General features: G+C 36.8%; 48 protein-coding genes, 16 tRNA genes, 1 rRNA gene and 1 other annotated feature. Of the genes, 49 read left to right on the forward strand and 16 right to left on the reverse strand.

From position 1 onward, the window contains the following. Nucleotides 1-197: 197 nt before the first annotated feature. From rrf to ACIQYS_RS19625, 17 genes are all read left to right on the forward strand, one after another. Nucleotides 198-313, forward strand: a 5S ribosomal RNA gene (gene rrf / locus ACIQYS_RS19545). 10 nt (nucleotides 314-323) lie between these two features. Beyond that, nucleotides 324-398: transfer RNA gene (locus tag ACIQYS_RS19550), tRNA-Asn, on the forward strand. A gap of 5 nt (nucleotides 399-403) precedes the next feature. Then, nucleotides 404-495 (forward strand) — tRNA-Ser (locus ACIQYS_RS19555). Nucleotides 496-517: 22 nt separating this feature from the next. Further along, nucleotides 518-592 (forward strand) — tRNA-Glu (locus ACIQYS_RS19560). Between the two features lie 27 nt (nucleotides 593-619). Further along, nucleotides 620-695, forward strand: a tRNA-Val gene (locus ACIQYS_RS19565). A 19-nt stretch (nucleotides 696-714) separates the two neighbouring features. Further along, nucleotides 715-791, forward strand: a tRNA-Met gene (locus ACIQYS_RS19570). Between the two features lie 3 nt (nucleotides 792-794). Further along, a tRNA-Asp gene (locus tag ACIQYS_RS19575) sits at nucleotides 795-870 on the forward strand. Between the two features lie 137 nt (nucleotides 871-1007). Further along, a tRNA-Phe gene (locus tag ACIQYS_RS19580) sits at nucleotides 1008-1083 on the forward strand. A 13-nt stretch (nucleotides 1084-1096) separates the two neighbouring features. Then, nucleotides 1097-1172, forward strand: a tRNA-Thr gene (locus tag ACIQYS_RS19585). A 3-nt stretch (nucleotides 1173-1175) separates the two neighbouring features. Beyond that, nucleotides 1176-1259, forward strand: a tRNA-Tyr gene (locus ACIQYS_RS19590). Nucleotides 1260-1265: 6 nt separating this feature from the next. Continuing rightward, nucleotides 1266-1339 (forward strand) — tRNA-Trp (locus ACIQYS_RS19595). A gap of 24 nt (nucleotides 1340-1363) precedes the next feature. Then, nucleotides 1364-1439 (forward strand) — tRNA-His (locus ACIQYS_RS19600). 39 nt (nucleotides 1440-1478) lie between these two features. Then, nucleotides 1479-1554, forward strand: a tRNA-His gene (locus tag ACIQYS_RS19605). 1 nt (nucleotide 1555) lies between these two features. Then, nucleotides 1556-1627, forward strand: a tRNA-Gln gene (locus ACIQYS_RS19610). 7 nt (nucleotides 1628-1634) lie between these two features. Beyond that, a tRNA-Gly gene (locus ACIQYS_RS19615) sits at nucleotides 1635-1709 on the forward strand. A gap of 11 nt (nucleotides 1710-1720) precedes the next feature. After that, nucleotides 1721-1794 (forward strand) — tRNA-Cys (locus tag ACIQYS_RS19620). Nucleotides 1795-1826: 32 nt separating this feature from the next. Next, a tRNA-Leu gene (locus tag ACIQYS_RS19625) sits at nucleotides 1827-1908 on the forward strand. Nucleotides 1909-2202: 294 nt separating this feature from the next. On the opposite strand, the gene ACIQYS_RS19630 is transcribed toward ACIQYS_RS19625, so the two are convergent. Beyond that, a complete protein-coding gene (locus ACIQYS_RS19630; protein ID WP_402983787.1) occupies nucleotides 2203-3051 on the reverse strand; it encodes an MBL fold metallo-hydrolase in 849 nt (282 codons plus the stop codon). A gap of 289 nt (nucleotides 3052-3340) precedes the next feature. Between ACIQYS_RS19630 and ACIQYS_RS19635 the strand changes: the two genes are divergently transcribed. From ACIQYS_RS19635 to ACIQYS_RS19660, 6 genes are all read left to right on the forward strand, one after another. After that, a complete protein-coding gene (locus tag ACIQYS_RS19635) occupies nucleotides 3341-3718 on the forward strand; it encodes a TVP38/TMEM64 family protein (RefSeq protein WP_402983790.1) in 378 nt (125 codons plus the stop codon). 22 nt (nucleotides 3719-3740) lie between these two features. Beyond that, a complete protein-coding gene (locus tag ACIQYS_RS19640; protein WP_402983793.1) occupies nucleotides 3741-4799 on the forward strand; it encodes an LTA glycolipid anchor biosynthesis glycosyltransferase, IagA/BgsA family in 1059 nt (352 codons plus the stop codon). Between the two features lie 105 nt (nucleotides 4800-4904). Next, nucleotides 4905-6083, forward strand: a complete 1179-nt coding sequence (locus ACIQYS_RS19645) for a glycosyltransferase family 4 protein (protein ID WP_402983796.1) — start codon at nucleotides 4905-4907, stop codon at nucleotides 6081-6083. A gap of 74 nt (nucleotides 6084-6157) precedes the next feature. Continuing rightward, nucleotides 6158-6373: a binding site (T-box leader), on the forward strand. 47 nt (nucleotides 6374-6420) lie between these two features. Then, the gene (proS, locus tag ACIQYS_RS19650) at nucleotides 6421-7860 is read left to right on the forward strand and encodes a proline--tRNA ligase (RefSeq protein ID WP_402983800.1); all 1440 of its coding nucleotides are present in this window, start codon (nucleotides 6421-6423) and stop codon (nucleotides 7858-7860) included. 120 nt (nucleotides 7861-7980) lie between these two features. Then, complete coding sequence (locus ACIQYS_RS19655; RefSeq protein ID WP_402983803.1) at nucleotides 7981-8493, forward strand: RNA polymerase sigma factor; 513 nt, start codon at nucleotides 7981-7983, stop codon at nucleotides 8491-8493. Then, on the forward strand, nucleotides 8480-9355 hold the full coding sequence (locus ACIQYS_RS19660) for a hypothetical protein (protein WP_402983806.1): 876 nt from the start codon (nucleotides 8480-8482) through the stop codon (nucleotides 9353-9355). The genes ACIQYS_RS19655 and ACIQYS_RS19660 overlap by 14 nt, the downstream gene beginning before the upstream one ends. Nucleotides 9356-9467: 112 nt before the next feature. Here ACIQYS_RS19660 and ACIQYS_RS19665 read toward each other — a convergent pair whose 3' ends face one another. Next, a complete protein-coding gene (locus tag ACIQYS_RS19665; protein WP_402983809.1) occupies nucleotides 9468-10160 on the reverse strand; it encodes a B3/B4 domain-containing protein in 693 nt (230 codons plus the stop codon). A 55-nt stretch (nucleotides 10161-10215) separates the two neighbouring features. Here ACIQYS_RS19665 and queG point away from each other — a divergent pair, with 55 nt between their 5' ends. From queG to ACIQYS_RS19685, 4 genes are all read left to right on the forward strand, one after another. After that, entirely contained in the window at nucleotides 10216-11355 is a 1140-nt protein-coding gene (gene queG / locus ACIQYS_RS19670) for a tRNA epoxyqueuosine(34) reductase QueG (protein ID WP_402983812.1), read from the forward strand. Between the two features lie 12 nt (nucleotides 11356-11367). Further along, complete coding sequence (gene trmL / locus ACIQYS_RS19675) at nucleotides 11368-11841, forward strand: tRNA (uridine(34)/cytosine(34)/5-carboxymethylaminomethyluridine(34)-2'-O)-methyltransferase TrmL (protein ID WP_402983815.1); 474 nt, start codon at nucleotides 11368-11370, stop codon at nucleotides 11839-11841. Between the two features lie 298 nt (nucleotides 11842-12139). After that, the gene (locus ACIQYS_RS19680; protein WP_093270605.1) at nucleotides 12140-12322 is read left to right on the forward strand and encodes a hypothetical protein; all 183 of its coding nucleotides are present in this window, start codon (nucleotides 12140-12142) and stop codon (nucleotides 12320-12322) included. Nucleotides 12323-12361: 39 nt separating this feature from the next. Beyond that, nucleotides 12362-13186 (forward strand): aldo/keto reductase, encoded by an 825-nt coding sequence (locus tag ACIQYS_RS19685; protein WP_402983818.1) that lies wholly within the window; start codon nucleotides 12362-12364, stop codon nucleotides 13184-13186. 123 nt (nucleotides 13187-13309) lie between these two features. Here the strand turns inward: ACIQYS_RS19685 and ACIQYS_RS19690 are convergent, their stop codons facing one another. The 3 genes from ACIQYS_RS19690 to ACIQYS_RS19700 are packed head-to-tail and all read right to left on the reverse strand — an operon-like array spanning nucleotide 13310 to nucleotide 15108. After that, complete coding sequence (locus ACIQYS_RS19690; protein WP_402983821.1) at nucleotides 13310-14158, reverse strand: RluA family pseudouridine synthase; 849 nt, start codon at nucleotides 14156-14158, stop codon at nucleotides 13310-13312. 51 nt (nucleotides 14159-14209) lie between these two features. Further along, nucleotides 14210-14680, reverse strand: a complete 471-nt coding sequence (locus ACIQYS_RS19695) for a thioredoxin family protein (protein WP_402983824.1) — start codon at nucleotides 14678-14680, stop codon at nucleotides 14210-14212. Between the two features lie 2 nt (nucleotides 14681-14682). Further along, a complete protein-coding gene (locus ACIQYS_RS19700) occupies nucleotides 14683-15108 on the reverse strand; it encodes a disulfide oxidoreductase (RefSeq protein ID WP_402983827.1) in 426 nt (141 codons plus the stop codon). 321 nt (nucleotides 15109-15429) lie between these two features. On the opposite strand from ACIQYS_RS19700, the gene ACIQYS_RS19705 reads away from it, so the two are divergent. The 4 genes from ACIQYS_RS19705 to ACIQYS_RS19720 all read left to right on the forward strand — a co-directional run bounded on the left by ACIQYS_RS19705 (nucleotide 15430) and on the right by ACIQYS_RS19720 (nucleotide 20627). Further along, nucleotides 15430-16971, forward strand: coding sequence for a GNAT family N-acetyltransferase (locus tag ACIQYS_RS19705; protein ID WP_402983830.1), 1542 nt, complete (start codon nucleotides 15430-15432; stop codon nucleotides 16969-16971). 18 nt (nucleotides 16972-16989) lie between these two features. Further along, nucleotides 16990-18711 (forward strand): phospho-sugar mutase, encoded by a 1722-nt coding sequence (locus tag ACIQYS_RS19710; protein WP_402983833.1) that lies wholly within the window; start codon nucleotides 16990-16992, stop codon nucleotides 18709-18711. Nucleotides 18712-18853: 142 nt separating this feature from the next. Beyond that, nucleotides 18854-19969: a GAF domain-containing sensor histidine kinase gene (locus tag ACIQYS_RS19715; protein ID WP_402983836.1), complete on the forward strand. Its 1116-nt coding sequence runs from the start codon at nucleotides 18854-18856 to the stop codon at nucleotides 19967-19969. Nucleotides 19970-19979: 10 nt separating this feature from the next. Continuing rightward, nucleotides 19980-20627 (forward strand): response regulator, encoded by a 648-nt coding sequence (locus tag ACIQYS_RS19720; protein WP_402983839.1) that lies wholly within the window; start codon nucleotides 19980-19982, stop codon nucleotides 20625-20627. An 89-nt stretch (nucleotides 20628-20716) separates the two neighbouring features. On the opposite strand, the gene ACIQYS_RS19725 is transcribed toward ACIQYS_RS19720, so the two are convergent. Together ACIQYS_RS19725 and ACIQYS_RS19730 are read right to left on the reverse strand one after the other, a co-directional pair. Continuing rightward, entirely contained in the window at nucleotides 20717-21583 is an 867-nt protein-coding gene (locus tag ACIQYS_RS19725) for a cation diffusion facilitator family transporter (protein WP_402983842.1), read from the reverse strand. Between the two features lie 81 nt (nucleotides 21584-21664). Further along, the gene (locus tag ACIQYS_RS19730; protein WP_402983845.1) at nucleotides 21665-23002 is read right to left on the reverse strand and encodes a hemolysin family protein; all 1338 of its coding nucleotides are present in this window, start codon (nucleotides 23000-23002) and stop codon (nucleotides 21665-21667) included. Nucleotides 23003-23217: 215 nt separating this feature from the next. Here ACIQYS_RS19730 and chrA point away from each other — a divergent pair, with 215 nt between their 5' ends. From chrA to ACIQYS_RS19750, 4 genes are all read left to right on the forward strand, one after another. After that, nucleotides 23218-24381 (forward strand): chromate efflux transporter, encoded by a 1164-nt coding sequence (chrA, locus tag ACIQYS_RS19735; RefSeq protein ID WP_402983848.1) that lies wholly within the window; start codon nucleotides 23218-23220, stop codon nucleotides 24379-24381. A 389-nt stretch (nucleotides 24382-24770) separates the two neighbouring features. Then, complete coding sequence (locus ACIQYS_RS19740; RefSeq protein WP_402983851.1) at nucleotides 24771-26510, forward strand: ABC transporter ATP-binding protein; 1740 nt, start codon at nucleotides 24771-24773, stop codon at nucleotides 26508-26510. Next, the gene (locus tag ACIQYS_RS19745) at nucleotides 26510-28249 is read left to right on the forward strand and encodes an ABC transporter ATP-binding protein (protein WP_402983854.1); all 1740 of its coding nucleotides are present in this window, start codon (nucleotides 26510-26512) and stop codon (nucleotides 28247-28249) included. Before ACIQYS_RS19740 ends, ACIQYS_RS19745 begins: the two co-directional genes overlap by 1 nt. Nucleotides 28250-29052: 803 nt before the next feature. Then, nucleotides 29053-30309 (forward strand): MFS transporter, encoded by a 1257-nt coding sequence (locus ACIQYS_RS19750; protein WP_402983856.1) that lies wholly within the window; start codon nucleotides 29053-29055, stop codon nucleotides 30307-30309. Between the two features lie 38 nt (nucleotides 30310-30347). Here ACIQYS_RS19750 and ACIQYS_RS19755 read toward each other — a convergent pair whose 3' ends face one another. Then, nucleotides 30348-30551, reverse strand: coding sequence for a YheE family protein (locus ACIQYS_RS19755; protein ID WP_402983859.1), 204 nt, complete (start codon nucleotides 30549-30551; stop codon nucleotides 30348-30350). Nucleotides 30552-30623: 72 nt separating this feature from the next. Here ACIQYS_RS19755 and ACIQYS_RS19760 point away from each other — a divergent pair, with 72 nt between their 5' ends. The 6 genes from ACIQYS_RS19760 to ACIQYS_RS19785 all read left to right on the forward strand — a co-directional run bounded on the left by ACIQYS_RS19760 (nucleotide 30624) and on the right by ACIQYS_RS19785 (nucleotide 35396). Beyond that, complete coding sequence (locus tag ACIQYS_RS19760; protein WP_402983862.1) at nucleotides 30624-31013, forward strand: ferritin-like domain-containing protein; 390 nt, start codon at nucleotides 30624-30626, stop codon at nucleotides 31011-31013. A 77-nt stretch (nucleotides 31014-31090) separates the two neighbouring features. Continuing rightward, on the forward strand, nucleotides 31091-32233 hold the full coding sequence (locus ACIQYS_RS19765; protein WP_402983865.1) for a DUF445 domain-containing protein: 1143 nt from the start codon (nucleotides 31091-31093) through the stop codon (nucleotides 32231-32233). A gap of 16 nt (nucleotides 32234-32249) precedes the next feature. Continuing rightward, on the forward strand, nucleotides 32250-32594 hold the full coding sequence (locus ACIQYS_RS19770; protein WP_402983868.1) for a YlbF/YmcA family competence regulator: 345 nt from the start codon (nucleotides 32250-32252) through the stop codon (nucleotides 32592-32594). A gap of 134 nt (nucleotides 32595-32728) precedes the next feature. Further along, nucleotides 32729-33508: an enoyl-CoA hydratase gene (locus ACIQYS_RS19775; protein ID WP_402983873.1), complete on the forward strand. Its 780-nt coding sequence runs from the start codon at nucleotides 32729-32731 to the stop codon at nucleotides 33506-33508. A 330-nt stretch (nucleotides 33509-33838) separates the two neighbouring features. Next, nucleotides 33839-34393, forward strand: coding sequence for a sigma-70 family RNA polymerase sigma factor (locus ACIQYS_RS19780; protein ID WP_402983876.1), 555 nt, complete (start codon nucleotides 33839-33841; stop codon nucleotides 34391-34393). After that, the gene (locus tag ACIQYS_RS19785) at nucleotides 34377-35396 is read left to right on the forward strand and encodes an anti-sigma factor (RefSeq protein WP_402983879.1); all 1020 of its coding nucleotides are present in this window, start codon (nucleotides 34377-34379) and stop codon (nucleotides 35394-35396) included. The genes ACIQYS_RS19780 and ACIQYS_RS19785 overlap by 17 nt, the downstream gene beginning before the upstream one ends. A 241-nt stretch (nucleotides 35397-35637) precedes the next feature. Here ACIQYS_RS19785 and ACIQYS_RS19790 read toward each other — a convergent pair whose 3' ends face one another. Then, nucleotides 35638-35823 carry a YhzD family protein gene (locus ACIQYS_RS19790; RefSeq protein WP_402983881.1) on the reverse strand — a complete coding sequence of 62 codons (186 nt, stop codon included), beginning with the start codon at nucleotides 35821-35823 and terminating at the stop codon, nucleotides 35638-35640. Between the two features lie 143 nt (nucleotides 35824-35966). On the opposite strand from ACIQYS_RS19790, the gene ACIQYS_RS19795 reads away from it, so the two are divergent. From ACIQYS_RS19795 to yhaM, 5 genes are all read left to right on the forward strand, one after another. Then, nucleotides 35967-36164: a helix-turn-helix transcriptional regulator gene (locus ACIQYS_RS19795; protein ID WP_402983923.1), complete on the forward strand. Its 198-nt coding sequence runs from the start codon at nucleotides 35967-35969 to the stop codon at nucleotides 36162-36164. A 2-nt stretch (nucleotides 36165-36166) separates the two neighbouring features. After that, nucleotides 36167-36478, forward strand: a complete 312-nt coding sequence (locus tag ACIQYS_RS19800; protein WP_402983884.1) for a DUF2178 domain-containing protein — start codon at nucleotides 36167-36169, stop codon at nucleotides 36476-36478. 112 nt (nucleotides 36479-36590) lie between these two features. Beyond that, entirely contained in the window at nucleotides 36591-37796 is a 1206-nt protein-coding gene (locus tag ACIQYS_RS19805) for a metallophosphoesterase family protein (protein WP_402983887.1), read from the forward strand. 3 nt (nucleotides 37797-37799) lie between these two features. After that, on the forward strand, nucleotides 37800-40517 hold the full coding sequence (locus ACIQYS_RS19810; protein WP_402983890.1) for an ATP-binding protein: 2718 nt from the start codon (nucleotides 37800-37802) through the stop codon (nucleotides 40515-40517). Further along, on the forward strand, nucleotides 40514-41452 hold the full coding sequence (yhaM, locus tag ACIQYS_RS19815; RefSeq protein ID WP_402983893.1) for a 3'-5' exoribonuclease YhaM: 939 nt from the start codon (nucleotides 40514-40516) through the stop codon (nucleotides 41450-41452). Before ACIQYS_RS19810 ends, yhaM begins: the two co-directional genes overlap by 4 nt. A gap of 50 nt (nucleotides 41453-41502) precedes the next feature. Here the strand turns inward: yhaM and ACIQYS_RS19820 are convergent, their stop codons facing one another. Next, on the reverse strand, nucleotides 41503-42447 hold the full coding sequence (locus tag ACIQYS_RS19820; protein WP_402983896.1) for a peptidylprolyl isomerase: 945 nt from the start codon (nucleotides 42445-42447) through the stop codon (nucleotides 41503-41505). 138 nt (nucleotides 42448-42585) lie between these two features. Between ACIQYS_RS19820 and ACIQYS_RS19825 the strand changes: the two genes are divergently transcribed. Further along, complete coding sequence (locus ACIQYS_RS19825) at nucleotides 42586-42690, forward strand: YjcZ family sporulation protein (protein WP_402983899.1); 105 nt, start codon at nucleotides 42586-42588, stop codon at nucleotides 42688-42690. A gap of 112 nt (nucleotides 42691-42802) precedes the next feature. Here ACIQYS_RS19825 and ACIQYS_RS19830 read toward each other — a convergent pair whose 3' ends face one another. From ACIQYS_RS19830 to ACIQYS_RS19855, 6 genes are all read right to left on the reverse strand, one after another. After that, entirely contained in the window at nucleotides 42803-42988 is a 186-nt protein-coding gene (locus ACIQYS_RS19830; protein WP_090570160.1) for a hypothetical protein, read from the reverse strand. Between the two features lie 69 nt (nucleotides 42989-43057). Then, nucleotides 43058-43603, reverse strand: coding sequence for a DUF3267 domain-containing protein (locus tag ACIQYS_RS19835; RefSeq protein WP_402983902.1), 546 nt, complete (start codon nucleotides 43601-43603; stop codon nucleotides 43058-43060). A gap of 118 nt (nucleotides 43604-43721) precedes the next feature. Beyond that, on the reverse strand, nucleotides 43722-44255 hold the full coding sequence (locus ACIQYS_RS19840) for an HTH-type transcriptional regulator Hpr (protein WP_402983905.1): 534 nt from the start codon (nucleotides 44253-44255) through the stop codon (nucleotides 43722-43724). A 456-nt stretch (nucleotides 44256-44711) separates the two neighbouring features. Next, entirely contained in the window at nucleotides 44712-45083 is a 372-nt protein-coding gene (locus tag ACIQYS_RS19845) for a YtxH domain-containing protein (protein ID WP_402983908.1), read from the reverse strand. Between the two features lie 102 nt (nucleotides 45084-45185). Further along, nucleotides 45186-45710, reverse strand: a complete 525-nt coding sequence (locus ACIQYS_RS19850; protein ID WP_402983911.1) for a tryptophan transporter — start codon at nucleotides 45708-45710, stop codon at nucleotides 45186-45188. Between the two features lie 120 nt (nucleotides 45711-45830). Continuing rightward, entirely contained in the window at nucleotides 45831-46256 is a 426-nt protein-coding gene (locus ACIQYS_RS19855; RefSeq protein ID WP_402983914.1) for an HIT family protein, read from the reverse strand. Between the two features lie 179 nt (nucleotides 46257-46435). Here ACIQYS_RS19855 and ACIQYS_RS19860 point away from each other — a divergent pair, with 179 nt between their 5' ends. Beyond that, nucleotides 46436-47185, forward strand: coding sequence for an ABC transporter ATP-binding protein (locus tag ACIQYS_RS19860; protein ID WP_402983917.1), 750 nt, complete (start codon nucleotides 46436-46438; stop codon nucleotides 47183-47185). Beyond that, a complete protein-coding gene (locus tag ACIQYS_RS19865; RefSeq protein ID WP_402983920.1) occupies nucleotides 47169-48365 on the forward strand; it encodes an ABC transporter permease in 1197 nt (398 codons plus the stop codon). Before ACIQYS_RS19860 ends, ACIQYS_RS19865 begins: the two co-directional genes overlap by 17 nt. Nucleotides 48366-48470: the final 105 nt, after the last annotated feature.

Here is a 48470-nt window from a genome sequence, read left to right on the forward strand (position 1 = left end):
ATGAGGTAGATAGGTTCGGGGTGGAAGCGTGGCGACACGTGCAGCTGACGAATACTAATCGATCGAGGACTTAACCAAATGTATTTATTGTAAAATGTCATTTATCCAGTTTTGAAAGAATAAAAAATTATTTTAAAAAAACTATTGCAAATTTCTCTAGTTATGATATAATAATACTTGTCTTTCAAATTAATATGCCTAGTGATGAAGGCGAAGAGGTCACACCCGTTCCCATACCGAACACGGAAGTTAAGCTCTTCAGCGCCGATGGTAGTTGGGGGATTCCCCCTGTGAGAGTAGGACGTCGCTAGACATAGTAATATTCCGAAGTAGCTCAGTGGTAGAGCAATCGGCTGTTAACCGATTGGTCGTAGGTTCGAGTCCTACCTTCGGAGCCATTAATGGAGAGCTGTCCGAGTGGCCGAAGGAGCACGATTGGAAATCGTGTAGGCGGGTAACCCTGTCTCAAGGGTTCAAATCCCTTGCTCTCCGCCAGATAACTTCTCTTATACATAATGGCCCCTTGGTCAAGCGGTTAAGACACCGCCCTTTCACGGCGGTAACACGGGTTCGAATCCCGTAGGGGTCACCATTTTAAATAACAACACCAGCATTTTACGGAGGATTAGCTCAGCTGGGAGAGCATCTGCCTTACAAGCAGAGGGTCGGCGGTTCGAGCCCGTCATCCTCCACCATAAATTTTAATACTATTATCGCGGGGTGGAGCAGTTCGGTAGCTCGTCGGGCTCATAACCCGAAGGTCACAGGTTCAAATCCTGTCCCCGCAACCAAATGGTCCCGTGGTGTAGCGGTTAACATGCCTGCCTGTCACGCAGGAGATCGCCGGTTCGATCCCGGTCGGGACCGCCATTTATTAAGTTTGAGATTTGAGATAAGCAAGAAGGTCGAGGAAGCGAATGAGTGAAAGAAGGAGCGTACTAGAGTACGTGACTGATTGAACGAATGAAGCTGACGAAGAGATTCGCCGCTTAGCACAAATCGAAGAAGGCTCAGTAGCTCAGTCGGTAGAGCAAAGGACTGAAAATCCTTGTGTCGGCGGTTCGATTCCGTCCTGAGCCACCATGTTTTTATTAACGCCGGAGTAGCTCAACTGGTAGAGCAACTGACTTGTAATCAGTAGGTTGAGGGTTCAAGTCCTTTCTCCGGCACCACTTGGAGGGGTAGCGAAGTGGCTAAACGCGGCGGACTGTAAATCCGCTCCTTAGGGTTCGGCGGTTCGAATCCGTCCCCCTCCACCAGTTTTTAGGGGCATAGTTTAACGGTAGAATAGAGGTCTCCAAAACCTTTGATGTGGGTTCGATTCCTACTGCCCCTGCCAACTTATAGGTTAACTTGAATAATGGCGGTTGTGGCGAAGTGGTTAACGCATCGGATTGTGATTCCGACATTCGTGGGTTCGATTCCCATCAGTCGCCCCATATTCCTTTTGAGTTAGCTCTTTTTTTTATTTAATAATGGCGGTTGTGGCGAAGTGGTTAACGCATCGGATTGTGATTCCGACATTCGTGGGTTCGATTCCCATCAGTCGCCCCATTGGGGTATAGCCAAGCGGTAAGGCAACGGATTTTGATTCCGTCATGCCCTGGTTCGAATCCAGGTACCCCAGTTTATTTGCGGAAGTAGTTCAGTGGTAGAACACCACCTTGCCAAGGTGGGGGTCGCGAGTTCGAACCTCGTCTTCCGCTCCATTATTTCCTTCGGCGGCATAGCCAAGTGGTAAGGCACAGGTCTGCAACACCTTTATCACCGGTTCAAATCCGGTTGCCGCCTCCAATTTTATAAATACATTTTGACTCTTATTATTTGCCGGTGTGGCGGAATTGGCAGACGCGCGGGACTCAAAATCCCGTTCTTTCGAGAGTGTCGGTTCGACCCCGACCACCGGTATCATAAACAGCGAAGAATCCTTGATATATCAGGGATTCTTTTTTTATTGTAGAAAATTTTGTAGAAAGCAAAGAATTAGTAAAAATATTAGAGATACATTAAACAGAAACAAACAGCAATAGTTTTTGTGAGTTTGATTCGAATCAATTAGAAATAATAGGAAATTTATAAGAAGGTAAAAAAATAGAGCTTCATAAAGAGGCTCTATCCACTGTGGTTTAATAAATCTATTGTAATATGGCTAATTGCATTTGGAGATGAACAAGTTTTAGTAATTAATACAATAATAACATGTTACGCATACCCATTCACAAAGTAACTGATTATTTCTAAATCGTCTTCAGTCAATTCACGTTGGAATTGCGAGGATATCTCTGCAGCAATTGGCTCTAGCTCCCCCTCATGTTTTTTCGTAAGTGCAGCACTTGTCTTCAATAATAAAACAAAGGAAGCAAATTCATCCTTTGTCAAAGGTGCTGGATGATGAGATAGGAAATAGATTTCCGCATTATAACCTTCGATTTTCTCCAAAAGCTTACACATCTTTTCAATGGTATAATGCCATTTTTCAGCGTACATATTTGCATAGAGGCAGTCACCAAGAAATAGCGTTTTTTCCTCCGGTATATAGAGGATATTCGAATCAGCTGAATGATCTCCACCTACATGTTCAATGATACAGGCAACCCCACCGATATCGAGTTTTATTCGCTTTTCAAAAATGATAGTGGGATCTGGTATGATAACCTCTCGCTTACTTCCAAGCTCTAGCTTTATCGCGTCCGCACAAAACGGAATTTCAATCCCTGTTTTGACACGTTCGTCCAACTCCTTGTCTTCCCATGATAACTCCTGTAGTTCTTTTACTTTATCATAGGTCATGAAATTGGCGATTGAAGGCATGTTCATTTCACACAAGCCAAATACATGATCCCAATGCCAATGTGTAAGAGCCAGAATATCTCCGGTGATATGATAGGAAGCTAATTGCTCTTTGAATTGTTTAGCGTGATTAGAAGAATTCCCAGCATCAATCAACAGTGTCTGATTGTCCCCTACAATAGCTGCTAATATTGGGCGATCTGTTTTTTGATATGGAGGTAGGTAGAAGAGGCGATTGGAAAGCTTTTGTAATGTTTGCATGTATTCGTACTCCTTCAAGAATGTTTGTATCGTTCATTATATCATTTTTCGCTGTTATCATATTTACATTTCAACACAATAACATAACATTACTTTTACAAAAATGCCATTGTTCCAAATAATATAGAAGTTTACACTTGATGCAAGACTCTTTTACTGAAGGTGGATCAATGGAAGAGATAAAAGCTAAAGGTACAAAAAAGATAGTGAATTATTTATTGAATTATTCTACCCTACTTGGAATAATCATAATTGGAGCTTTTATTATTTATGGGTATGGTGCTATAAGTTGTGTTGTAGGAATTATCATATTGGACCTTGGGTTGGCTTATTATATAATTATATCGGTATTTGTATAGGGTCTATTATTGTTTTTTTACTTGCCCCAAAATACGGTAAACAGTTTGTTAGAAGGATCGTAGGAGAAAAATCTTTTGAAAAATGCATATGTTGGTTAAATAGAGGAAATACATTCGATAAAATGTTTGCATATGCTATTTTCTTTCCAATAGCTCCCGATGATTTACTTTGTTATATTGCGGGTTTAACAAAAATGAAACTGCAAAAATTCTTCGTCATTATTTTATTAGGAAAACCTCTGTCTATTGCTATATATAGCTGGGGATTAACTGCTCTCTTACAATACCTGATTGGATTTGTTAAGTAATTACAAAGGGGCGAAATGCATTTTGAAAATATTATTGTATTCGGAGCATTTAAAGTTAGTGGAAAAAAGTGGTGTGGGTAGAGCGATTAATCATCAAAAAAAAGCTTTAGAAGAAAATAACTTATCTTATACAATAAATAAAAAGGATGATTTTGATATCGTTCATATTAATACCGTTTTCCCAAGTTCATTATGGATGAGTAAGTTTGCGAAAGCAAAGGGAAAGAAAGTTGTCTATCATGCACACTCCACAGAAGAAGATTTTAAAAACTCATTCCGGGGCTCTAACTTTCTAGCACCATTTTTTAAAAAATGGATTATGAAGTGTTATAGTAGTGGCGATTTAATCATTACCCCGACGCCTTATTCTAAAAGGCTGTTAAAAGGATACGGTTTAACGAATCCTATTGTAAATATATCTAATGGGATTGATTTACATTATTTTGCGAAAAATAATCAATATAGTAAGAGGTTCAGAGAAAAGTATCAATTAGATGAAAGTGATAAGGTTATTATTTCTGTTGGACTTTATATAGAAAGAAAAGGAATATTAGACTTTGTAGAACTAGCAAAATCGATGCCAGAATATACGTTTATTTGGTTTGGTTATACAAATCTAAATGCGGTTTCAACTAAAGTAAAAAAAGCAGTTGAAACTACTTTACCCAATTTATATTTCCCTGGGTATGTTAATAGTGAAGAACTTCGGGATGCATATAGCGGAAGTGACTTGTTTTTATTTCTTACGCACGAAGAAACTGAAGGAATTGTATTACTGGAAGCATTGGCTATGAAAATACCAGTATTGATTCGTGATATTCCAATTTACGAAGACTGGCTTACTAATAATGAAAATGTGTATAAAAGTAATAGTCTTGACCAATTTAAAGTGTCAATTAAAGGAATATTAAATAAAGAACTCCCGTCTTTAGTGGAGAAAGGTTATGAGGTAGCAAAGGAAAGAGATATTAGATTCATAGGAAAACAATTAGAACAAGAATATAGGAAGTTAATCGCCGCTTCAGAAATAGAGTATACCATTGAGAAAGCAAAAAATCTCAATGCAGGTGATACTTTTTAACTCCAATAAATGGAAGAAATTAACAATTATTTATTAAGCAGCTATTTATACTCTACATTTCTACAGTATGATTTGACGATCAGCTAAAAAAGAGGGTGCTTTGAAATGAAAATTGGACTTTTTACCGATACATATTTTCCGCAAATTAATGGAGTGGCGACCTCTGTCCTAATTCTAAAAAAAAATCTGGAAACACTCGGACACCAAGTGTATGTATTTACAACAACCGATCCGAACGCAACAGAAAATGAGCGTAATGTTTACAGAATGCCTAGCATTCCATTCGCAAGTGCAAGACGCTTAGGAATGTTCTATCACACTGGATTAGTAAAGTTTATAAAAAGACTAAAGCTAGATATTATTCATACGCATACCGAATTTTCGCTAGGAGTTTTCGGGAGATCTATGGCAAGAAAATTAAATATTCCACTTCTCCATACATACCATACAATTTACGAGGATTACACGCATTACATAGTAAAGTTTAAAATATTTGATTTTATTGCTAAGAATACGGCTAGGAAAATCAGCGCTAATTTCTGTAATTCTGTAGACAAGGTCATTGTTCCTACTGAAAAAGTGAAAGAATTACTTCGTTCATATAAAGTAAAGCAACATATATCGGTTATTCCAACAGGTATTGAGCTTAGTAAGTTCTCAGCATTCAATAAAACATCCAATGAAGTGAAAAACTTGCGTACTGAATTAAACATTAGAGAAAAGGATAAAGTGCTTTTATACATCGGAAGGATTTCAGAGGAAAAAAACATTGAGGAACTACTATTTTCGATGAGCCCCTTATTAAGTAGTAACAGTAATATGAAATTTGTGCTAATAGGCGATGGTCTAGAAAGAAGTAATTTAGAAGAACTGGCAAAAAAATTGGGGATAACCAATCAAACAATTTTTGCAGGGGAGAGACCATGGGATTCCATTGGTATGTATTATCAATTGGGAGATGTATTCGTTAGTGCTTCCCAAAGTGAAACCCAGGGACTTACTTACATCGAGGCACTAGCATCAGGGCTACCAGTCGTAGCAAAAGCGGACCGATGTTTAGATGGTGTTCTTCAAAACGGTGTAAATGGTTATACGTTTCAAGGGAATGATGTTTTTTTACAGTCAATAAATAAAATCTTAGATGATGAACGTAATAAAAAATTGATGTCTATTAGGGCAAGCGAATCTGTTGAAAAATTTTCCGCAGTGCATTTTGCACTTGATATCGAAGTTATGTACCAAAATGTTGTTAGGGAATGGAAAAGTTACCACAATGTTTCCTAATGAACGTAGTCCAAAGCGAAATCCTATTGATTCGGATTGTATTAATTTAATCTATTTGGTATATTATTAAGTATATCTAATCTTTGAAGTGGCCAAGTAAATGAGAATTGTGAAACAGAAAATATAGCGAGTGCTGAGAGCTATATCACTGCTTCTTGTTGAAACCTACCACGGAGATGTTATGCAAACATAACCGAGTCGTTATCGTTATCAAACGTTTAGAGGGCTAAAAGTAATTTTAGCTAAACTAAGGTGGTACCACGTCTATTCAGCACAGAGACGTCCTTTCAGGAGGATGTCTCTGTGCTTTTTATTATTTTAAGGAGGTTTTTTTTAAATGACAAGTCAACAACAAAATGATTTTTCAAAATGGTATATCGACACGATTCAGAAGGCAGATTTAATGGATTACACGCCTGTTCGTGGCTGCATCGCTTTTAAACCAGATGGCTATGAAATTTGGGAGCATATTCAAGCTGAAATGGATCGACGCTTTAAAGAGACGGGACATCGCAATGCTTATTTTCCAATGCTCATTCCAGAATCGTTCTTCCAAAAGGAAAAGGATCATATTGAAGGGTTTTCTCCTGAGCTTCCATGGGTAACTGAAGCTGCTGGTGAGAAGCTAGAAGAACGTCTAGCACTTCGCCCAACTTCGGAAACAATGATTGGCCATTTGTATTCGGATTGGATTAAAAGTTATCGTGATCTTCCAGTACTCATCAACCAATGGGCGAATGTATTCCGTTGGGAGAAGAAAACACTTCCTTTCATTCGTACTTCTGAATTTCTATGGCAAGAAGGGCATACAGCACACGCGAATGAAGAAGAAGCACGCACTGAAACAATGCAAATGCTTAACATTTATAAAGAGGTTGTAGAAGAGCTTTTGGCTATTCCAGTTTACGATGGCCAAAAAACACCTTCTGAGCGCTTTGCAGGGGCTGTAGATACGTATTCCATTGAAGCAATGATGAAAGACGGAAAAGCGGTTCAAGCGGGTACATCTCATTACTTAGGAACAAAATTTGCGGAAGCATTTGATATTAAGTATTTAAATAAAGAAAACAAACACCAACATGTGCATACAACATCATGGGGAACATCTACACGTTTAATAGGTTCTGTTATTATGGTTCATGGGGATGAGCAAGGGCTTGTATTACCACCACGTATTGCGCCAACTCAAGTTGTATTAATACCAGTAGGCCCTTGGAAAAAGAATCCTGCAATTATGGAAAAATTAGATGAAGTGTTTGCTTCATTAAAAGCAGAAGGTATTCGCGTTCGTCTAGATGATTCCGATCAATCTCCTGGCTTTAAATTTAATGAGTGGGAGTTAAAAGGTGTTCCAGTTCGTGTTGAATTAGGACCGCGTGATTTAGAAAATAACCAAGCGTTAATCAAAGCGCGTGACGAAGCGGATAAAGTATCCGTTGACATCCCTAATTTAGTAGAGCGTATTAAAGAAGAGCTAACAACAATGCAAACACGTTTACTAGAAAAGGCACGTGCATTCCGCGATCAACACTCTCATACACATGTAAATTCATTAGATGAGTTAAAACAACATCTTGCGGATTCAACTGAAAAAGGAGAAATCCCAGGATGGATTCTTGCAGGATGGTGTGGGGATGACTCTTGTGAAGAGAATGTGAAGAATGAAACGAAATTTACTACACGTAATATTCCTTTCAATCCACCGACTGAAAAGTCTACTTGTATCAACTGTGGGAAAGAATCGAAGCATACAGTTTGGTTCGGTCGTGCATATTAATTAAAAAGTAAAATTTATTATAGAAAATCAACCATTGCATGTTTAATGGTTGATTTTTTATTTTTTCCTGTAAGATTAAAGAAATACATTCGTCTAATTAATAAAGGAAGGGGGGATCGCTTGGAGAAAAAAATGATTGAAGAATGGTTTGAGTTATATGAAAGGGATATTACGAGCTTTCTAATATACTATACAGGATCAATGGATGTAGAAGATCTTGTCCAAGAAACCTTTCTTCGTGCGATCGGCAAAATAAAAAAGTTTAACAAGAGCGCTCAGCCAAAAACATGGCTCATATCCATCGCAAGGAATATGGTGATTGATCATTATCGAAGGAATCGAGTATGGAGCAAAATCAAGCATATGTTTTCGCAAGAGCAGAATTTTTTAATTGATATGGAGCAACACATTATCCTTCATCAAGAAAAGAGCGATTTATACAATGCAATTAATAAACTACCAGCAAATTATAAAGAAGTAATTATTCTTAAAGGAATTTTGGATCTGTCGTCCAAGGAAGTTAGTAGCGTAATGAAAAGTAGCGAGAATAATGTAAATGTAATGTATCACCGCTCCTTAAAAAAGTTGAGGACACTAATGAAAAAGGAGGGGTATGAATATGGAGGATTATAAAAAACTGCAAAATCGTTTAAAAAACCTTCCTAAATATTCTCTTGAGAACGAACAAAAAAGGAAAGTATTATATATGTTAAGATCTAAGCAGAATCCACATAAGAAAACAGTCTTTTTAACACCAATTCTTATTATTGTTGGAATATGCTCTATTCTTTTCTTTCTTTTTTTAACGCATGAAAATGATTACAAATTAAGTGCACAACAAGGAACAGTATTTACATTACCAGATAGTAATCAAAAAGTGCTTGGAGTTGTAGATAGGATAGGAGTTCTTGTTTTTAATGAACAATTTGTTGCTGAGGACAGGAGAAGAGGAGCAAAGCTAATGCTTTACTTCTGGGGAGATGAGCATGCGCTTGTGGACAAAAATTTCCGAGTAGAAGCGGAAAATACAAAAAGAGAAAAAATCAACTTAACAGAAGGAGTTCTTTCAAGCGGTCTTTATAGTGAGGATGCTCATACATTAACTAGCTTTATTCCATTCCCATCAGAAGGGGTATGGCAGTTATCCTTTTATGTAGAGGATGTTCTATTCGAAGCATTTACAGTTAATGTCTTCCCACCATTTCCTAAAACGGAACACTATACAATGGTTGACTCTCCAAAGGAGATTCCAATCGGTAAACCATATGAAGTATATTTAGAAAGCGTAATTGGAGATAAGGAAATAATTGAGGTGAAGTTGCTCGATAAAAAAGGGAAGGTAGTAGAAAATACCATTTTTAAGCTGGAAAGTAGCGCGATAGATGGTGGAGGGTTAGGAACAATCTATTATTACAAGGGCAAAATTACATGGAAGGAACACGGAACGTGGAAGCTCCTTATTGATGGAGAACAAACGGGACTATTTGAGAATTAGTATGAAAAAGTATTCGAACTCTTTGTTATTGTTTTACGCTCATGCTTTTTCGGTTCGCTTAAGGAAAACATTTTGTCTAAGCGAACCGAAAACTTTTAAAACCTTTATTCGTTTATACATTTAACCATTCTTTATTGTGACTGGACAGTAACGTGGAACTTACATATCCACCATGTATTTGATGGAACATGTCACCTATTGATTGCAAGAGTTCTTGCCCTTCTTCAATATCCATCGAAGGACGAAGAAAGACGACTTGGATTGTGTCGGTTGTATCTTCTGTTACTGCTGTCCGCACAGAATCGACAAATGGACTTCCAAAAGCACCGGTTGTATCTTGAAGTGTAAGTAAGTTGTGCAATTTGTTTTCTCGCCCATTTAACCCTTCATAAGTCGTCTCTTCATGGCCGATAGAGATCGTTATATTCCCTTGAATCTTTTCTGAATCATATATGCCCATAGGTATTTCATATTGCATCGAGAAAAAGTTATTTAAATCTACTGCGGAATGCAGCGGTGTGATATAATTTTGTTTTGCAATTCTTCTATATAATGCTTCAGCCGAATGACGGTACCTGTTTGGATCAGCACCAAACTTTTTCCATAATGCACGCCATTCTTTTATGCCGTCAAATTCGGTTATTTTTTTCTCTTCCATTTCAAAGTAAAGCTGTTCTTGAAATAATTGGAGGCGACCTTTAAGCATTTGAGGCGAAGAAGAAACGACAATTTTGGTATAATGAATAATACCTAATTTAAAGTTAGGTTCGATTTCCAATAAAGATTCATCTAATGTAACAATCATAGCAACCATCCTTATAACTATTTTCTTAAGTGTATCATAAGAAAGGAGATCAATCGTGAATATCAATCAGTTTCAACAACAACTATTAGAATACGCAGCGAGCATAGGAATTGATAAAATTGGATTTACGTCTGCTTCTCCATTCAAGGAATTGAAAAATAGATTGATTCGTCAACAAGAGTTAGGATATGCTTCCGGTTTTGAAGAACCAGATATTGAAAAAAGAACGCATCCACAGTTTTTGCTTGCGGAAGCAGAGAGTATTATTTCGATTGCAATCGCATACCCTTCCAAAATGAAAGACGCTCCTCAAAGTGTAAAAGGTGCAAGACGTGGAATTTTCGCAAGGGCATCCTGGGGTATGGACTATCATACCGTTTTACGGGAGAAACTCGCCCTTTTAGAGTTATTTATATTAACGCATATACCGGATGCTAAATTACGTTCTATGGTAGATACAGGTGAGCTGTCTGATCGTGCTGTTGCAGAACGCGCTGGAATTGGATGGAGTGCGAAAAACTGTGCAGTAATTACGCAAGAATTTGGCTCTTATGTGTATTTAGGGGAAATGATCACTTCGATTCCATTTGCTCCAAGCGAACAAATGGAGGATCAATGTGGCGATTGCAGACTTTGTTTAGATATTTGTCCAACAGGTGCTTTAATCGAAGGCGGACAGTTAAATGCGCAGCGTTGTATCGCATTTATTACACAAACAAAAACGATGGTGCCAGATGAGTTTCGCGCTAAAATAGGGAATCGAGTTTATGGCTGTGATACTTGCCAAACAATTTGTCCGAAAAATAAAGGAAAGGCGAATTTGCACCAAGAAGCATTTACGCCAGACCCAGAGCTTGTGAAACCACTTCTGTTGCCATTATTGAATATGACAAATCGTTCGTTCAAGGAAACTTACGGGCATATGTCTGGTGCTTGGAGAGGGAAAAACCCGATACAACGAAATGCAATATTAGCGCTTGCCCACTTCAAAGAAGCGTCAGCAGTTCCTACTTTGATCGAACTGTTGGAAAATGATCCTCGTCCAGTTATAAGAGGAACAGCAGCTTGGGCAATCGGAAAAATTTGTACAGACGAAGGTCTAACTGCATTGAAGAAAGCGGAGCAAACAGAAACAGTAGAAGAGGTACTAGAAGAAATTCGAAAAGGATTAGAGTTTTATACAATAGAGAAATAGGAAGTGGAATCGTTGAGTATTAATATCGTGTTATATCAACCAGAAATCCCAGCTAATACAGGGAATATCGCTAGAACTTGCGCAGGAACAGGGGCAAAGTTACATTTAATCAGACCACTTGGATTTTCGACAGATGATAAAATGTTAAAACGAGCTGGACTAGACTATTGGGAGCATGTAGATATTACGTATTATGATGGGTTAGATGAGTTTTTTGCAGTGCATCCAGAAGCGGAATATTATTTGATCACGAAGTTTGGGGCAAAACCACATACGACTTATAACTTTAGTGACGCTGAGAAGGACCATTTCTTTATTTTTGGACGTGAGACGAAAGGATTGCCTCGTGAACTCATTGATGCACATCCAGACCGAGCGCTCAGAATTCCGATGAATGATAATATTCGTTCACTAAATTTATCAAACACGGCTGCAATATTAATATATGAAGCTTTACGCCAACAAAATTACCCTGGCTTACATTAAAAAAACGGACGACGTCATAAAAGACTCGTCCGTTTTTAACATACTTACTTGTTAGGTGCACCTGGTTTGTCGTCGTATCCTGCTTTGAAAATTGCAGCTAGGAACGACACAATAACGCCAAGAACTAGGATTAATCTCATATTAAGCGCCTCCTCCAGTATTTTCTGTACTAAGTATACCTTACTTCAGGTTAAAAGGAAATATTGTTAAAATTGAATTTATGGCTAAAATGGTTCATCTAAAGAGTTGCATCTGCCACATAATTTTACTAGGATATAGAAAAGGAGTGATTTTTTAAATGAGTAATTTGAAAAATGGTCCAGAAAACGGTTCGATGGCAACAAATATGGAAGAGGTAAAGCAACTAGGAAAACAAATGGAGAAGCTCCGAGATGACAACGAACTTGAAAAAGATCATCGAGTATCTGATCCAGCGCAATCTGATGACACTTCTTCTATGAAACAAAGGAAAAACGATTGATTTTTTCAGTCGTTTTCTTTTAAAGAAAGGATGAGGGACATGGAATTACATATTGATTCAACAAAACAATTAGCAAATGGTATACAGATGCCACGGATGGGTTTAGGTGTTTATAAAATGACTGAACCTGATATTGCACTGCAAGCTATTTCTACAGCCTTAGATAATGGTTATCGTCATATCGACACAGCTTCTCTATATGCAAATGAAAAAGAAGTAGGAGAGGCAGTTCGAACTTCTAAACTTGCAAGAGAAGATATTTTCATCACAACAAAAGTGTGGAATACTGACCAAGGGTACGATCAAACACTAAAAGCTTTCGAAAAATCACTAGAGCTTCTTGGGTTAGATTATGTAGATTTATACTTGACCCATTGGCCAGTAAAAGAAACTTTCGTTGACACATATCGCGCAATCGAACGTTTATATGAAGAAAAACTAATTCGGGCAACGGGTGTTTCTAACCACCATCAACATCATCTAGAAGCCATTGCAACAAAAGCAAATATACAACCAATGGTCAATCAGATTGAATGTCACCCAAGACTTACGCAAGTAGATCTTAGGGAATATTGTGCTGAAAAAGCGATCGCCGTTACTTCATGGTCGCCCCTAGCAAGAGGCGGACTACTAGATGAACCTACTTTGAATAGAATTAGTGCCCAATATGGTAAGTCAACAGCACAGGTAATTATTCGCTGGCATTTGCAGAATGATTTAATCGTTATTCCAAAATCAGTGACACCTGCTAGAATAATAGAAAATGTTGATGTGTTCGATTTTGAATTATCAACTGAAGTTATGAAACATATCGATGCACTAAATTTAGATGAAAGAACTGGTATGGATCCAGATACATTCTAAGTATAAATCCTGAACAAAACAAAAAGAGATATGAACGCGACAAAACATGAGTCCAACGCGACAAACATAAAAAACGAGCTACTCACAAGTCAAAATCATAACTAGTGAGTAGCTCGTTTCAATTTATCTTTTATCTTCTACGATAATCATTTCCCCAGTAATCGGGTGCACAAACTGTACTTTAAACGCATGCAGTTCATACGTTTTAGTAGGTGTTTTTTTCGCGCCATATAAATCATCGCCAACAATCGGGTGACCTAAATGGGCAAAATGCACGCGAATCTGGTGAGTACGACCCGTTTCTAAAGTAGCATGTACTTTAGTAAACTGCGGATGACTACCGACTACTTCATAATGCGTAATCGCTTGTTGACCTGACGGCGATACGCGTTTTCTCGTAGGGTGGTGACGATCATTACCAATTGCAGCGCGAATCGTGCCATGCTGGTTTTTTACTTGTCCTTCTACAATTGCTTCGTATGTGCGAATGATTGTTTTATTCTCCAACATACGGTCGAGCATCCCTTTGACAATCGGGTTTTTCGCAACAACGACTAAACCTTTCGTGCCTTCATCAATTCGGTGAACATGTTCCCCATAATTTTTGCCTTTAACTGATAAGTAGTGGGATACGGTATTCATGAATGTATGATTTTGCCCATCTTCGTTCGGATGAGTTGCAACACCACGAGGCTTAGACGCTATTAATAAGTACTCATCTTCATATGCTACATATAAAGGAATTTGATCGGAAGGAAGATAATTGGATGTTTCTCCTTCCCATTTAAACACGAGTACGTCCCCTTTTTTGTTTGGCAATTTCCATTGTAATAGTTCCCCACTAGTATCACTCACTGCTTTTTGCATACGTAAATCATGGATCAGTTTTTTTCCTAGCTTCCATTTGTCTTGTAAAATTGTTTCAATCGTTAGACCATCTTCAGGTACGGTATATGTTAAAGTATGTAACATCCTTCATTCTCCTTTAAAAAAGGTCATGCCTATATGACACGACCTTTCTAATTATTTCAATACAACTTGATCAAAAAATGCTTGAATATTTTCATTAGGTTGTGCTCCGACCATTCTAGTTACTTCTTTTCCATCTTTAAAATAAATAATTGTCGGTGTAGCTTTGATTAAATAATCATCCCAACCTTGTTCATACTCAAGTACATTATATTTTACGATATCTACACTATTTTCCTCTGCAAGTGGCGTAAGTCTTGGTGTCATTTCTTGGCAGTGCACACATTCTGGGCTGAAGAAATAAGCAGTAACAGGCTTACCGCTATCAATCTTCTTTTTTAAATCATCTGGGAGGATGATGTTTTGATAGTTTGGGTCCTTTATTAAATCGATTGTTGACTGGTTTAAGACTTCTTTGTCATAAGGGTTGTCCGTTAATGCTTGTTTATTTTTTTGGCTATTTAATACGAAAATTAACACAAAAACTAAGACAATAATTCCGCCGAATATAGCTAATTTCTTCATAATTATTTTTCCTCCTTCAAGCTTTTTAAAATAAGGGCACTGCTAATTGCGATTAAGATAAATGCAATAAGTGCTAAAAATGGAATCGTTATAAAACCTAAATAATTGATGTACTCACCAGTACAGGGTACTCTACCACAAGCGGGAGCAGAATCTTGCATAAAGTTAAACTTTTGAATGCTATAATGGTATGCGGAAATACAAGCTCCTATAATGGAAAAAGCAAGAGAAGTAAACGCGATTTTTGCATTTTTTTGAACGTAAGCTATTCCAACTATTAATACGAGTGGGTACATAAGAATGCGTTGATACCAGCATAATACACAAGGCTCGTACTGTTTTACTTCGGAAAAATATAACGAACCGAGTGTTGCAGTAAAAGCTACTACCCACATGAATAGCATTAGATTTTCGACTTTTTTTGTCATAGGTTTCTCCTTTTAACTAGATAGGAAAGTAAAACTTTCCTATCTAGTATCGATCCAGCTTCAGCGCCTTGCCCCTCGGGGTCAAATGTGAAAAAGCTGCTCCTGCGCAAGCTCGTCGCAAACAAAATCGCTTGTGGTGGCTGGGAAGCTGCCTCCTCGCTTTTCCACATTTGCCTGTCAGGGAAGACATAGGCGCTTACGCATTTCTAATTTGAACTCAAATCAAAGTATAAGGGTTCTTGTAAAACATGTAAAACATTTTAACTGCCAGGAAAAGAGTTATATAATAGAAGGTAGTGAAAAGTTTGAGGAGTGGATAATATGTCGGAAGAATTTGATCTATCTCAATTTGAAAAGAGCATGGTTATTAGACAAACGACTTTTTCAGATATTGAATCTATTTTAGAAATACAACGTCTTTGTTTTCCAGGAATGGATCCTTGGGAAGTAGCCCATTTACGCAGTCACTTAACGATTTTCCCGGAAGGCCAATTAGTAGCAGAATTGGACGGGAAAGTAATTGGCTCCTGTTCTAGTCTAATTATTAACTTTGATGAGTATGATGATCGTCATTCTTGGTCTGACGTAACGGACGCAGGTTATATTACGAATCATAATCCAGATGGATATAATCTATATGGAATAGAAGTGATGGTACATCCTGACTATAGAAGAATGAAAGTCGGTCAACGTCTGTATGAAGGCAGAAAGGATATTGCTAGACAGTTTAATTTAAAGTCCATTATTATCGGTGGTCGGATTCCGAATTATCATAAGCATGCAAATGAAATGTCCCCGAGGGAATATGTAACAGCTGTTTCACGCCATAAAATATATGACCCAGTATTAACATTTCAGTTGATGAATGGGTTCACATTAATGCGTATTAACCCAAATTATTTACCGGACGATAAAGCTTCCGTAAAATATGCTACTTTAATGGAATGGAATAATGTAGACTATATTCCATTATCGAAACGTCATTTTAAAACGAGCTATCCAGTTCGCATTTGTGCGGTACAATATATGATGCGCAAAATTAATTCGTTTGAACAATTTGCCCATCAATGTGAGTATTTTGTGGATGTTGCATCCGATGCACAATCAGATTTCGTCGTATTCCCAGAAATTTTCACGACGCAGCTTATGTCTTTCCTAGATGAGCCTTCTCCAAGCCAAGCAGTTCGTAAATTAACCGAATACACACCACAGTACATGGAATTATTTGCAGACTTAGCTGTACGCTACAATATTAATATTATCGCTGGTTCTCATTTTGTAGAAGAAGAGAATGAGGAAATATATAATATTGCGTATTTATTTCACCGAGATGGTGCGATTGATAAGCAATATAAAATCCATATCACCCCAAACGAACGTAAATGGTGGGGTATTAGTGCGGGAGATTCTGTGCAAGTATTTGATACCGACTGTGGAAAAATTGCGATTCAAATTTGTTACGACATCGAATTCCCAGAGCTTGCACGAATTGCGACAGATATGGGTGCCAATATTATTTTCACACCGTTTTGTACAGAGGATCGACAAGGGTATTTACGGGTTCGCTACTGCGCACAAGCACGCGCAGTTGAAAATCAAATTTATACGGTTATTTCTGGTACCGTAGGAAACTTACCACAAACCGAAAATATGGATATTCAGTATGCACAATCTGCTATTTTCGCTCCATCTGATTTTGAATTTGCAAGAGACGGGATAGTGGGGGAAACGGAACCGAATGTTGAAATGGTGTTAATAGGAGATGTAGATCTAGAAATATTAAGACGCCAACGACAAGACGGTACAGTTAAGCATTTAAAAGATCGTCGACATGACGTTTACGGTATAGAATACAAAAAATGAGGAATGGGAGTTTCACTAATGTCATATAAACAATTGTTCGAGCAATGGAATAGCTTTTCGGAATTAGAGCCTGTTTGGCAAGAAAATCTTCAGCTTTTAGCTAGCGATGAAAAGCAAATGGAAGATGCATTTTACCGTAATTTAGAATTTGGTACAGGTGGAATGCGAGGAGAAATAGGAGCTGGTACGAATCGTATGAATACATATACAATTCGTAAAGCTACTACTGGACTAGCTTCCTACATAAAAGCAGCCGGCAAGGATGCGATGAATCGCGGGGTAGTCATAGCTTACGATAGCCGTCGATTTTCCCCAGAGTTTGCACAGGAAGCAGCAAATACCCTTGCTTCTAATGGGATTACAGCGTATTTGTATCGTGAACCTAGAACAACACCGCAACTTTCTTATTCCGTCCGAAAGTTACATGCCTATATGGGAATTGTCATTACAGCAAGTCATAATCCCCCTGAATATAATGGCTTTAAAGTATACGGGGAAGACGGGGCACAGTTAAATCTAGAAGATGCGGATGCTGTTATTCGTTACGTTAATGAAGCAGGAGATGCACTCCAAATTAAACGTAGCAACTTTGATGAAAATTTAGTTATTCAGTTAGATGAAGATATGGATAGCGCTTATATAAACGAATTAATAACAGTCCAAGAAAATCCAGGATTAGCTTCCAAATCGAAAGTAAGAGTAGTATTCACCCCGCTTCATGGTGCTTCTGGTAAAACCGTCAAGCGTATTTTAAGTGAAGTTGGATACGAGCATATTCATTATGTAGAAGAGCAAATGGAACCAAATGGTGAGTTTCCTACATTGAAATCACCGAATCCAGAAGAGCAGAGCGCTTTTGAATATGCAATTCAATACGGAGAAAAATACGATGCAGATATTCTCGTTGCTGCAGATCCAGATGGAGACCGAGTTGGACTAGCAGTGAAAACAGCAGAAGGATACAAACTATTATCTGGCAATCAAACCGGTGCTATTTTAATCGAGTATTTATTGACACAGCGAAAAGACAAAGGGACAATGCCTGCAAACGGCCGTGTGTTTAAGACGATTGTGACATCTGATTTAGGACGAGTGATTGCGGAGTATCACGGAGCAAGTACAGAAGATGTATTGACTGGTTTTAAATTTATCGGTGAAAAGATTAAACAATATGAGGAAACGAAAGAGTACGAGTTTTTGTTTGGCTATGAAGAGAGTTATGGTTATTTAGTCAAAAGCTTTGCGAGAGATAAAGATGCGATACAAAGTGTGCTAGCGATCGTAGAGGCAGCTGCTTACTATAAAGAAAAAGGCATGACACTAGTGGATGTTTTAAATACATTATATGAGCGACATGGCTATTATTTAGAAGGGCTTGTATCAGTTACAAAAAAAGGAGTAAGTGGGGCGAAGGCGATTCAAAACTTACTCGAACAAATTCGTATACATCAGTTGATGGAAGTTGCAGGAATTGCAGTTTTGTCACAAGAAGATTATTCGACGTCACTTCGAACATTTACGGATGGTCGGAAAGCAGAACAGATTTTATTGCCAAAATCGAATGTATTAAAATATCTTCTAGCAGATGGATCATGGGTTTGTGTACGACCAAGTGGCACTGAACCAAAGATAAAATATTATTTTGGTGTGACAAGCGGGTCAGAAGCAGAAAGCTTGGAAAAGCTAGAAGTATTAAAAGAAGCATTCTCAGCATCAATGAATACTTATTTAGAGAACTAATAAATAAGTACCGGGAAAGAGCATATTCGCTTTTCCCGGTTTTTCTTTTTCAGTCAAAAGTATGATATCACTAAAGCACAGAAAACGCGGAATAAATGATATGATGGAAAGTAATCGTACTAGAGTTGGAGGAGTTTTTTTAGTGCAAGCAAACGAACGCTCAAATATTGAATTATTAAAAGAAATTGCGGAGTTTCTAAACGAAGAAACAGAAATGGAACAAATGTTGAAAGGTGCGCTTCGCAAGCTCTTAGAAGGCACTCTATTCGAGACAGGTTGGATTTTTTTTATCAATGATAAAGGCAAACAAGAACTAATCGCACATGAAAATTTGCCGGATGCATTACAACAAAATGAGTGTAGGCTTTTGCAAAAAGGCGGTTGCTGGTGTGTTTCGAGATTTCAAAATGGCGAATTAGAAAAAGCTTCTAATATTATTGAATGTAAAAGAATCGTCCATACTCGAAAGCTAAGCAGTAAAGATTATAATAAAATTACACATCATGCAACAGTTCCTTTACAATCTGGGCAAGAACAATTTGGTCTCTTAAATGTAGCGACACCGAATACGATTCGTTTTTCAGAAGGAGAACTTGCACTACTAGAGTCCGTAGCCTTTCAAATTGGCTCCGCGATTAAGCGAATTTTATTAACGAAACAAGAGCAGCAAGTAGCATTAGTCCAGGAAAGAAATAGGCTCGCACGGGATTTACATGATTCGGTCAATCAATTACTATTTTCTGTCACATTAACTGCTCGTGGCGGGATAGAAATGACCGAGCAGCAAGATATAAGAGATACATTTAAAGAAATCCAATATTTAACGCAAGAAGCTCTAACCGAAATGCGCGCACTAATATGGCAACTTCGTCCAAAAGGTCTTGAAACCGGTATAATAGAAGGCTTAAAAGGATATGGCGAAATACTAGGATTGACACTAGATGTGAATGTCAAAGGGGTTATTAATTTACCAGCTAGTGTAGAAGAAACACTTTTTCGCATAGCGCAAGAAGCCTTGAATAATGTGCGTAAACATGCAGGAGTTTTACAAGCAGAGCTCTATTTGACGGTTACTTCAACCGATATACTATTAGTTGTGAAAGATGAAGGCTGTGGATTTCATCTGAATCAATTGGAACGTCTTCGATCAATTGGATTACAAAGCATGCGAGATCGAGCACATGCGGTTGGAGGAACGGTTGATTGGGTAACGGAATGGAATAAAGGAACGGAAATTTTAGTTCGTTTACCGTATTAGGGGGGATTAGATGATACGCGTTTTAATTGCTGATGACCATCATGTCGTAAGAAGAGGGTTAATGTTCTTTTTAAAAACACAAAAAGATATGGATATTGTCGGAGAAGCAACGACTGGAAAAGAAGCAGTGGAAATGACGACTTCTTTAAAACCAGATGTTGTACTAATGGATTTGGTTATGCCAGAAATGGATGGCATCCAAGCGACCAAACGAATAAAAGCAAAATATCCAGAAATTCAAATATTAATGCTGACAAGCTTTTCTGATCGTGACCATGTTATCCCAGCATTAAATGCGGGAGCAGCAGGATATCAGTTAAAAGATATTGAGCCCGACGATTTGGCAGAGGCTATTCGTGCATTAATGCGAGGAGAAAATACATTACATCCAGAAGCAACTTCTCAGCTACAAAGAGAGGTTGAAATAAGACCAGCTTCACCCCACGAAGAACATCCATTAACACCTAGAGAACAAGACGTATTAGCAGAATTAACAAAAGGTAAAAGTAACCGTGAAATCGCATCTTCTCTATTCGTCACGGAAAAAACGGTGAAGACCCATATATCGAATATATTTACTAAGCTTCAAGTGCAAGATAGAACGCAAGCAGCATTATATGCGGTCAAACACGGGCTCACTGAGCCAAGTGGGCAATAAAGTAAAAAGGAAGTACGCAAAATATATGCGAACTTCCTTTATTACTGTAAAAAAGTCGGAATCGATTGAACATAAGGTATTTACTTTTCTCAGAGATGCGGCTCAATATGCACAAGCACTACGGAGAAGGGTTTTATCTTCATTATTCGATGTTCGATTTCTTCTGTTATTCGGTGACTATCAATTACATTAAGATGTGGGTCTACCGTAACAGTTAAATCTACAAACATTAAATTTCCATGCATTCTTGCTTTAAAATTTTGTAGCGTTTCTACCCCTTGTACGCATTTTACAACAGTTGATAAAGTCTCCGCCTCTTCCACATTGAACCCATCTGATAATGTAAAAGCCGCTCCATGAAAAATAGTATAAGCTGTATAAATAATAACGATTCCAACGATAAATGCCGTAATACCATCTAATATAGGGAAACCAAAAATAGAACCTAATATACCGATTGTTGCACCAATGCTAACTAATGCATCTGAACGATTATCATATGCGGCCGCTTTTAATGCCGCACTATTTATACGAGTACCTAGTTTTAAATTGTATTTATACACGATATACATGGCAAGCGCACTAATAAACCCAACAATTGCAGTTAAGATAGAGGGAGCTTGCTGTACTGGGTTTACAATCTGTTGAGTCGCTTGAACAATTACTTGAATCCCAATGGATGCCATAATAAAAGCAGCAATCAATGAGGCAATGGTTTCTGCGCGTAAATGACCATATTGATGATGATCATCCGGTGGTTTTTGTGAAATCCGAAGCCCGATTAGTATAGCAATAGATGCAATAATATCTGTGAAGTTATTTAATCCATCTGCTTTTAACGCTTCAGAAGAACCGAGAAAACCTGCACTAAGTTTAAAAGTACTTAACAGTAAGTAAATGCAAATACTCACCCAAGCACCCTTTTCCCCTTCACGTAAATTTGTATACAGCTCCAAATTGTTTCCTCTTTTCAACATTTATTGGCATACGAAAACGACCCTCAATTTGAGAGTCGTTTCATATAATTGCATCGTTTTCTATTGTTCTTCCGTTATTTCTAACTCATTATTTACTGGAGCGGCTTTTATGATTTCTAAGTATTGAATATGATGCCCATCAATATCTTTAATCATAAAATCATATCCTTGTTCGACAATTTTTTCGCCTTTAACAGCATCAAAACTCTTTGTCATAAACCATCCACCGATTGTATCTATATCTTCTTCATCAATATTGATACCGAGCAAGTCATTCACATTTTCGATTAACATTTTTGCATCGATGATATAGTGATGTTCTTCAATCTTTTGAACTTCGGGAAGTTCATCTGTGTCGAATTCATCGCGAATATCACCAACGATTTCTTCAATTATGTCTTCAATCGTAACAAGACCTGAAGTACCACCATATTCATCCATTAGGATGGCCATATGAATACGTTCACGTTGAATTTTAAGTAATAAATCACCAATTGGCATATTTTCAATCACTCGAATAATTGGCTGCATATAGTCAATTACTGGAGTAGATGCATTTGCAGGGTCTTTTATATATGCTGTTAATAAGTTTTTCATATTAACGAGTCCAATAATATGGTCTTTATCCCCATCAGTGACAGGGTATCTTGTATATTGTTCCACACCAATTAACTCAAATACTTCGTTTAATGTTAAATCTTTTTCGATCGAAATAATTTCTGTTCGAGGAACCATAATTTCTTTAGCAATACGATCATCAAATTCGAAAATCTTGTTTACGTATTTATATTCGGCTTGGTTTATCTCTCCGCCTTTAAAGCTTTCAGAAAGAATCATACGAAGCTCTTCTTCTGAATGGGCCACTTCTGATTCTGATACGGCTTTTAAACCGAAAACTCGTGTAGCTAAAAATCGAGCAGACCCATTCATCCCGTGAATAACCGGATACATAAGACGGTCAAAAATGATAAGCGGTTTTGCAACTGCTAATGTAATTTCTTCCGACTTTTGAATTGCCATTGTTTTTGGTGTTAGTTCCCCAACAACTACATGTATAAATGTTACAAGAGAAAATGCAATAATAAATGAAAGTACGGAGGTAACACTCTCCGGAAGGGCAAAATACTCAAAGACTGGATGTAATATCGCTTCTATTGTTGGTTCTCCAAGCCACCCTAAACCTAGGGCTGTAATGGTGATACCAAGCTGGCAAGCAGATAAATATTCATCCAAATTGGAAACAAGTTTTTTCGCATTTATGGCCCTAGTGTTTCCTTCAGCAATAAGCTGATCAATTCTTGTCGTTCTTACTTTTACAATTGCAAATTCACTTGCAACGAAAAATGCAGTGAATGCGATTAAGACAGCAAATGCTGTCAATCGTATGGCTATGTCCAAATAATTACTTTGTCCCTAACCCGAATGAGGGGTAGAACAAAGTGTACACCTCCTGTTTTAATAAAAAATAGTTTATACGTTTAATAATAAAATATATAAAAAGAAAATACAAATCTTTCTTCTCACTTGAAACGAATTTCTATAGAAAATTAACATAAACTTATTACTCAAATGTCACGGAAAAAGCGATAATAGAAGTTGATAGATTGGAGGCAATGCCATTGAAAAATAACTATTTAGAAATAATAAAAGCTTCTACGAAACTTGGGTTAACATCATTTGGAGGACCAGCTGCACATATTGGGTATTTTCGGGAAGAATACGTACAAAAAAGAAAATGGTTGGACGATAAAATGTATGCAGATATCGTAGCACTATGCCAGTTTTTACCTGGTCCCGCATCTTCCCAAGTTGGAATTTCGATTGGTTTGTTAAGGGGTGGTATATTAGGAGGAGTCCTATCTTGGATTGGCTTCACGCTACCATCCGTCATTTTGTTAATGCTATTTGCAGGCTTCGTTACAACAACGGGATTGTTTGATAGCGGTTGGATTCATGGTTTGAAAATTGTTGCAGTGGCAGTTGTTGCTCATGCACTACTTGGTATGCAAAAATCGCTTGCTCCTGATAAGGTGCGAATTTCTATTGCAATAGCATGTGCTATTTTGACTTTGCTTATCCCCACTGCTATTGGACAAATTAGTATCATTGTTGCAGCAGGGATATTTGGTTATTTATATTATAAAAAAGAAGCAGTGGAACTCGCTCCTAGTATGGTACTCACTTTTGGTAAAAATACAGGTATTATTAGTTGGATTTTATTTTTGGGATTACTAATTTTATTACCTGTTTTCAAACCCTTTTTTCAAACTGTCTATTATTCTATTATTGATACGTATTATCGAGTTGGGTCTATAGTATTCGGTGGGGGACATGTCGTTTTACCGATGCTTGAACGGGAAGTTGAGGTAGCCCCGGATGTATTTCTTGCTGGATACGGAGCAGCTCAAGCAGTTCCGGGACCACTATTTACACTAGCAGGTTATTTGGGGCAAGTAACTGCAGGAATTCCTGGTGCAATTGTGGCAGTTATTGCAATGTTTTTGCCGTCATTTTTATTAGTGATTGGCACTTTACCCTTTTGGTCTTTTATCAGGTCAAAAAAAGGAATTCAAGCTGCATTGAAAGGTGTCAATGCAGCCGTAGTTGGAATTCTCCTTGCTGCATTATATGATCCCGTATTTACGAGTGCGATCACAAGTACAATTGATTTTATCATCGTATTAATTACATTTACGTTATTAGTCGTGTATAAATGGGCGCCAATTAAAGTAGTATTAGTTAGTATGTTACTTGGTGCAGTTGTTCAATTTATCTAATTTATTTCTTTTTTCGAAAAGTATTGACAACAGAAAATTCTGTATGCTAATGTTAAGGGACACTAAATAAATGGAAATGGAGGTATGAAAAATGATTCGTTTAAAAGATGGCTTAAAAAACTTAATAATTTGTTCATACCTACCATTAGACGAAAAATGATTTATAAGTAGACGTGTAAAGGAATAATAATGTCTATTTTTAAAGCACATTACCGTATTATGGGTAATGTGCTTTTTTGCATTCAATCATTTCCATTTTTAGTTAAAAGTATGGAGAGGAGTGTTGAATATGATTATTCAACGAACAAAACAAATTTTACTAAAGGAATCTCTAGAAGGCGGATAGCCAAATGTATAAGCAGATTTGAAGAGAAAAGAGGGGTTAACGGATGTTTTCTGTTTTATTTAAATTAAAATGGTTTTTCCAAGAAAACTGGAAGCGATATACGATTGCAGTAGGATTGCTTATAGTTGCAAGTGTTATAGAAATTTTACCACCTTGGGTTGTCGGCAATGCAATTGATACGATTACTTTGGGGGAAATTACGTCAAGTCAATTGTGGCAATACTTTTTCATATTTTTAGTAATTATTGTTGTCGCATATGCACTCAATTTTATATGGCAATATCAGTTATTCGGTGGTTCAATCTCCATTGAGCGAATTTTACGTACGAAGTTGAATCGTAAATTTTTACGCATGACGCCAACCTTTTATGAAAAAAATCGTACAGGAGATTTGATGGCTCGTGCAACAAATGATTTAAATGCGGTATCCCAAACTGCAGGGTTTGGAATTATGACGTTAATCGATTCGACCATGTATATGGCTGCACTAATACTCGCAATGGGTTTCATCATTTCATGGAAGCTTACATTGTTCGCACTATTACCTATACCGATTATGGCATTTATCATGCAATATTTAGGGAAAATCATTCATGAAAAATATATGACGGCTCAAGATGCATTCGGCGAGTTAAACGACCGCGTATTAGAATCAATAGCTGGCGTTCGAGTTATTCGTGCATATGTGCAAGAACGTGCAGATGAAAAAAAGTTTGCTGATATGAGTGAAGATGTATTTCAAAAAAATATGGTCGTTGAACGAATAGATGCACTGTTTGGACCTATTACGAAAGTAGGTACGGGCATTAGTTATGTAGTTGCTTTAGGATATGGGGCGTACTTAGTTTCTAGAGGCGAAATGACAGTTGGGAACTTGATCACTTTTAATGTTTACTTAGGTATGGCGATCTGGCCAATGTTCGCAATTGGTGAGTTGATAAATGTCATGCAACGCGGTAATGCTTCTTTAGATCGTGTGCAGGAAACGTTGGATTATGAACAAGATGTAAAAGATCCGGCGAACCCAATTACGCTACAAGACGCTAGTTCCATTGGATTTGAACAAGTTGGATTCCAATACCCATTGTCACAAGTGAAAAACTTGCAAAATATCCGAGTAGAACTGGAAAAAGGGCAAACGCTTGGTATTGTCGGGAAAACGGGGTCTGGGAAGACGACGTTTATGAAACAATTACTAAAGGAATATCCGATTGGTACAGGGGTATTAACTATCGGAGAAACAGCTATTTCAGAACAAACAAAAGATCAAGTTTTGGAATGGATCGGTTATGTTCCACAAGACCATGTGTTATTTTCACGAACGATCCGTCAAAACATCCTTTTTGGGAAAGAGGATGCAACGGAAGAAGAGTTAGAAGATGCTATTCGCTTAGCTCATTTCCAACAGGATTTGATGAATTTGCCGATGGGACTTGAAACATTAGTAGGAGAAAAAGGTGTTTCCTTATCAGGTGGCCAAAAACAACGTGTGTCGATTGCGCGTGCGCTTATTAAAAATCCAGAAATTCTATTATTAGACGATTCGCTCTCAGCGGTTGACGCGAAAACAGAAGCGAAAATTATTGAAAATATACAAACAGAACGTAGTGGAAAGACAACAATTATTACGACGCATCGATTATCCGGTATTCAGCATGCAGACCGAATTATCGTACTAGATGAAGGACTGATAGTAGAAGAAGGTACTCATGAAGAACTTCTTTTGCAAAATGGTTGGTACAAAGAGCAATACGATCGTCAACAGCTTGAGGGGGTGTCGTAATGAGTACAGGAAAACGACTCTACCATTACGCATTATTTTATAAAAAACCAATTTTGCTCGGTTTAATCTTTTTAACAATTGCGGTGTTTGCCGATTTATCCGGTCCATTCATCGCGAAAACAATTATTGATGAACATATTGTAGAAGGTTCTATTGAATTTCAACCGATTCTACTGTTGCTAGCACTATTTTTTGGATTAAGTATTGTTACGGCAGTCTTTCGATATTTCATGTTTATCCAATTACAAATAGGGGCAAACCGAGTTGTACAAAAACTACGAAACGATGTATTTCAACATATACAGACGCTACCGATTCAGTATTTTGACAACTTGCCTGCTGGTAAAGTAGTTGCTCGTGTAACAAATGATACAGAGGCCATTCGTAATTTGTATGTGCAAGTACTATCACAATTTGCGACAAGTATTATTTCTATTTTAGGGGTATACGTTGCACTTTTCATATTAAATGTCCGAATGGCTTTAATGGCTTTATTTGTTCTTCCAATCGTTTATATTTGGATGATTGGTTATCGGAAATATGCGTCTAAGTATAATCATATTGTTCGAACGAAAATTGCCGATTTGAATGCCATGCTCAACGAATCGATCCAAGGAATGTCCATTATTCAAGCTTTTAAACGGGAAAAGCAAATGGACCGTGAATTTGAAGAGATGAATGAAGAGCATTATCGTTATCAAAAGAAATTATTAGTACTCGATTCTGCTACATCGTTTAACTTAGTTAGCGTTTTGCGTTCCATTATGTTTATTATGTTTATTACGTATTTCGGCTTTCAGTCGATGGAGCCAATTAACATCGTTTCAGCTGGTATGCTCTATGCCTTTGTTGACTATACGACTAGATTATTTAATCCAATTACAGGAATTGTCAATCAGTTCTCGCAATTGGAAAGATCACTAGTAGCCGGTTCTCGTGTGTTCACATTACTCGATGAGCCAGGTGAAAAAGTAGCGGATAAGAAAATGGAGCGATACGAAGGAAATGTAGAGTTTCAAAATGTTTCATTTGCATACAAAGAAAAAGAGTATGTGTTGAAGAACTTGAACTTTATTGCTAATAAAGGTGAAACGGTGGCACTTGTAGGGCATACAGGATCCGGTAAAAGTTCCATTATGAATTTATTGTTCCGTTTCTATGATCCATCTAAAGGAAAAATTCTCATAGATGGTAACGATATTACGTCATTACCAAGGCAAACCATTCGAGAACATATGGGTATTGTTTTGCAAGATCCTTATTTATTTTCCGGGACGATTGCATCGAATGTGAGCCTGAACGATCCGAAGATTTCGCGAGAGAGAGTAGAAGCAGCACTCCATGCAGTTGGCGGGGAGCGGGTGTTGAAAAATCTTGAAAAAGGATTGGATGAACCGGTTATTGAGAAGGGGAGTACATTATCCTCTGGTCAAAGACAGCTCGTCTCTTTTGCAAGAGCGCTGGCGTTCGACCCGGCTATCCTAATTTTAGATGAAGCAACATCTAATATTGATACGGAAACGGAAGAAATCATTCAACATGCAATGGATGTATTGAAAAAAGGAAGAACGACTTTTATCATTGCACACCGACTTTCTACTATTAAAAATGCAGATCGTATTTTAGTATTAGACCGCGGAGAAATTGTAGAAAGTGGGACGCATGAAGAATTGTTGCAACTTCAAGGCCGCTATGAACAGATGTATAAATTACAAGCAGGAGTACCTTCACACGCATAATGCGCGTGGGGGTATTCCCTTTTTTATATTAATCGTATTGAAGGGATAATGTGTCGAAGAAAGTTGACTAGTGACCGCTGGGATTCCCGCTGCAGGGCGGACGCTTTCCGTGGGGTGAGCGATGAGCCTTCACCGCCGCTAACGCGTACGCCTGCGATGGCTTATCTCTGTCTCACTAAGGAACAAAGGCTAAGAGCGCCACATCGTGTGGCAACGCCTTCGTGACCAACATCCTGTTGGCCTCCGCCGAAGTCGCCGCCCTTCCGCTCCAATCCACAAGATTGCTACTAATTAGCGAATTGCTTTAAAAATTGATAGATTTATTAGCAGAGGAAAATACACTTTTAGCAAATATTTCATTAAGTAATATCCAGTAGATGGCTAAGGGCAACCAATTGATTATGGGAGGCAACTAGTTCTAAGTTGAAAGCAATCAAATTAGCACATGAGCAACCGATTTGCGTATGAAAGCAATCAATTCTCTAAACAAGGAATTTACTGAATTAGAGAAGGCCATTATGATGATGAAAATATACATTATTTGGTTAATTCTAACATATAGAAGCTACTACTCACTATTTCGTTAGCACATTTTGTTGATTGAAGCCGTGCCCGCGGAAAGCGTCCGCCTGGAGCGAAAATCAACTGCTATTGCGGTATCTCATTAAGACGCACAATCCCTATTAAAGAGCAACAATCACTTATAAATGCAGTTATTTATATGGAACGAATAATACTATTGAAGTTTTCTGACGGCCGTCGTATATTTAGAGAGACGAAATAAAAAGAAAAAGAGGTTCTGCATGATCCATTGGCTACTAGATTGGAAAACAAAAATAGTTTATTTCAATAAAAACATACGATTATTTATGCTTGCAAATATACTCATTCAAATCGGAATGGGTGTATTTTCTGTTATGTACAATTTATATATTAAAGAATTGGGATTTCCGGAAACGGTAAATGGGAAAGTAATCTCCATGACCTCACTTGCGACGGCAATTATGCTTATCCCTGCAGGTTTTTTAAGCGATCGTTACGGCCGAAAAGGCATGATTATTCTGGGAACTGTTATTACAGTAGTAACTCTTTTTTACCGAAGTGTAGCAGTAGGTGAGCAATCCCTCATATATGCAGCATTTGTAACAGGTTTGTTTATGGCACTAGTTCAAGTTTCCGGAGTCCCTTTTCTTGCGGAAAACTCGCATGCTAGTGAACGTATGCATTTGTTTAGCATTCATTTTTCATTTGTAACAATTGCTGGTGTGATTGGAAGTTTAGGGGGTGGGGTATTAGCAGATGCATTACATGTATATGCTAACCTGCCTGTTCTTGATTCGATCAAGTGGGTATTAATAGTAGGAACAATCATTTTCGCATTAGGTTTATTTCCTTTATTCCGATTAAAAACAAGTGAAAAGATTGTTGAAAAAGAAGAGACAGCGGAAGAACGAATAAAGGTAATACCAAGTAATTTTAAACGAAATATTACTGTCATTGCGTTATTTGGATTTGCCAATTTACTAATAGGAACGGGTTCAGGTTTAGTCATTCCTTATTTGAATTTATACTTTTCGAATCGATTTGACGCTTCCAATGCTTATATTGGACTCATCCTATCCCTTGGCTCTGCGATGACAGCAGTTGCCATGTTATTAGGTCCAGCTCTTGTAAAACGAGTGGGGCAAGTTCGTGCATTAGTCATATTTCAATTACTTTCCATTCCATTTTTATTTATCACGGGCTACACAAATTCTTTAATCATTGCATCCCTCGGATTTTTACTTCGTCAAGCACTGATGAATGCTGGAAATCCAATTCAAAGTGCGATTGCGATGGATCTTGTGCATGATAAATATAAAGGGCTTGCAAACTCTGTCAATCAAATGGTATTCCACATTGGATGGGCGAGCACTGGAGGAATTGCTACGGGGCTTGTCATGGCGCACGGATTCTACTGGGGTTATGCATATACATTTTCGATTACAGGTGTTTTATATATTATCGCATCTACTTATTTTTATATTTTATTTGGACGAAAGAAATTAGGGGCTGTATAAAAAAAGCGCGGGGGAGAAAAAAATCCCTTGCGCTTTTCTTAGTCATATACATGAAAAAGCATGAGCTCATGAATCATTTTCTTGACTGTTTCTTCGTCGACAGGTGCCTCACCTATCCATTTGATCGTACCATCTGATTCATACTCAGCTGCGTATCGTGTTTGTTTATAGAAGAAAGAAATAGACCAACCAGGTAGTTGTTTGTTTTCATATAACGGTTTGAAGCTAAAATGCTGTAGCAATTCTATCAACCTTTCATGTGGCATAATTTATTCGCATACACTAGTAGAAATGACTAATGGAGGAGCGTCTAATTGTTTACTGAAAAATTAAAACAAGCAATACTAAATGAATATGAAGATTATCATTTTTATCGTTCTATGTATAATTTAACTGACGATCCGTATTGGCAAAGTTTTATCGAGCATGTGTATATAGATGAAAAAAGCCATTACGAAATGTTCCAACAATTATATTATATGCTTACAGGGACATTTGTTCAAAATTTCCCGGAGCCTAAAGAGTGTTTTAATTTAAAAGAATGTGCAAAGATCGCAATTAGAGATGAGTTAGAGGCTGCCGAATTGTATAAGGAAATGCTGCTCCAAATACCGATTCAGCAAGCATATGCACCACTATTTGTAGCGATGCATGACGAAACGGAGCATGCTATTCGTTTTTCGACCATGTTTAACGCGTTGTAACAGCATTGTATAATATTTTAGTGTTTGTCCTTCCTCTGCTATAATAAATGAGAAGCTAGAGGAAAAAGGTGAAACAGATGAATTTTATTTGGACAATCGCATTTATGGCAATCGTTGGAGCAGCTATTGGAGCAGTTACAAATCATTTAGCTATTAAAATGTTATTCAGACCACATGAAGCAAAATATATCGGATCATGGCGACTTCCATTCACACCAGGTCTAATACCAAAAAGACGGGATGAACTGGCAAAACAATTAGGAAATACAGTGATTAATCACCTATTAACACCTGAAATTTTTAAACGAAAATATTTTAATGAAGAAATGGAAGAAAAAACAACCAAATTGATCGTTCGACAATTGAATGAAAAAATATTACTTTCCGATAAAACAATTGCAGATTGGTTGAAGCTTGGTGGTCTTGAAAATATTGCTTCTATGGCAAATGAAAAAATCGAAAAGCAAGTGGATATTCAATTTGATCAATTAAAATCAAGATTTGAACATGAGACAATCCGTGAGCTAGCCCCTTTAGATTGGCAACAAAAAGCAGATATGAAAGTCGGAGAAATTGTTGCATATATTCTTAAAAAGGGAGAAGACTTTTTCGAATCGGAACAAGGGAAAATCGCTGTTAAAAACTTAATTGATGATTTCCTTTCGACTAAAGGAACACTTGGAAGTATGATTCAAATGTTTGTTGGAGAATCTTCTTCGCTTGCAGGAAAAGTACAGCCCGAAATTTTAAAGTTTTTAAGAGCACCTGGAACGAAAAGTATGTTAGAAAATATTGTGCGAAACGAATGGGAAAAGCTGAAGGATCGTCCAATTGTGGAGATGATAGACGGCTTTGATTTTGAACCGGTCATGGCGAATGTGAAGAAGTATTTGACAGAGCAGCTGGCAATCGAAGAACGTCTAAGTCATAGCTTAGTTTATTATTTCCCAGAAGCAACGGAATGGACGCAAACAACGCTAGTTCCTAAACTTACTTCTTTTGCATTTGCAGAAGCAGAAGCAAAATTAGAAGAAGTATTGCGTAAAATGAAATTAGAAGATATGGTAAAAGAGCAAGTCGATTCTTTCCCAGTTGCACGCTTGGAAGATATCGTACTTGGTATTTCGAAACGAGAATTTAAAATGATTACCGTTCTAGGTGGAGTGCTTGGAGGTCTTATCGGGATCATTCAAGGAATCATTGTATTTATTACGGGATAAAAAAGGAGCCAATAACATGATAAATATTTATGACGATATTAACAAATTAGAAGCGACATTGCGTAAAACAAACGAATTCGCTAACGTAAAGATAGCTGTTGATGCTGTAAAAGCTGATGCAGAGGCATTAGCACTATTTCAAAGCTTTCGCAAAATCCAATTAACCCTTCAAGAGAAACAAATGAGAGGCGAAGAAATTGCTGGCGAAGAATTAGAATACGCACAAAAAACTGCGCAGCTTGCCCAAAACAATGCAAAAATTGCACAAATGCTTCAAGCAGAAATGAGTTTAAGTCAGTTAATTGAGGAAGTAAACCGTGTACTAATCAAACCAGTACAAGAACTTTACGACGGTATTTAATGTAAATGGATCTCTCCAAAATCGGATGAGATCCTTTTTGTTTGCCTGTTTTGTAATAGACAGCAGGAATACGGACATACATGACGAATCTATTTAGAGATGAGGGATTATTCATTTACAAAGGGGAGAATGAAATGTATACAACCATTAAGTTAGAAAAAGAAGGACGAATCGCTACATTAACATTAAATCGTCCTGAAGCGATGAACTCGATGAATGAAGAGATGATGAAGGAGCTTGCGGTATGTTTGGAATCTTTAAAAGAAGATACCGCGGTACAAGTGTTATTGATCAAAGGAGAAGGACGTGCATTTTCAGCTGGTGGAGATATAAAAGCGATGATCGATACAAAAACTCCATTTAATCTGGATGAAGTAATGAAGTATGTGTCACGCATTGCATTATCCCTATATACGTTACCACAAATTACAATAGCTTCCGTACACGGTGCAGCAGCGGGACTTGGATGTAGTCTTGCACTTGGATGTGATGTAATCATTGCAGAAGAAAATAGTAAACTCGCGATGAACTTTATAGGAATTGGGCTAGTACCAGATGGTGGTGGGCATTTCTTCTTAAGAGAAAGAATAGGTGTTTCAAAAGCCAAACATTTAATATGGGAAGGCAGAAAGTTAACTAGTACCGAAGCGAAAGCGCTTGGTTTAGTAGATGAATTGGCATCAGACGGTTTAGGTTGGTCAACAGCAACATCGTATGCACATAAACTTATACAATCTCCTATTGCTGCAATGATTGCGACGAAGGAAATCTTACATGCAGGAAAAGTAAAGGAATTAGAATTAATATTAGAAAAAGAATCGGTTGCACAAATAGCGATGAGAAAAACTGCGGATCATTTAGAAGGAATAGAAGCATTTGTGGAAAAGCGTCAGCCGGCGTTTAATGGAAACTAGTGGAATTTAGAAGTTGAAGGTCGATTTTCATCGGCCTTCAGCTTTTTTGGTTGCCAGAAATGGATAGTTGGAAGTATGTAAGTAGCGACCATTCCTAGAGACTGGTCGCTTTTTTTTGTGGGAAAAATATCCTTTTACAACTAACGCTACGATTTTTACAACTAAACACACCGAAATTACAACTAAATGCTCTAAAATTCCAACTAAAATATCATTTTTTCTAACTAACAGGCAGGATCTAAGTAAAACCTAAATTATTTATTGAAAAAACAAATTTAACTGTAACAATATACATAGTGGATCGTTTTAAGTAGGAAGGGAGGCGGAAAGTTGAAGAAAAACAGGCAAGACGAGTTAGAAATAGTCTATTTAGCTTTCGCAAAGCCTCTTTACTATTACTTGTTGAAACTAACTGGCTCCGACATAATGGCAGAAGAGCTTGTACAAGAAACATTTTACAGGGCAACCTTATCACTGGATTTATATGAAGATGGGCAAGTAAAAAGCTGGTTATTTAAAGTAGCACGTAATACATATATGGATGAATGGCGCAAAAGAAAGCGATGGGGGTGGGTTCCTTTTTATAATCATCTTTCCAATTCTACAGATTTTGTTAGCCCATATGGGGTACCGGAGGATGATTTATCGGTGAAGGAAATTGCAGATGAAGTGAAGGATATATTGGAATTGCTACCGGAAAATTACCGAACGATTCTTTATTTGAGAGAATATGAGCAGTTTTCGTATGAAGAATTAGCCGGTACGCTAGATATTTCGCTAAATCAAGTAAAAGTGAATTTGCATCGAGCCAGACAGCGATTTAAACAGCTAGCTGAACGGTTAGGGAAAGATTTTGAAAGAGGTGGAAATGATGGAGTGGAATGAAGAGAAAGCTCAACAAATTGTAGGAAAGTATAAAAAGCGGTTTTCTTGGAGATTTTCATTAAAAGTAATACGTGTAGTAGCAGCAATCATTTTTTTATATTTTATTTATATGATGATAATATCTATAGCATTTAACAGTGGTAGTGGAGGAAAAAGAGTAGAGTTTTATCAAAAACTAGCGATCGATTGGACTTATCCGGAAGTATCAAGTGGGATTAGCATGAGCCAAGTGCATGAAATTACTCCATTCCTTACACAAAAAATAGAAATCCCACTTACGAGGAGAATTGGAAATGAGGATTATGTAGTTTCAGAGTTAACCTTAAGCAAACGATTATTCAGCACACTTAGTCATGTAGAAATTGAGAAAAATTATCCCTACAGTTCTTCGGAAAGTAAGTTTTATTTTAATTTGCCATATTATTTAAATTCCGACCGTAAGCTAAAGGGAAGTGAATCTCCTCAAGTATGGAGTAAATTAGAAAAAATTCATGAAGGGAATGTTGCTGATCTGGCGTTTTCTACAGATGAGTATTACTCTCCAAAAGAAATAATTGAGCTTATATCTGCTTATGATCTTGATATTACTTGGATGCCTTTATATATGGGAGAAAATGAGCGATTTACAGGAGTTGGTTGGGGTTGGGGAGATGATTCGATGAGGATAGATTCACCATGGGGATTGTCCGGAGCTAGAGTTATCGATAAACAATTTGGAAGTGGGTACTTAGCGAAGAGTCTTGATTCAAGTTCGGTAGAAGATAGCGAAAAAGCAATGCTAGACAATATGCAAATGATGTTAAAAGACAATAAAAAACTTGCGGAAGTATTGCTTAATACACAGAACTTGCAAGAAAGATATGATTACTTACATGATGAAGGCTTCCAAGCGTATGGTGCAGTCGTGACAGGTCCGGTAAAAGAATTATTAAAATTGAAAGATATAAAAGAGATTCGCAGCGTTCAACTGGGAGAAATCACCTATTGGAACTGGGAAAAATAAAAAAATGCGAAGTGTTAGTTAGTAGTAAGTAGCGACCATTCCTAGAGACTGGTCGCTTTTTTGTGGGAAAAATATCCTTTTACAACTAACGCTACGATTATTACAACTAAACACACCGAAATTACAACTAAACCATCTATTTTTCCAACTAACCACTTCAAAATTACAACTAAACGTATTTCCCTAGAAAAACAAACAAAAAAAGGACTAAAACCAAGAAGGTTTTAGTCCTTTCACAAGCTCAAACATGAAATAATACAAGCTTCCCTGCACTATTTACTAAACGATGCGTCGTTTCAAGCAGTCCTTTTTCTTCGATTGCTGCTTCCCCTTTTTTCTTCGCCTCATCGTCATTTTCGAAAGTCCATGTTTCTTCAACAATCAGCTTTCCTGTTGGTTCAAATGCAGTAAATTTATACGTTTTCATGAATCAACACCCCTTTATTTTACTTACATTTGATTATACATCAAAAAATTTAAAAGAGGAATGTAAAGTGAGCTTGACAATCAGATGAATAGTAAAGTATACTTTACGTAAAGTTAGCTTTACAAAAGGAAGTAGGAATTATGATGGAAAATTTAGTTAGAGAAAAGCGAGTGGCTCTAGGCATGACGCAAGATGAATTGTCGGTCATGTTGGATGTTTCTAGGCAAACAATTATTTCTTTAGAAAAGGGACGATATAATCCATCTATCACATTAGCTTTTAAGCTTTCGAAATTGTTCCAATGTACGATAGAGGAAATATTTATATATGAGGAGGAATAGCCATGTATGAAGAGTTTGATTTATTAGCATTTTTGTTAGGATTACCGCTTGCAATTGTGATCATTGCAATTGTATTTTTCACGATGAGAAGAATAGGAAAGAAAAGAAGATGGTTTGATGAACGATATTATAAAATCCATGAAAAAGCACGTTCTTTATCTTGGACGGTAACTACGATAACTATATTAATAGTGTGGATGATTATTATTTTTATGGAGGGACCAAGGTTAGCTTTTTTCATGATGACGGCGATTTGGGTTATTCATATGATCTCTTATGCAATCGGATCATTCATTGCTAGTAGATCCAACTAAGAAAAAATAAAACAGATGAAAGTATAAAAGATTGCAACATATTCATTTGTATGCAGTCTTTTCTTTATGATAAAATAAGAACAAATATTCGATTTTTAGCGAGGTGGAAGCAATGACAGAAATCCGATTTCTCCATATAGCTGATTTGCATTTGGACAGCCCTTTTAAAGGGATTTCCTCCATTCCGCAAAGCAAGTGGAAGGATATACGTGAAAGCACATTTAAAGCTTTTACAAATATTATGGAATATGCAGTGGAAAAAAAGCCAGATTTCGTGTTAATAGTTGGTGATATTTATGATGGAGAAAATAGGAGTTTACGTGCCCAACATTTATTTCAAAAAGGAATGGAGATGTTACAGTCAGAAGGAATTCCAGTTCTTATTTGTTATGGAAACCATGATCATTTAAGTGGAAATTGGGTACGGTTTCAGCTTCCAGATAATGTGCAAGTATTTGGGGAAGAAGTGGAAACAAAAACATTGGAAATTCGAGGGGATAAAATCCATATATCTGGATTTAGCTATAAAGAGCGGCATGTTTTAGAAGGAATGCATAGCCATTACCCAACATCAAATGGACAACATATTCATATAGGAATGCTGCATGGAAGTGTGGAAGGAAACGTGGAGCATGATGTATATGCCCCTTTTCGTAAAAATGATTTAATTGCAAAAGGCTATGATTATTGGGCACTAGGTCATATCCATAAGCGACAAACATTGCATAATGATCCGCCTATTGTTTATCCAGGTAATACACAAAGTCGTCATCGAAACGAAAAGGGCTTAAAAGGATTTTATGATGTCACATTAACAAATAATAATGCAACGCTACAGTTTATCCATTCCTCTGCATTTATATATGATGTGGTAGAAGTTTCTTGTGAGGGGATTGTTCATGCCAATGAATTAATAAACTGTGTTGAACAATCTCTAAACTTATACAGGGAAGCAAACGGAAATGCAATTGTCGAACTTATTTTAACGGATATAACAGGAGAGACAAGTGAGCTCATACAAGGATCATCTAAAGAGGAATGGCTAACACTTATTCAAGAAAGTTTAGAGATGGATCATACGTTTATAATCGTAAAAGAATTGCATGTAAATCTTCCTAAAAAAGAACGAAAAGAATTGAATATGTTGCTAGAAATAATGAGAGATTGGAATCCTTCTGATTGGAAATATGTTTTAAAAGATCTTTATCAACATCCTAAGGGTAGTAGATATTTGCCTACAATTGACGAACTATTTACGGATGAAACGATGCAGGAAGCGGAACAAATCCTTTCAAAAGTTGTGACAAGGGGTGAATAAACAATGAAAATAGAAAAACTCCATATTTACGGCTTTGGAAAACACGTAAATGTAGAAATAGATTTAGCAGATGGCATAAATGTTTTGTATGGGGAGAATGAAGCTGGAAAGTCTACAATTCAGCAATTCATTTTGCATATTCTATTTGGATTCCCGCCAAAAAATGCTCAGCTATTACGGTACGAACCTAAAAATGGGGCTATGTACGGTGGGAAAATTCATCTAGTAGATGAGCATGGAGCTCGTATGATAGTAGAACGTGTAAAGGGGAAGGCGATTGGGGACGTCACATTATTCTTTGAAGATGGCACCCGAGGTGGAGATAAGGAACTTTCCTCTTTGCTTCATTCATACAGTCGTGCAGATTTTGAAGCAATTTTTTCTTTCTCATTACTTCAATTGCAAGGGTTTGAAAAAATGACAGAAGAAGAGTTGACAAGAACACTCTTGACATCGGGGACGACAGGGATGGACATGCTAACCAGTGTGGAAACTCAATTTGTAAAAGAGATGGGAGAACTTTTTAAACCAACTGGTAAGAAACCATTGATCAATCAAAAAATAGAAGAGATACGAGAATTAGAGTTTACATGGAAAAAGCAAATGGAAGAAGTACAAAAATACGAGCCTTCCATCAAACGGTTACATGAACTTGAGCTGCTGATAACAGAAATGATAGAGAAGGAGAAAATTATTTCTGATCAATTACAACATTATCTAAGCTGGAAGCAACTAAAGCCCATAAAAGAAAAAGAAATAGAGTTAGAACAAGCTTTGGAAAAAGTAAAGTATATTACCTTTCCAATAGATGGAATACGTCGCTATGAGTTAATCAAAGATAAAGAAGTTAATGTGAAAATTACGCTCGAACAATTAAAAGAAGAACTCGCAACTACAACAAATAATCTCCAAGTCTTAACGCAAGAAGAATTAGAAGCGCTACAAGCCTTTTTAACTAATGAAACCCAGTGGCATGAGCTCAGAGCGAAGCGAATACAAATAGAAGAGGAACAAAGCAAAACATTGCAAAGTCAAATGCAACAATTAGCCCTAATTGGTGTGGATTGGGAAAAAAGTTTGACGCATATTGTAGAAGCAGATGTATCTATTGCTCAAGAGGATAAGCTTGTTTCCTATCTTCAAAAACAGGAACAATTAGAAAGACAAATCATACAAGAAAATCGTTTATTGCAAATGAAAAAAGAAGACCTCGGAAAGCATCAAAATCATATAAACGAATCGAAACGTACGAAAAGATCCGCTTCACAGAAAAACAATGCAAACGGAATAGCTTTTCTGCTCATTGGAATCATTCTCCTAGTAGGATTAGCCTTTAGTTTTCTCCAAGCAAATTGGATAATTGCACTGACAACAGTTCTTATTAGTGTATTAGTATATGTTGGCTTTGCGTTCCTGCTTAAAACGGTGCAACAATCAAATGACATTCAAAAATATGAAAGTTTATTATTGAAAGAGCACCAGGCATTAAAGGAACAAATTGCACAACTCGATGATACTATTCGTGAACTTGAGCGAGAAAAAAACCAAATCGGTCAGCAAGTACATGCATTTTTAATGAAATACCATATGAGTGAACAGCTTTCACCTAGCTTATTACCAGAGTTATTTAATAGACTTCGGATTATTCAAGAACAACAAATGCAATTAGATCAAATGGAAACGAAATTATACGAAGTCAGTGAAAGACTTCAAAAGCTATTTGTACAAGCACAAGAAGCGGCAACCATTCACTTAATAGAAGATATGCTATTCCACCAGCTTCGTGAACATTATTTAACAGAAAAGAAAAAAGCAGAAGAGCAGCAGTTCATAGCTAAAAAAATTGTCCAACTCGAAACTAAACTACAGGAAACTAGATTACTTCTTACTGCATACGCTCAAAAAACTAGTGAGCTTTTTGAAGAAGCGAAGGTAAAAACGGAAGAAGATTATTACACTACGTATAATTTGTATGAAGAAAAATTAACCATAGAAAAGGAAATTCAGCAGATTCATATGCAACTAGGAGATAATCGAATTAGCGTACATGATTATGAAGAAAACTTTGAACATGAATGTAAAGAAAAATTGCAAGCCTTTCAACAGGAACGTAACCAATTATTAGAAGAAAAAGCATCCCTTTTATATAAAACACAAAAGTTACTCGAAAATGATGAACAAAGTGAAAAACTACAACAACTAGAACAGAAAAAAACAGAGCTGCATGAACTAGTGAAAAAGTGGGCTGCTTATAAGGCCGTTGTAGAAACGATACAACAAACTTTGTTGCAATTAAAAGAAGAACGTCTTCCAGAAGTATTAGCGCACGCACAGAGCTATTTCCGCACGCTAACAGGCAATGTTTATGAAGCATTAATCCTAACGCCAGAAGGAAATTTTGAAGCTGTCAGACCAAACGGGCAACGTTTCAAAGTTGCCGAGCTTAGCCAAGCGACGAAAGAACAAGCATACATTTCGCTACGAATTGCACTTGCAGTAGCATTAAAAGGGACAATATCTTTTCCAATCATTATGGACGATCCATTTGTACATTTCGATCGTTTCAGGCTACAACACATGGTACAATTAATGACAGAGCTACAAAAAAAACATCAGCTACTATATTTTACATGTCATGAAAATATGCGATATGGCTGGAAAGAAGCACACATCGTTCAAGTAGTGAACATTTTAGCCGGAAGTGGAGGGAATGTGAAATGAAAGGTATTACACAATTACGAGTAGGAGATCCAGTAGATCATTTCTTACTAATCAAACAATCAACAAAAGGTATAACAACTGTTGGCAAGCCATTTATGTCACTAGTTTTACAAGATAAGAGCGGCGATATTGAAGCAAAACTATGGGACACAAATGAGGAGCATGAAAAACTGTATGCTGCGAGTCAAATTGTCCGTGTCGGAGGAGAAATTCAAGATTATCGAGGAAAGTTCCAACTTCGCGTAAAAAGCATTCGCCCAGCAAAATCAGATGAACAGGTGACTATTCAAGACCTCGTGCCATCAGCGGAGAAGTCGAAAGAAGAGCTAATGGAAGAACTGATGCAGTTTTTCTTCGAAATGAAAAATCCTTTAATCCAGCGTATTACTCGTCATTTACTTAAAAAACATCAACCTGCTTTTATGACATATCCAGCGGCAACGAAAAATCACCATGATTATGCATCTGGTTTAATCGATCACGTTGTTTCCATGTTAAAACTTGCGAAAGCATTATGTGATTTATATCCGACACTTAACAAAGACCTTTTATATGCGGGAATAATTTTACATGATATCGGAAAAGTAATTGAGCTATCTGGTCCGGTTGCAACAACATACACAACTGAAGGGAATTTACTTGGTCATATTACGATAATGGTCAATGAAATTTCAAAAGCAGCGGATGAACTTCAAATTGAAGGTGAAGAAGTAATGCTTCTCCAACATATGGTGCTCTCTCACCATGGTAAAGAAGAATGGGGAAGTCCAAAACGTCCGATGGTCCGCGAAGCGGAAATCTTGCATTATATTGATAATATCGATGCAAAAATGAATATGCTAAATCGAGCATTAGACAAAACTAATCCCGGGGAGTTTACTGAACGTTTATTCCCATTAGAAAACCGTTCGTTTTATAAACCTACATTTGAATAACAAAAAAGCGTAAAGGTACTTGTCCTTTACGCTTTTTATATGCGAGATGATTATTTACTACTTTCTTCCTTTGAAGTATCTGCATCTTCAGTCGTTGTATCTGTTTCAGTTGGCGCTGGTGTATCAGCTGCAGCTAAAAACTCATCCAACGCTGTTTTTAGATCTTCATCTTTGATCTTGATATCCGCATCTTTCATCATTTTCGCTACTTTCGTTAATAGCGCTGAAGTATCTGCTTTTTCAAGCTTTAATTGTTTTTCAAGCTCCGCTTTTTTATCTTCGTAAGATTCTTTTATCTCACGCTTGTCCGTCACTTCAATGATGTGATAGCCAAAGCTAGATAAGATTGGATCGCTTATAACGTTTTTCTCCAATGAAAATGCACCTTCTAAAAACTGTTGATCCATATTAGTTGATTTGTTAAACCAACCTAAATCTCCACCAGTTGTTTGTGCTGCTTGTTCAATGGAATATTCTTTTGCAACTTCTGCAAAATCTTTCCCAGATTCTAGTTCTGTTTTCACCTTTTTAGCAGTCTCTTCATCTTCTACTACTATATGACGAGCTTTGATTTCGTTTTTAATATTTTCGTATTCAGCTTTAATTTCATCTTCTGTTACATCCACGTCTTCAATTAAAGCTTTTTCTTGCATCAAATTAAGTTCTATGAATTTTTTATAAGAAGCTTCTGTATAACCTTGTTGTGCGATTATAGCTTCGAAGCTATCGCCATATCGTTCTTTGTCCGCTTCTAATTGAGCGTTTACTTCATCTTCTGTCACTTTATATTTCGATGCTAGTACTTTTTCAATCATCAGAAGTTGAAATGCTTGATCTCCAATAGATGCTTTCATTTCTTGATATAAGTCATTCTGAGTAATATCTCCAACTTTTGAAGTAGCGATCACTTCATTGCTAGCTGCGGAATCGTTGCTACAAGCACCTAATGCAAGAACGGATCCTGCAAGTGCTAATGTTAATACTGTTTTTTTCATGGTAATCTCTCCTAACTTCTTGTTACTGCCGTAGTTACTATAACATAAACGAAATAAAAACAAAAATGGTTCCCTTTCATTTGCCTACCGATTATTGAAAAAATCGCATAGGATACATGGAAAAGGAGGTGTTTTTAAATGGGCGGACAATATAGCGGTGGTTATGGAGCTGGTTCTGGTTTTGCGTTAATTGTTGTTTTATTTATTCTTTTGATCATTGTAGGGGCAGCGTTTATTTACTAATGAAGACGTGAACTAAGATCGTGTAAAATCGATCTTAGTTCTCTATTCATTTATAAGCCAAAAAAGAAATGACCCGAAATCATTCCGATGATTTGGGTCCATTTTTTTTCTCTTAAACTGCGTAAACTAGTTCTACATAGAAGGAAACAAGAAGTATCGTAATTAGTATGTTAATAGTACGAAAAATCTTTGGGTGTTTTTCTTCTGGTATTTCTTTTGACATAACTAAAGCGTATGTCATTCGGTTTATTTGTAGCAAATAAAATGCTGAGAATAGAACTAAAGTAAATATGATCATGTCCAAACTCCCTTCATATACTAGTAAGCATATCAAAGAAGATGCGAGTTTTACAAGTGTTACTTCTTGCTAATTATGTGTCGGAGTGATTAGAATTTCGAAGCCAGCTTCTGTTTCTTCAATATATGCACTTTTTGGAGACTTACTTAAATGCTTTACATATATTAAATCGATTAAACAAATACCGCAATGGTACGCAAATAATATAGTGAAATAATGCGAAAAAACAGGAAGAAGTAATGCTCCGATAATTAATACCACATTAATAAAAATAAAAGGTGCTAATAAAGAAAAGATAAATCTATTTTTATTAATTGGTTCCACAATTCTTAACGATACAGTTGGTAAAAATCCAAATTGTTTTTTGTTTACTATTTTAATGTTTTCACGATATTGAAAAAGTGGAATGAAGTGTAATAACTTGTGAAGCGGATAAACGCTTAAAAATGCAAAGATAAATACTAAAAAATATTCGTCTGATTTATTTGTATTATTAATAATTACTAACAAAACGTATGCGAAAGAAAAAACGATTATAACTAAGAGAGACGATAATAGAAATAACCTTTCCAAGCCATATTGTTTTTGTACATTAATTGTTTTCCAACAATGCAAAGTGTATGCAACTCCTATAGAAGAGAATTAGCTTCAGATACATACAATACGACTTTTATATTTAAAATGCAATACCATAAATTATTAAAAATTATAGAGCGCTTACACTAGCAAAAATCTATTCTTTTTGAATGAAGGATTCATCGATATTATTAATAGAACGTTCAAATATCTCCATGAAGTCATCCCCATAAATATTCCGAATAACGGCCATTACGTCTAAAAATTCTGGAAATTTACCATATAATTGTTTCATTGAACGGGACCCTTCTATCACGGAATGTGGTGTATCATGATAATTTTCATACATTTCGTCGAGTAGTGTTTTTCCTTTTGGAGTAATTTCTACGTAAGTGTTTCGTTTGTCATCGTCTCTTTTGGAAAAAGCAAGTAAACCGCGCTCTTCTAGCTTTTTGGAGAAATTAAAAGCAGTTGAAACATGCATAACCCCGAATTTTGCAACTTCAGATACGGTAGCACCTTGTAAATGATAAGAGATCCATAAAATGTGATGTTCATTAATATTCAAGTCATAAGGTTTTATCCATGCTTGCCAATCTTTTTCTACAGCTTTCCATAATGCTTTGGATAGCTGTGCAATACGCTGACTATAGAGCATTGCTTCTTTCATCGTATAAAACTGTTCAGTCATATGTATGCCTTCTTTCTCTATTATAATCTTTCAAACATTATAGCAAGAAAGTATGTAACTGAATACATATTATCAAAAATAAATGATAGTTTATAAAGGATAGTACATGCAAGGGGTGACCGCAATGATTTCCGCCGGGTTAGCGATGAGTCATCGCCGCCCTTCCGCTCCACTGCTCTAAATTCAGTCTTATGTAGTGTTTCCTAGAAGTAAATTCCAATAAACAGTTGAATGGACTGAATGTGCTGTAGTATATCGATGTATAGGTATCCAGTAAATGGCTAAGATTAATCAATAAGTTTTGGAAAGCACCCAGTTAACTTGAAGTGAAATACCAATAATTGTATTTCTAGATTGGGCTTTAACATTCAATCTATAACTTCGTAGACTATAAAAAATAGGACATTTCTTGTTTCAAGTTAAACAAGAAATGTCCTATTTTATTTGAAGAGGTGGTTAGCTAGTAGCTTCTTTTTTCTTTGGCAACGTTTTTTCCATTTCTTCGATTGCTGATTGAATAGCGGAAATTTCTTCTTGAAGTTTTGCCTGTAATGGGGCGGTTTCGCTTTTCCATTGCTCCACATCTGCTTTAATCTCTTCTATAGCATGTGGAATAACTTCTTTCGACTCTTTCGTGAGATTACGTATCGAATTTTTTAAATCTTGCATTTGGACTTTAATATCAGATAATTTATCCCGGAGATCGGTGGAAGTCGATTTTAAGGAAATACGTACTTCACTACCCGACTTAGGAGTGGATAATAAAACTGCAGTTGCTCCAGCTAATACTCCTGTTGAAATCCCTAAAAATAATGGTCCTATTTTCATTTGAGTTCACCCCTTATGTAATCTAGTATTCCTTTTCATAACATAATTAAAACATAATAATTTGAACAAAAAAAGCTTTCCTTCGAAAAGGAAAGCAATAATTTAAACTGTAAGAGCTGTTTTGAATTTAGAACGTTTGATCAACTTTCCGATAATCGGATAAATAATAAAGAATGCTACTGCATTGATCGCAATTGCAGGAAGAACTACTATAACAAATAATTCTCCAAATACTGCTCCTGCTCCAAACACAAAAATCGCAGTTGATAAAAATACCGTACCCGATACAAGTGTTCCTACACATGTAAGAACTACTGCAACTGGTAACTTGATAGCAAATTTAGTGAGTAATAGTACTAATCCAAAGAAGACAAATGCTGTTACCGATTTATCGATAATGTTCGGAACGAATCCGCCTGGAAATGTCGAAAACAATCCAGAAATAACACCTGTTGAAATACCAAGTAGAAATACACTCTTTACGTCAGGGAACAACAGTATGCCAATAAACATCATGGTCAACATAAAATCTGGTTTCATCCCACCATTAAATCCAGGGATAATAATATAAAGTACTGCACCGACCCCTATTAATAGGGACATTAATACTAAATTTTTCGTATTCAATTCTCATCTCTCCTCAGCTTTTCTAAGCTCTATTTGTTTATATCCCTCTAACGTATCCTCTTGATCGTTAGCAAGAATCTTACCACTGATTGTAAGTCTTTTTACCCTTAATTGCAACAACTAGTTTGCAAGTTTTTCAGCTAATTCTTTTGCTAAGCCTTGAATAACTTCAGGCGTAAATGTTTTTTCTTTTGTCATCCAAGTTGCACGGAAGCCATCCGTTTGATCATAACGAGGAATAAAGTGCAAGTGAAAATGGAAAACACTTTGCCCGGCAGGAGCTCCATTATTATTAAGTAAATTCATGCCAACAGGTCCAAATGTTTCTTTTAGAACAGAAGCAATCTTTGGAACTACTTTAAATAAATTACTTGCTTCTTCTTCCGATAAATCATACACATTCTCTTTATGATTTTTGGGGATAATAAGTGTATGTCCTTTTGTTAGTGGCTGTATATCCATAAAGGCATATACATGCTCATCCTCATAAACTTTCGCACTTGGAATAGAACCGTCGATTATTTTGCAAAAAATACATTCACTCATGGAAAAACCTCCTATTCATTGTTACAAAAAGTTTATCATATAATGGGACAGGTTTGTTTAACCTTTTTACAGTAAAAACATTTTTTGTGAAAAGGGTTGGGGGTTGCGAATTTGATTAAGAGAAGATTTTTTCTAATAGCTTTGGTAAACTATTTAAATAGAAAGTTGAGGTGCGAAAGATGACTGTACTAAAAGTAACTAACGTAACAGGTGGCTATACAAGAAAGCCAGTGCTGCATAATCTAACTTTTTCCATTGGGAAAGGGGAATTAGTTGGGTTAATAGGATTGAATGGAGCAGGGAAGAGTACAACAATCAAACATATTATTGGAACGATGAACGCTGCCAAAGGGGAGATTCTACTAAACGGAAAATCGTTAAAAGAGGATCCGGCAACGTACCGTACTTCTTTTTCGTATATACCGGAAACACCAGTATTATACGATGAGTTAACATTAAAAGAACATTTAGAGCTTACTGCAATGGCTTATAATCTAGAACAAACCGTATTCGAAGCAAGGAAAGAGTCTTTACTAAAAGAGTTCCGAATGGAGAAACGATTGAACTGGTTTCCAGCACATTTTTCTAAAGGAATGCGTCAAAAAGTAATGATTATGTGTGCGTTTTTAGTAAATCCTGATTTATATATTATTGATGAACCCTTTGTAGGATTAGATCCATTAGGTATTCAATCGCTACTTGATCAAATGAAGGCACGAAAAGACGAAGGTGCCTCTGTTCTAATGTCTACCCATATTTTATCGACAGCGGAGAAATATTGTGATCGAATCCTTCTTTTGCATAATGGGAAAATACGTGCACAAGGAACAATGGACGATCTACGAGTTGCTTTTAACAAGCCACATGCGACATTAGATGATTTATATATCGAAATGACGAAGGAACAACAAGATGAACAATTTGCGTGAAATATGGGGTAAGCGTTTTGTCTATTATATAAATGAATTACAAAAATACTTAAAGTATATTTTCACTGGGCATATTGCAATTGTAATTGTTTTCGTCTTAGGCGCAGGGGGATATACGTACAGTGAATGGCTTAATACAGCTCCGAAGAATTTTCCCGCTTTTTTAGTTGTAGCTTTCATTTTAAGTATTTTACTGGCGATGAGTACACCGGCTACACTGATGAAGCACGCAGATAGTGTGTATTTTTTACCGTTAGAAACGAAGCTTAAGGAATATTTAAAGCTTGCGCTAAGATGGACCTACTTTTCATCTGTTTTTCTATCACTTGCGGCTTTTCTTGTTTCTATACCGTTACTTACGAAAGTTGCGAGTGCTACGAAAGAAGAGATTTTATCTTTTTTCGTTTTTGTTTTAGTGATGAAGTACTGGAGTATTTACGCGGAATTTAATTATCGTTTTGCTTCGAATGGCAGAGCGGTGTGGGCTGACCGTTTTATACGTTTTCTTTTACTATTTGCGGCGCTCTATTTCTTATTAAGTGGAAACTATTTATTTTTAATCGTGGTTGTTATTATTCAACTGATATATGCATTCGTTTGGCAGAAGAAAAAGAATGAAGTACCGTTTCCATTTGATCATTTTATCGAAGTGGAACAATCTCGCATGATGCGGTTTTATCGATTTGCGAATTATTTCACCGATGTTCCGCATATACGAGGGATGACGAAAAGAAGAAAATGGCTGGATGTGGTTTATAATCTTGTTCCATACGCGCAAAAAAATAGTCAGCTATATTTAGTGTTACGTACCTTTATCCGTACAAATGATTATTTCTTTTTGTGGGTTCGACTTACAGCATTATCGGTTATTGGCGTAATCTTTATCCCGTTTCCAATCGTTGCAGTTATTTTCACAAGTGCGCTTGCGTTTGCAACAGTTGTCCAATTACGACATGCGTTATTAGCTGGTCACGAGTTTCGAATGGATCAGTTATTTCCGGTGGATCCGAATGCTAGAAAGTGGGCAGTCAATAAATTAATGCGTATGATTCAATTTGTACAGGCAGTTTTGGTACTCGTTGTAGTTTTAGTGCAAGGTGCGTTTACGCTTCCAATGTTCCTCATACCTATAGCCGTGTACATCGTATCAGAATTAACAGTTCGAATGAGCAAGAAATGAAAAAGAGGCAGGGACAGAAGTAGCCTCAATCAATGAAAAAAGTGAAATCGCGTGCGATTTCACTTTTTTCATTTTATTTTAAGATTATACGGACAAGAGCTTATA

Source organism: Psychrobacillus sp. NPDC096426 (assembly GCF_044762745.1).
Taxonomy (GTDB): Bacteria; Bacillota; Bacilli; order Bacillales_A; family Planococcaceae; genus Psychrobacillus.

What these genes read in the sequence shown, in the direction of transcription:
- ACIQYS_RS19700 (WP_402983827.1), bottom strand. Translation starts at nt 15,108, where the DNA reads ATGACAAAAAAAGTCGAAAATCTAATGCTATTCATGTGGGTAGTAGCT.
- ACIQYS_RS19865 (WP_402983920.1), top strand. Translation starts at nt 47,169, where the DNA reads ATGAACAATTTGCGTGAAATATGGGGTAAGCGTTTTGTCTATTATATA.
- ACIQYS_RS19860 (WP_402983917.1), top strand. Translation starts at nt 46,436, where the DNA reads ATGACTGTACTAAAAGTAACTAACGTAACAGGTGGCTATACAAGAAAG.
- ACIQYS_RS19800 (WP_402983884.1), top strand. Translation starts at nt 36,167, where the DNA reads ATGTATGAAGAGTTTGATTTATTAGCATTTTTGTTAGGATTACCGCTT.
- ACIQYS_RS19660 (WP_402983806.1), top strand. Translation starts at nt 8,480, where the DNA reads ATGGAGGATTATAAAAAACTGCAAAATCGTTTAAAAAACCTTCCTAAA.
- ACIQYS_RS19790 (WP_402983881.1), bottom strand. Translation starts at nt 35,823, where the DNA reads ATGAAAACGTATAAATTTACTGCATTTGAACCAACAGGAAAGCTGATT.
- ACIQYS_RS19685 (WP_402983818.1), top strand. Translation starts at nt 12,362, where the DNA reads ATGGAATTACATATTGATTCAACAAAACAATTAGCAAATGGTATACAG.
- ACIQYS_RS19855 (WP_402983914.1), bottom strand. Translation starts at nt 46,256, where the DNA reads ATGAGTGAATGTATTTTTTGCAAAATAATCGACGGTTCTATTCCAAGT.
- ACIQYS_RS19695 (WP_402983824.1), bottom strand. Translation starts at nt 14,680, where the DNA reads ATGAAGAAATTAGCTATATTCGGCGGAATTATTGTCTTAGTTTTTGTG.
- ACIQYS_RS19680 (WP_093270605.1), top strand. Translation starts at nt 12,140, where the DNA reads ATGAGTAATTTGAAAAATGGTCCAGAAAACGGTTCGATGGCAACAAAT.
- ACIQYS_RS19690 (WP_402983821.1), bottom strand. Translation starts at nt 14,158, where the DNA reads ATGTTACATACTTTAACATATACCGTACCTGAAGATGGTCTAACGATT.
- ACIQYS_RS19775 (WP_402983873.1), top strand. Translation starts at nt 32,729, where the DNA reads ATGTATACAACCATTAAGTTAGAAAAAGAAGGACGAATCGCTACATTA.
- ACIQYS_RS19665 (WP_402983809.1), bottom strand. Translation starts at nt 10,160, where the DNA reads ATGATTGTTACATTAGATGAATCTTTATTGGAAATCGAACCTAACTTT.
- ACIQYS_RS19845 (WP_402983908.1), bottom strand. Translation starts at nt 45,083, where the DNA reads ATGAAAATAGGACCATTATTTTTAGGGATTTCAACAGGAGTATTAGCT.
- ACIQYS_RS19750 (WP_402983856.1), top strand. Translation starts at nt 29,053, where the DNA reads ATGATCCATTGGCTACTAGATTGGAAAACAAAAATAGTTTATTTCAAT.
- ACIQYS_RS19840 (WP_402983905.1), bottom strand. Translation starts at nt 44,255, where the DNA reads ATGACTGAACAGTTTTATACGATGAAAGAAGCAATGCTCTATAGTCAG.
- ACIQYS_RS19645 (WP_402983796.1), top strand. Translation starts at nt 4,905, where the DNA reads ATGAAAATTGGACTTTTTACCGATACATATTTTCCGCAAATTAATGGA.
- ACIQYS_RS19720 (WP_402983839.1), top strand. Translation starts at nt 19,980, where the DNA reads ATGATACGCGTTTTAATTGCTGATGACCATCATGTCGTAAGAAGAGGG.
- ACIQYS_RS19705 (WP_402983830.1), top strand. Translation starts at nt 15,430, where the DNA reads ATGTCGGAAGAATTTGATCTATCTCAATTTGAAAAGAGCATGGTTATT.
- ACIQYS_RS19805 (WP_402983887.1), top strand. Translation starts at nt 36,591, where the DNA reads ATGACAGAAATCCGATTTCTCCATATAGCTGATTTGCATTTGGACAGC.
- ACIQYS_RS19630 (WP_402983787.1), bottom strand. Translation starts at nt 3,051, where the DNA reads ATGCAAACATTACAAAAGCTTTCCAATCGCCTCTTCTACCTACCTCCA.
- ACIQYS_RS19795 (WP_402983923.1), top strand. Translation starts at nt 35,967, where the DNA reads ATGGAAAATTTAGTTAGAGAAAAGCGAGTGGCTCTAGGCATGACGCAA.
- ACIQYS_RS19785 (WP_402983879.1), top strand. Translation starts at nt 34,377, where the DNA reads ATGATGGAGTGGAATGAAGAGAAAGCTCAACAAATTGTAGGAAAGTAT.
- ACIQYS_RS19765 (WP_402983865.1), top strand. Translation starts at nt 31,091, where the DNA reads ATGAATTTTATTTGGACAATCGCATTTATGGCAATCGTTGGAGCAGCT.
- ACIQYS_RS19810 (WP_402983890.1), top strand. Translation starts at nt 37,800, where the DNA reads ATGAAAATAGAAAAACTCCATATTTACGGCTTTGGAAAACACGTAAAT.
- ACIQYS_RS19710 (WP_402983833.1), top strand. Translation starts at nt 16,990, where the DNA reads ATGTCATATAAACAATTGTTCGAGCAATGGAATAGCTTTTCGGAATTA.
- ACIQYS_RS19830 (WP_090570160.1), bottom strand. Translation starts at nt 42,988, where the DNA reads ATGATCATATTTACTTTAGTTCTATTCTCAGCATTTTATTTGCTACAA.
- proS (WP_402983800.1), top strand. Translation starts at nt 6,421, where the DNA reads ATGACAAGTCAACAACAAAATGATTTTTCAAAATGGTATATCGACACG.
- ACIQYS_RS19740 (WP_402983851.1), top strand. Translation starts at nt 24,771, where the DNA reads ATGTTTTCTGTTTTATTTAAATTAAAATGGTTTTTCCAAGAAAACTGG.
- ACIQYS_RS19820 (WP_402983896.1), bottom strand. Translation starts at nt 42,447, where the DNA reads ATGAAAAAAACAGTATTAACATTAGCACTTGCAGGATCCGTTCTTGCA.
- yhaM (WP_402983893.1), top strand. Translation starts at nt 40,514, where the DNA reads ATGAAAGGTATTACACAATTACGAGTAGGAGATCCAGTAGATCATTTC.
- ACIQYS_RS19825 (WP_402983899.1), top strand. Translation starts at nt 42,586, where the DNA reads ATGGGCGGACAATATAGCGGTGGTTATGGAGCTGGTTCTGGTTTTGCG.
- ACIQYS_RS19745 (WP_402983854.1), top strand. Translation starts at nt 26,510, where the DNA reads ATGAGTACAGGAAAACGACTCTACCATTACGCATTATTTTATAAAAAA.
- chrA (WP_402983848.1), top strand. Translation starts at nt 23,218, where the DNA reads ATGCCATTGAAAAATAACTATTTAGAAATAATAAAAGCTTCTACGAAA.
- ACIQYS_RS19770 (WP_402983868.1), top strand. Translation starts at nt 32,250, where the DNA reads ATGATAAATATTTATGACGATATTAACAAATTAGAAGCGACATTGCGT.